Below are 57671 nucleotides of genomic sequence, written 5' to 3' on the forward strand. Positions count from 1 at the left end.
TGTCCAGGTATACGGTGTAATCCTGTTCCGTAAAGAAGGTGGCCTGACGGTTATTTCCACGCTGAACAACATGTTGCGGAATATGGGGTAAGTTTAATCTCGGCCGACGCGCCATGGCCTTTCCTCCTTGAAATAGCCAATTGCACTAAGGACTTAGCGCAATTCAGCAATTTCAACAACTCTGACCCCTTGATCGTCAATCTCGGCCGACGCGCCATGGCCTTTCCTCCCTGAAATAGCCAATTGCACTAAAAACGTAGCGCAACTCAGCAATTTCAACAACTCTGACCCCTTGATCACAATTTCAACAACTCTGACCCCTTGATCGGAGTAGTCGCTCTTGCTGAGTAAATTGCCAATGGCATCGTAGGTGTAAGAGCCGATTTTTATACCGTTAACCTGATTCGTTTTAAGACGATGAAGGTTATCGTAGGTATAGGTTTCTGTGAAGGTATGCTGTTCACCCACAGCCCCCGTGGTAACACCCATTTTGCAATTTCAACAACTCTGACCCCTTGATTCAGCAATTTCAACAACTCTGACCCCTTGATCGAACACGATCGAACACTGTTCAGGCTGCTGGTGAAACTGATCACTTCAGGCAAAGAAAAGCCCGCGATGGGCGGGCTATAAATGTTTACCGCGATGGCAAAAGCCTCAAGGGAGAGATTTAAGTTTAGTTTCAACAACTCTGACCCCTCGATCGGACCCCTTGATCGTATTACACAAACGAGGCCATCCTTTTAGCTTGTTTACAATTAGTCACTATTAGACCAAGTTAAGATACCCTTCATCTCATTTTCACAACTTATAGGATTACTCTCCGTGCTCTTTATAATTACGTATACCCATGACTCAATTGAATCTTCTAGCTTTGTAGTATCAACTGAAATTCCGTTTGTTTCAGGGTTATTTTGCAATAGCTTATCTATAGACATTGCCAACTTTGTACTAACTGATTCTGAGTTTTTAAAAAGCTGACTTAATTTATATTCTAGAGAAGATTCAAAATCATAAGGGTCGCAATCAAAATTGAAAGGAACAAAATACCCTTCCATTTCAGAATGAAAACAAGCTGTCCCTCCAGTCTGGTTAAAGTAAACGCAATTAGATTTAGCCTGAATAATTAAACCAGCGCCTACCATGTCCCATAAACATATCTTCATTACTTTATTTTCCTTTTCTAAAACGAGTGAGGGCTATGAATATATGAGTCAAGCACAACCCCTTGATTTGCAGCAGCCCTAACAAATCTTTGGTCTGAAGTAATAGTTCGAATACCAAGTCTATCACCTGTTCCAAATATTCGTTGATCTGGCATTTTTATAGTTCGCGTAGGGAGCAAGTTCATAACTCTTATAGATGGCATGTCCGGAATAGCGCTGACCGTTGATAAAAACGCGGAAGCATTTGCTATCACGTCTGGTCTACCATTACGCCTAACAGCAACTACAAATTCGCCAAGAGCAGTTTGAGTCATCAATCGAGCATTATTACCCATAGCTGCAAGGATTTCACCTTGAATGGGTGAAGCTGGGCCTGATAGCGCCCTAGCCGTGCCAGTATCAATATTGATAGCACCTTGCCTAACTCGTTCTAGAGTTTCATTTTCTGTTAATGATTCAGCTGGGATTAGTGGATGGACAGCTTCAGGTGTAGAGCCGGGAGTTGAAAGAGACAGAGCTACCGTCGTTAAGGCTCGCCCTAGAGCTGAAAGAATAGTTTCCCCAGAAATACCCTCAGCGGCTAGAGGTAATGCGACAGCAGCTCCAGATAAAGCACCTCCACTGGTACCACTATGTCCCCCATCCGCTTTTCCTTTCTGCCCCTCAGCATTAATATCGGTGATTGCTACATGACCTTTTTGCTGCGCCTGAAATGCCCCGTTACTGTTTTCAATAAACGTTGTAGCGGGATTACCTGAAAATCCAAGCTCGCTCATAGCCTCATTGAGTCCACCACTAAACTGGTGACTTTTATTTATCTCTCCTTTTGACAGCCCACCAACACCGCCACATCCCACTCTCGACTCTCCTTTTAGGCAGAGGCTATTGTAACCACTCGGATCTATCCCCGCCAACGGGTTATTCATAATATATGAATACGGATTGATGCTCTGTGAGTTACCTGGACTCTGAATAACCGGATCAACCGACATAAACCTGCCAAGGTTATAATCGTACACCCGACCGTTCATATGAATAAGTTGTTGTTCATCAAGGTGTTCATGGTCGGTAAAACCTCGGTATGTGGTGGTATCCACAATATCGCCTAAGCGGGCCGAGGGCTTTGAGTTACCATTGGCTAAACGCGGTTTACCGAATGGATCGTAATTACGCGTTGCAAGTACATCACCATTATGATTTGTGAATAATCGACTGCTGCCAAGACGGTCGGTGTGCGTGTACCTAATTTGTACTGCTTGCTCATTAGTTTGACTCACTATGGCGACATTATCTATGTATGCACGCCAAGTGGTCTCCTCTGCTTGAACTTCTTCTTCATACAGCTTGTCTGCATAGTATGTTGTTCGGCCTTTGGTGGTATGTTTGAACCGCATATGGTTGGGGCCATAAACGAACTGACTGGTGATCCCATTTTTGACCAGCGTAGTTGGTTTATCCATGGCATTGTAGGTTGCGCTGCTCAGCCCATCACCGGTGAGCATGTTGCCCCGCTTATCGTAACTAAAGCTGACCCACTTACCATTACGTTGTACTCGCTTAACGGCGTTCGGGCCTCCACTCCCCTCACTTGTGTAGTCATAATCGTTAGAGTAGTCGCTCTTGCTGAGTAAATTGCCAATGGCATCGTAGGTGTAAGAGCCGATTTTTATACCGTTAACCTGATTCGTTTTAAGGCGATGAAGGTTATCGTAGGTATAGGTTTCTGTGAAGGTATGCTGTTCACCCACGGCCCCTGTGGTAACATCCATTTTGCGTATGTTGCCAAAACCATCGTACTGTTCATAGTTAAGAAACATTAGGTTGTTGTTGCCATCAGCTATTTGCTTACTTGTCATCGCGCCGTCTACAGCGCTGTATGAGGTGATTTCGGTCAACTCATTTCCTAAAGTGGCTTCGGTGACATTGGCAAAGGCATCTTGCCCTGTAATTTTCTTAAAGATGTAATGGCTCGCCGCGTTTTGAATCGTTTCTAAATAGCCTGCATCAGTGTAAAGGTACTCTAAGGTCAAGCCATTGGGGTAACGCAGCCCCTTAGCGCGACCATAATTCCCATCATAGAACGTTGTGATGCGATAAGAACGATTATTGCCGTTGATTAGTGTCCCTGTGGGGCGACCATAAGCATCATATTCATAGGTACGGTTTACGCCATTACCCACTTCTTTGTGCAACTGCCCAACACCATTATCGGCTGTGTCATAAGTGTAGGTTAACGTGTCCTCGCCTGTTGCCGAGCGCTGGATTACTCGTCCTAGCTTATCGACTGTATAGATAATACTTGTGTCGGTGCTATGTGTTTCCTTTTGGAGCTCACCAAAGCCATTATAAGCAAATGTGCTCTTACCCTGATTGGGGTCATTTACGTCGGTCTTGCGTCCAAAAGCGTTATATTTTGCTGTAATGTGATTGTTTTTAGCATCTTGAATAACAATGGGTAGGCCTTGCCCATTATATGCGTAGCGAGTTATCCCATCTTCAGCGTCTTTGGTTTCAATGAGCTGGTCGCGGGTGTTATAGGTGCGAGACATCGTAATCAGTTTGCTGTTACACTCATCTTTCACCTCAATGTCTGTTGTTAACCCTGCATATGCATAGCTCGTTGTCATGCCTCCGCAGCTTCGCTGTGTAACTTTGCTCTTTGGCCTACCTAAGGCGTCAAACTCCGAGTAAGAAACACCATACTTGGAATGGCCATTGTAATAAGGTTGAGATTCAAAGACTTTTCGCCCTAACGCATCGTACTGTGTGTCGGTAAATACCCAATCGTCAGAGTTGAAACCTTGGGTTGCGACCCGCAGCGTGCGGCCCAATTTATCTTGATAAACTTTTTGTGTTGGCTTGCCCGCTGAGAGGGTGGTTATTTGCACAACTGCATTTTCGGGCGCGTGGGTTGTATCGGGCCCAGTGACCACGGTGTAAACCTTCGGCTGACCGCTGGTTTTACTGCTATACGGACGCTGATAGCCATCCAATGTATTTATTGTCTCTTGGTATACATTGTCACCTAGTTGTACTTTGGTTTTAGTAACAAAACCGGTCGCTGGGTCGGTGTGCTTATACAGCTCATGCTGCTTCGCATTCGTTATTTTAAGCGGGAAGTAACCATCATCCGCCTCTGTTGTTCCATCTTTGGTATAGGTGATACTTTCAACCACCCGCTGCGACGATGACCACGCCCCCCCCGCTAATACGTTTGCGGATACTGTTTTACTTGTTGGTAAGCCATAGGAGTTGTAAGCAATGTTGGTGCTACTTCCTGTTCCTGACGACCCGCTGACGGTAATTTTTTTCGGTTTACGGCTATTATCATATTCAGAATAATTAGTCGTCAGGGTGGTTTTTGTATCCAGCTCTTTTTTTTGCTCATCACTCAATGAGATGTAAGGGTCCGTCACCACACGTTCGCTTATTTCGCTGGTTTCAACCTTCAAGGTATCGAGCTTATTTAGCCACCAAGTATCTGTATTCGGGGTATAGGCGCGGGTTGTGGTAACAGTCACTACGCCGGTTTCATCTTTTGATGTTTTTTTGCTTTCAAGCACGTTGCCGTAGGCATCAATACTTGCGATGGACTCAACCACACTGCCTAATTTAGTTGCATCCTGGGTGATATCTCGGGTGATAGTCTCTTTATTCGCTAGGTAAACATGATTACCGTTATCCGTGTTTACGAGCCATTCAAATTGAGTGTAGCTAATCGCATTTGTATGGTCAGACTTTCCACCTAAACTGCCAGCCGTGTAGTCATTCTCCAAGAATGTGGCCTGACGATAGGGCTTTCCTTGCAGTGGGAACACTTGTTTAAAGTCTGTTTGTGTAACTAAGCCTCGATCTAGGTCTTTTTCAATAACACTTTTGAAGCCCATAAAGCCTCGGCCTTGGTTATTAAACATTGCATCTCGGTATTGATAGGTGTAGTGCTGATTTCCACCTATACCATCGCTTTGAGTAAACTTATGAACGACATACATGCTTGAGCTAAAGTAAAAGTGCTCAGTGTCATTTAATTCATTGTGTTTTGGGTTGTTATATAATCCATCTACAACGTCTGAGCTTAGAGGCCGATAGTGCCATTGCTCTTTTTTATCAAGGCCATTTGTGACCGATAGCAAAAGGTCATGAGGGTGATAATCTGATTTTTCTATGCTAGCGGGTTCGGTCGCACCGTAATTGCGGTTAAAGTACACTTTTCTAACTTGGTGATCAGCAACAGCGCTGCTCCCCCCTGCTGTACCACTAGGATAACTATAGGTAATAAGGTTTTTATCGACCAGCTCCGGGCCCTCTATTCTCTCTCCATTAACACCTTTCATATAGCAGAAAAACTTGTGATTTTCGTACTCACCTGATGCGTAATGTCTGCAGCCGTATTTGTATACCAAATCAGGTAAACCGTTGCCTGTTGCATCCATCACACTGGAGTAGCTGGGTGTGCCAACTAGGTCTGTATCGACAAAGTGGGCACTCACTGAGCCGGTTGCATCTTGTGAAAACTTTAAGGCCTGATATTGATAGAGGCTGTAATCAAACTTCGCCTCTACTGCCTCGAATTTATTAGAGCCTTCTTCCGAGATGTATGGTTCATAAACAGAGTCTCCGCACACAGTATATCTTCCGTGGCGTTGAGCTACTTGGCGGCGCCCTACTAAAATGATACAGCCTTCGACAAGTATATTATTAGGCATAATAACTTCGCTACGACCATCACCATCGATATCCATAATACGAAATGCATCAGAGAATTTAGGCCTGAGTACCCCTTCACTTAATCTATCACCTGAATTATGAAGCGGTATTCGCCGCACAGGCACAGACACACCGATATCTTGCGCTTCAGTAAAGGTTCCATTTCCCTGGTTTAGCTTAACTGTAAGGTTTGCGCCCACTTTACCGTCTACCCAACCTAACCAGTCAGGCAGACCATCGGCATTTACATCAACCCAGTACCCATAGGCTGACGACTGTCCATTGATATCAGCACCGAATAACACATCATAAGATTGCAATTGAATTGCGCCATTTGCAGCCGTGCTAGTAAGTAAGAGCTCAGATGAAGCACTGTCCATATAAACACTTCTGGTTTTCTTTTTGAGAAAGTCTGGAATGCCATCACCGTTCATATCTCCGACAGGCTCAATACTATATCCGTTGAATATAGCGCTATCGAGCTCGTGAGATTCATTCTCTGTGTATGGGTTCTGCAAGTTTTGAGTATGTTTATATACAGTGAGCGTTCTTTTTTCTTCACTAATACGCCTCAGCACAGTAATGTCGACCCACCCGTCGCCATTATAATCTGCTGCACTCAGCAATGTGTCACCCTCACTACGATTAGCGCTAGTATAATGGCCAAGCTCTACACCTGTATCTTGCCAATTTAGGGATATAGTGTCTTCACCCGATACATAGCCTATTCGCAAAATATTATTTTCTTTACTCCAGCGGTCGGTCCTACCATCGTTATTAAAATCGCCTTGCAAACACGTAGTGGATAGCAACATACTGCTGAAGTGGCAATCGGTTCCCCGTAATGGGTTAACACCTACTTGGTCAAACTCTGCATTGGTAAAATAGCGCGGCCAATCTCTTGAGCCATTTCCATCGGCATCCCCAAACGCAGTCACTTCCGCAAACCCCTCAGGGAAGTGGCCTTGCCCAAAAATCTCTGTCCCATCAGACGTGGCCAAAAGTTCTGGTTTATAAACAGCAGGCTTACTGCTCCAATCAAATTCAGTACTTGGAAGACATTTTTCTGTTCCACTGATATGGCTACAATACTCTATTGAATCTAATAAGCTTCGCGATGTCCCTAAACTCGCTGAGTAGGATAAGCTCCATGAACTAACTTGAGCATCGCCATATTCAGTACTGATACTCTTCAGTCTTTTTGTTGAAAAGTAGTATCCACCCGCTATATAGCGTTTATAAAGGTTTGCAGCACTTTCATACTCAAATACAACTTTACGGTCACCGAGCTCTTCAGCTCCCGTACCTGTGTAGTAAATAGTATTGAGAAGCTGCTCTCCTTGCCCATACGATGAATACTCATAGTGGATATAGTTATTTTCAGTGGCGTCGTGCTCATATGAGATAAGCCACGAATAAGCTGAAGATTTGTTTGCGTGAATTACTTTAGAGCTTGTTTCCTGTCCAAAATAGGCTGTGCGGCCACTTTTATATTCTGCAACAAAGGATGCTTCATCTGTAAGAGATCCTGTTTGTTTGACCCTGACAAAGGTATCTAGCTCAGTTTTGTAAATTGCACCTGAGTTTCCATAGTTCCCCGAAACAATTACAAGTCGCTGGCCATCTAGGCATAACTTATCATTCGCTGTGTAATTGGGCGTATGATTGATTCCATCTTGGGCCACTGTTGCCGCGCACCGAGTAATACTTGAGCCAGCTGATAAGCCCCAGCCAACCCCTGCGATGCCATTACCACTGCGAGAAGAGTAGTTCAAAGAAACGTTCGGTTGCATTCCTGCTCGCCCTGGTGGCAATTTAATGGGTATCGTGTAGCTTGCAGCACCGCCATTCACAGCTGCTTGACCCGCAATAGTACCCACTGCCTCAGCGGTGATTTCTTGGACATCAGAAAATGGTTGATCGTCGGGGTCGCCTAATAAGGCTGAAAAGTTGCTATCGTCTTGAATGCTAAAATCAGCGCTGATGACGTCACTTTCACCAACGCCATCTAAGCTTGCTTTCGCGCAAAGTGTGGTGCTTTCAGTTATAGCAATTGGGCTGGTGTATGGCTGCCAGTCAGCGGTGCTATCACATAATGTGTCTGCCGCTATTTGCGCAAAGCTTATATTCACCGAAGGAAGACCATGGGTAATACGAATGCTCTCACCAAATGGCACTTCTCCTGACTGAGGGGCTAGTTTAGGTGGCGCTACAACACCATCCACTGTGTTCGTCAAAGTGCTATTAGCAGAGCCTTCATTATTCGTGCAGGTGATAGTCTGGGTCATTATATATGCTTTGTCTCTTACTGGACTGAGCCACTTGTATAAATAACTGCCATCATTTTGTACGGTGGTATGCTCATCCTCTCTGCTATAGGTAACAGAGCCAGATACACCATCATCATACTCAAAGGTGGAGGTACAAGAACTGGCATTTTTCCAAGCAAAGTAAAGCCATTGTTTTTCACCGATACGCGCTGTATTTATCGCCTCTGATTCAGATATATACTCATGCTGAAGGATCTGTGGCGGTGGTGGAGTAATAACATTGACAAGAGAGCTGGAGTCACTGCCCCCCGAATTCTCACAGTTTATAGTCTGCTCCATTGAATAGGCAGCCTCCCTAACTGGAGATGTCCATCTGAATAGATAACTGCCGTCGCTCCTAACAATGGTGCGCTCATCACTTGCGCTGTAAGTTACGGTTCCGCTCTCGCCATGGCTATATGTATAGTTCGAAGTACAAGATTCGCTGCCTGTCCAAGCTAGATAAAATACTTGGTTCTCACCAATAAATGCAGCATTTGTTGAGCCTGAAGCGCTTGCAAATCTGTGCTGCAAAATTTGTGGCGCCCTAGGTATGACCTTATTAACTAGTGAGCTCGTTTTAGTGCCTGCATCATTGGAGCAACTAATTGTTTGCTCCATTGTAAATTCAGATTCTCGAACAGGACTTTGCCAACTAAATAAGTAGCTGCCATCACTCTGATGGATAGTACGTTCATCATGCTTGCTGTAGGTAACAGACCCTGTTCTACCGTCATCATAGCTGAATTCAGCGATGCATTGTTCAGCACCTCGCCATATGAATGTCAGCGTTTGTCTTTCACCAACAACAGCCTGATTAACAGCTCCTGACTCACTCACAAACTTATGTTCTAGTATGGCAGGAGCATCAACGACACTTAGATTGACTGTAAGGGTTTTTGCCGTACTTTGTTCAATGCCGTCGTATACAGATAGCGACACAGGAATGGCACCACTCACTCCTTCATTAAACCTGAGGGTATTTCCTTGCACACTGAAGCGATGGTCTTCATTTATACTCCAGCTATGACTCTGAACGTCGGCGTCTGAAATACTTACAATGTCTTCGTTTAACACTAACTGTCGTGTATTAACTAAATTAATACTGGCTTTGTTCAATATTAATTCAGGCTTGTGATTAATAGTGAAATTGTGAAAACTAGGTTTACCAACGCCTGATGAACCACCGTCATCAATTGCATATGCAACCAATCGATATTGAGTACTAGGCAATAAGTTTTTTTGCTGAGCTGTAAATGAAAACTTTCCGCTGTTTGAGGTGCTAGGTGCAAAGTTTTGTTGGAATACTGTCGACCAACTACTCCCTTGCTTTTTCTGCACATTGATTTTCAGTTGCTTCAAGCCGTCACTGATGTCTGAAAAGTTATTCAAATGAACATTAATCGGTTTTGAATAGGGGAGTTTGCCAGCAGCGGGGCTGGCTATGTTAATCGACGAGCGGCCATTCACATAAACATATACAGAGTCTAAGCCAGCTTTATTATGTAAGTCATACGCCCTAAGGCTTAGTTTTAGACGCTGATCTCCGTGATTTTGAGCTGGTAAGTCGAAGTTACTGGCGGCGGTATGTTTATTACGCCAGTTGAGAATCGTCGAACCTGAATCTTGACTCCAAGAATAGCTTTTAATTCCGCCATTGGCAGTTGGATCGCTCGCACTGCCTCTTAAGTTAATCACTTGAGGGCCGCTCATTACATGAATGTCTGCACCTGCACTCACTCTTGGTGCGGCATTATACACTTGAGCGCTAACGGATTTTGAAACTCTTTGTCCTGAGCTGTTCTCACAGTATATGGCAAAGTTATACGTCAGCTCTTTATCACGAACTGGCGAAGTCCATCGATAAGTTCCATCTCTTTGCGCACCATTGTAGTAAGTCACGCCATATTTAGTGTTATAACACTTAGATGCATTCTTATATTGTATTATGAGGCTTTGTCGTTGCCCAACAGAGACTCGGCTAGGAGAGTAATACGCAGATACGATAACTGGTTTAGGGTTAATAACTTGCATAGAAACATAACGAGAAACTTTGTTACCCTGAGTGTCTTCGCAAATGATATTGAAACTTTTGGACTCTACTTTATTTCTCGCTGGAGAATCCCAAATAAACTCTCCATTGGTGTTTTTCCCTGTACTCGCTTGGTGGTACACAACGCCATACTTATCGTTATAGCATTTATGCGCATTTTGCCAACGTAACCGTAATTGTTGAGTTTGTCCGAGCTCTACTACTCGAGGATAGTAGCCCGCTGTAGTAATAGATGGGGATGCTATTGCGCCAACACTGATTAGCAATAGAAGTACTCCGGCTAAAAAGCCAGATTTAGGGAAAACTAGTTTCATGTAGAAGTCCATTTCAGAATAGTTGTTTATGCCACCCTTTTAAACCGCGAGCAGTTCATACATTCAACAAGAAATAATAAGTCGCTCGTGGTTTTTATTAAGCATATACAGATACAAAATACGCGGCGGAGATCATACAGATATAATTACACCTGTAAACATAAGATGAAAAAAATTTCACTAGTGTTAAATTTAAAGACATAAAAAAGCCCCACCTAAAAGGTGGGGGCTTTGGGTTAACGTATTTACGTATTACCAAGGAACTCTGTGTGCACTGGCCATGGGCAGATGGCGTGGTGCACCGCAAAGATGCTTCTTTGCGTTAACTAAATTTATTTAAATCGATTCAAGCGCGATTTTAACCATTTCGTTAAACGTGCTTTGGCGCTCTTCCGCTGGGGTTGCTTCACCGGTGATCACATGATCGCTCACAGTAAACAACGCCATGGCTTTGGCACCATATTCAGCAGCTACACCGTATAAACCAGCGGTTTCCATATCCACCGCTAACACACCCAGTTTGTTGAGCTGCTCATAAAAGCTGCCATCGGCCTGGTAGAAGGTATCGGTGGTGAATACATTTCCTACTTTGGCGTCAATGCCTAAGTCGCGGGCTGCACGCACACCATTTTCTAACAAACCAAAATCGGCAATCGCGGCGTAGTCGTAACCACTGATGCGGGCGCGGTTCACGTTAGAGTCGGTGCTTGCGCCTTGGGCAAAGATAACATCACGAATTTTGGTGTCTTGGGCAATGCCACCACAGGTGCCGATGCGAATAATGTTTTTAACGCCAAAGCTAACAATCAGCTCACGCGCATAGATAGACATAGAGGGAATACCCATTCCCGAGCCCATGATGCTCACAGGCTTACCTTTATAGGTGCCAGTAAAGCCAAACATGTTACGTACACTGGTGACTTGTTTGGCATCATCCAAAAAGTGCTCAGCGATGTATTGCGCACGAAGTGGATCGCCTGGCATAAGTACCGTTTCGGCGAAATCACCTGGGGCTGCGCTGATGTGTGGCGTGCTCATATTCTATCCTCTTGCTATTCGTTCTTAGCGCTCTAGCGCCGCTTTAAACCCTGTACCATAGTCTAGCTCAGGTAAGTTAAACCACTGCGCTAAGGTTTGCCCCATATCGGCAAAGGTTTCACGCTCGCCCAGCGCCACCGGAGTCATCCCCGGCCGATAGGCAATGACAGGGACATACTCACGGGTATGATCGCTGCCAGCTGCAGTGGGATCACAGCCGTGATCCGCAGTGATTAACAATAAATCGTCGTCATTCATTTGCGCGAAAATACGCGGCAAAAAGTCATCAAAGGTTTTCAAAGCTTCGGCATAACCGATAGCGTTGCGACGATGACCATATTTTTCGTCAAAATCCACCAAATTGGTGAAAATCAGACTGTTATCCGGCGCTTCAGCCATCACTTGCGCGGTTTTCTCGAGCAAGTTTTCAAGGCCCGGCGCTTTGTGTTTTTGAGTGATGCCTTGGTGCGCATAAATATCAGCAATCTTGCCAATACTGATCACCTCACCACCGGCTTGCGCGAGTTTATCTAGCACCGTAGGCGCCGGTGGCAACACCGAGTAATCACGGCGGTTGCCGGTGCGCTCAAAGTCGTTGCTGCTCTCCCCCACAAAGGGGCGGGCAATAACGCGGCCAATGTTATGCTCATCAAGTAGTGTCCGTGCAACTTCACATACTTCATAGAGTTTATCTAGGCCAAAACTTTGCTCATGAGCGGCCACCTGAAACACGCTGTCACTGGAGGTGTAACAAATCGGTTTACCGCTGCGTACATGCTCTTCACCTAACTCGGCGATAATAGTGGTCCCAGAGGCATGGCAATTGCCTAAGATGCCAGGAATACCTGTACGCTCAATCAGCTCATCAATAAATGCTTGCGGGAAACACGGTTGCTCAACGGGAAAGTAGCCCCAATCAAACAACACCGGCACACCGGCCATTTCCCAATGCCCTGAGGGCGTATCTTTACCACTGGAAAGCTCTTTCGCATAGCCCCAAGCTGCTTGAGGTTGTTGGCGTTCATTAATGCTAATGCTCGCCCCCGATGCAGCCTCACATGCATCGATTAACCCTAAACGCGACAAGTTTGCTAATGCTAATGGCTGGCCCTTGTCTTGCTCGTATGCCTGCAAAAGATGAGCGAGTGTGTTGGCGCCAACATCACCGAATTTATCAGCATCTGGAGCTGCACCAATACCTAAACTATCAGCCATCAGGATAATTGCGCGTGCCATACTCACCTCACTTTTGTGGTTTTATGGAACCACTTTAACGACTTGTTACTAGGCGACACAGGACAAAAGTCCGTGCTTTGTGGGTTGCTATGAATGCAGCCGCAACTGACGATGGCTGTTCACATTCAGCGGACATAAGTCCTTATTTTGACCACTTAATAATAGCTACATTTGTCGGAATAACGTGAGGATTTGCGTCACTAAGGCGCTAGACAGCAGTAAAGGACGACATCTTCAGAGATTAATAGCAGCGAATTTGCTAAAGTAATCCTTTATCTTACATCAGTCTGGGTGCTTGTCTGTGACACAAACGATTATCGCGATCGCTGGTGCGTCTGCATCAGGGAAGTCGCTTTTTAGCCAAACAATATATAACGAGTTGGTAAATGAACTAGAGCCGGGGGCCATCGCCATTATAGAGGAAGATGCCTATTACCGTGATCAGTCCCATTTACCGATGGCGCATCGTATTAAAACCAATTATGACCATCCCGATGCGTTTGAGCATGAGTTAATGGTGACTCACCTACGCAATCTGCGTGCGGGAGAGTCAGTTGATGTGCCAATTTATGATTATAGCGAACACACTCGCAGCGCCGAAACGCGTCGAGTGTTGCCAGCAAAAATACTCATTGTCGAAGGTATATTGTTATTAAGTGACCCAGCACTTCGCGACGAATTTAACATTAAGGTGTTTATCGATACGCCACTGGATATTTGCTTGATGCGCCGAATGCAGCGCGATATTGAACAACGTGACCGCAGTTTGCAATCGGTGGTTGAGCAATACAAACGAACAGTGCGACCGATGTTTTACCAGTTTATTGAGCCCTCGAAGCACAGCGCCGATTTAGTGGTGACCCGAGGCGGTAAGAACCGTGTAGCAATCGATATAATAAAAAGTAAAATCAAACACCTACTACAAGAATAACGGGAACATCGGGCATGACAACATTAATGAGCTTGGTGGGTATGCTAGCCCTACTCGCCATCGCTTTCGGCGCTTCAACGAACCGTAAAGCAATAAACCTGCGTACGGTTGGTATCGCCTTTTTATTACAAGTCATCATCGGTGGCTTTGTATTATTTTTTGAATTTGGCAAAAACATACTCGCTAAGATGTCGGCGGCGGTCGCGCAAGTGATTAGCTACGCCACCGATGGCATTACGTTTTTGTTTGGGCCATTGGCCTCGGAAAAAACGCTGGGCTTTTTGTTTGCCTTTCAAGTGTTGCCGGTCATTGTCTTTTTCTCCTCCTTGGTGGCGGTATTGTACTACCTCGGGGTGATGGACTGGGTTATTAAAATTCTCGGTGGTGCGCTGCAACGGTTATTAAAAACCTCGCGTCCAGAGTCGCTCTCGGCAACGGCAAACATCTTTGTTGGGCAAACCGAAGCGCCACTTATTGTAAAGCCGTTTATTGCCTCTATGACTAAGTCGGAGTTGTTTGCGGTGATGGTCGGTGGATTGGCGACGGTAGCAGGCTCAGTGATGGCCGGTTACGTCAAAATAGGCGTCGATTTACAGTATTTGATTGCCGCAAGTTTTATGGCGGCGCCAGGTGGTTTCCTTATGGCAAAAATGATTGTGCCAGAGACAGAAACCCCGAAAGAAGATTTGGCTGAACTGGATGGCGACCATGAGCAGCCCGTTAATGTTATCGATGCAGCCGCATCAGGCGCATCAAGCGGGATGCAGCTTGCTTTGAATGTAGGCGCTATGCTGCTTGCATTTGTGGCCCTGATTGCATTGCTTAATGGCGTATTGGGTTGGTTTGGTGGTTGGTTTGATTACCCACAGCTCACGCTACAAGAAATTCTCGGGTACGTTTTCGCACCGGTAGCCTGGTTATTAGGTGTACCGTGGGACGAAGCCATTATTGCCGGTAGTTTTATCGGCCAGAAATTAGTCGTCAATGAGTTTGTAGCTTATTTAGACTTTATAAATTATCGCGACCAGTTAAGCGAACACACTCAAGCCATAGTTACCTTTGCGCTGTGTGGTTTTGCTAACTTGTCTTCGATAGCCATTTTACTAGGTGGGATTGGCGGTATGGCGCCAAGCCGGCGAAAGGACATCGCACGCCTAGGGCTCAGAGCAGTGTTGGCAGGATCTATGGCCAACCTCATGAGCGCCGCAATTGCTGGGTTTTTCCTCTCTATTGCTTAGAAACAAAGAGAAGCCACAGTTGCAAAACAGGGCCTCCTCGGCCTAGGTTATTGTTTTAAGGGGTTAAGGCAATAGCTAACTTGAACGATACTTCACCAAAGGGCCGCAAGGCCCTTTTATCGTTTAGGGCAAAAAATCATCGCAATTCGCTGTGAACTTATCTATTCTAAAAACAAGTGCTGTGTCTTTGGTTTATCGCTTTATGGCTTTGTTTTTGGCTCGCTTTACGCTGTGGGTAACGATTTTATTATCGACCACGCGCATTGCTGCACAACCTATTGAAGTGGTCACAGAGCTGAGCCCACCCAACCAATTAGTGATCAACGGTCAAATAGGTGGTAGCAGCACCGATATAGTCCGCCATGTGCTCTCTAAAGCCAATGTTGATGCCACTATCAATATGTACCCTTGGGCACGCGCTTTTCACCTGGCACAAAAAAAGCCTAACACCTTACTTTACAGTGTTGCCAAAACCCCCGACAGGCTCGACAAATTCCAATGGTTAGGCAAAGTGGCATATTTCCGCTTAGGTTTTGTTACCTTGGCTTCACGTTCTGAAATTAACTTACGCCAAGTAAACGACGCTCGTCCTTATCGTATTGCTGTGCAGCGCGGCGATATCAGCGCCAAGTTCTTTGCCGATCGTCAGTTTAGCACCGTACAAACCGCTGATATTAAACATTCCTATCGACTGCTGCTTTCGGGCAAAGTCGATTTAGTAATTGATGACCCCAATTACCTGGGTGCTATGGCCAAACAGTTTAATGTCCCCGCCAAGGAGCTACGCTTTGTCAGAGATATCGAACAGTTGAGTGTATATGGCTATCTCGCCGCTAATGTCGATAGCGACCCTCAATTGGTGGCCAATATAAAAGCCGCTTTCTCAGCTATCGAAAAAGCGGCTTGGTATCAACAAAAATTATATAATCCGTATCAGGATGTATTAACGCGTTAGCACTACGCGATAACGCGCCTTGCCTTCACGAACATGGTCAAGGGCGGCGTTGATATCATCAAATTTAAAGGTTTCGATTTGTGGAGCGATGTTATGCTGCGCAGCAAAATCGAGCATTTTAGCGATGGTTCCTGGGCTGCCCACTGGGGAAGCAGATACACTGCGCTGACCCATTAACAAACCAAACACGCTTAAGTCTAACGGCTCAAGCGTAGCGCCAACAAAATGCAAACGGCCTTTGGGTTTCAAGGTATTGATGTACGCATTCCAATCAAGCTTCACATTGACGGTGGAAATAATAAAGTCGAACTGCCCTGCGGCCTCTTCTAGGGCCTGCTCCGAACGCGAGTTAATAATGTGATGCGCACCCAACTCTTTGGCTTCTTTAGCTTTGCTATCACTGGAACTAAAAGCGGTGACTTCGCAGCCCCAGGCGTTCAAAAACTGCAGCGCCAAGTGGCCCAAACCACCAATACCAATGACTGCGACCTTATCGGTAGGTTTGATATCGAACTGTACCAAGGGGTTGAAAACAGTGATACCGCCACAGAACAACGGGCCTGCCGCCTTGGCATCAAGCCCCTTAGGCAATGGGATCACACTTTTGCTTTGCGCGCGCACTTTATCGGCAAAGCCACCGTGGTGAGCAATAATAGTCCCTTGCGCACTGGCACAGAGGTTTTGGTCGCCATCATCACAGCTCGGGCAATGACCGCAATAGCCGCTGTGCCAACCTAGGCCCACCGTTTGTCCAACTTCAAGGTTATTGACATCGCGGCCGACTTTCTCAATGCGCCCTATCACTTCGTGTCCGCCCACCAGCGGATATTCACTCATCCCCCACTCGTTATCGATCATCGACAAATCAGAGTGGCAAATACCACAGTGATCGACGGCGATTTCAACTTCATCGGCGGCCAGCTCACCCGGATCATATTGGTACGGCTCAAGCGCTTTACCTGCTTCCATCGCAGCATAGGCGTTAATTGTCATTTTTTGCTCCCGTTTAATAACTCAGTACTGAGTGAAAATGTACTGATAACAATGGCATGTCGATCAACTTAATGCAAAATCATAATCGGGTTGCACATTTAAAACTCAAACTCTAGCGCTAAACGAACGCTGTGGTCTTTGCCGCCATGACCTACTTCGGTAATAAAGCCTGCCTCCCACTTTAGCTGTCGCTGCCCTGCAAAACGGTGCAAACCTATAAATCCAGGGCCGATGCCAATAAAATCTTCACCGCTATATAGCTCTATTGCAGGTTGAAATGCAGCACGCCAGCGATAACGATATTGACCTCGAAACTCACTTTCCCATTCACTATCTATATCCGCGCCCCACTCATAAACCGCAAATGCGTTAAGCGTTAAGCTGGTCGATCCAAATTCTTTTTCAAATAATAGCCCGGTGGTAAATTCATAGGCATTTTGACGATGGCTTTTTTCTACTTCAAACAGGGCTCCAAAATCAGCCCAATAACGACCTTGCTCCACAACTTGCCAGCGCAATTCAGTTTCATAAGCAGCAAGACCAAAATCACCATTGTCATCGCGCTCACCCACCGCATAAAGCTCCACACTGAGAGTCTCGCTAATAGCGCCGCCGCCACCGATGCGCTGCGCCAGCACATTTCCAGCGTCACTTTGATGCGACACTAAACGCCATTCGAGTTCCTTTTCATAGGGTAAAACATAAGGATGATACACCTTATCAACCACCATACCATCAGCCCAACAGGGCAAGCTGAGGAACAGCAATAAGCCACTAAGGTAACGCATGATTTCTCCTTCGTTGCCAATAGGCGGCAAGTAGCAAGAGAGCTCCAGCGCCAAGATAAACACATACAGACAATATGGATGGCATCGCCTCGTACCCGATTAGAATCTTTAAAAGTCGCCCTATTGGGCTATGCTCATCAAGCCACTGACGACCATCAAACAGTGGTTGTGGCAAGGTGATCAGCCCAGCGCCAGCGGCGATATCTAGCGAAGTAATAAACTGGCCACTGACATGCAAGGCAAAAAGCGCAACACAGAGCCAACCATCTAGCCATTGTGCTAACCAGGCTAGTAAAAACACGAGCAACACCGCCATACTGAGTACAATGCCCACCCCTAAGCCAACCCCCAGCAACACACTGGTATTGAGTTGCAGCTGCATTAACCAAGGTACATAGTGGCTTAAATACAAACAGCTAGCGCAAGCAAATAGCGCCAGCGTTGACATGAAGTTACGAAAAAAAGCCAGCCCGCCAGCACTTAGGGTCAGCAACACAATCAACAATATTTGTGAGTATTCAAAGCCTAAATAGTTAAACCCTTGACTCAATTGCTCAAGTGCAGCGATATAAGCTGCGGCGGGCACAGTGACGAAAAAAGCAAGCGCCCCCCACTGTTTGCCTTGTATTTTTTTATCGACAAAGTAAATTGCAAAAACGCCGATAATAGCAAGCGGCAACAGCTGGTTAATGGTCACGATGACACTATTGATCACTGTCCCTCCTGAGGCGCTTTGACGATAACGACTCCCCTAGCTGTATCCGGTGAGAATTCACCAAAAAAGGCATATTCGCCTGGTGCTAATGGGCCAATGAAAATAACGTTCACACGTCCAGGAAAGAGCACTTTTTCACGATTTAAATCAAAGCTGTCAAATTCCTCCGGGGTGGCATCGTGATTGCTGACCAATAACCGTACTTTCTCCCCCGCCGGAATTTCCAGGCGTGACGGATAAAATAAATGGTTTTTTAGGGTTAGATGAAACTCTTTGAGCTCGGCCTTAGCGGGTAAGCTCAATAGCAACACAATCCAAATCAGTCGCTGCATAAGGTATCTCGCTGCCTAGCCAAAGTGACCTGCACCTGCAGACCGCCCCAGGGACTGCTCATCAATGCCAGCTTACCTTGGTATAATCCGACAACATGCTGCACGATAGCCAACCCTAACCCTGCTCCGGGTATATGGCTTGGGTGACTATCCCCACCGACACGAAAAAAGCGGTCAAAAATACGTTCTCGGAGATCAGTAGCAATGCCAGGGCCTGAATCGCTGACACTCAGTATCACCTCAGCGCCGAGGTCTTGCAGCTCTATCACCACTTTACCCCCTTCAGGTGTGTACTTCACGGCGTTACTAATAATGTTTTTTATCATCACTGAAAGGGTAAAGGTTTCACCCTGAATGTCACGGCACTCTCCATTTAAGCTGATATCCAGCTGTTTCTTTTCAATTTGCGGATACAACTCGGCAATACAGACTTGGCATAACTGTGCCAAGGATTGCGGCCCGAGCTTATCCTGCCACTGATGGGAAGAGGTGCGCCCCAGCGCGAGCATTTGTTCAACTAAATGGTTTAGCCGCTCTACACTCTCCACGAGCGCCTGCGCATCATCGTCATCATAGCGCTGCTGTAAGTTATGTAAGTTAATTTTCATTGCGCTTAGCGGTGTGCGCAGTTCATGTGCGGCATCACTGGCAAAATAACGTTCTCGCAAATACGCTTGCTCGGTGCGATGCAAAAGCTCATTAAGAGTTTGCACAACCGGCTTAATTTCCGACTCATTGGGTTGCATCTGCAACAAGGTAAAATCGTGAGCAGCTCGCCCTTTCAACTCCTGTGACAACTGCGATAAGGGCCGCAATGCACGCTTCACTACGATACTAATTAACAGCGCCAGCAGGGCCATACCCCACAACATAGGTACCACCATGGCCATGATCAGCTGTTCACTGAGCGCAAAACGCTCAGCGATGGGCTCAGCAACGGCAACACATTGTTGGTTTTGACAATACGTTGCCACACGCAGGCGTTGTCCTTGTGCATTGAGGGTACTCATGCCTGATTGCTCGGGCTGCGTCAGCCAAGTTGTCGAGCCAGCGACAATATCGCCCTGATGCCAACGCTGCCAAATGACATTAGGTAAACTTTGTGGTGCTATCTCGCCACTGTGAAAAAGAACCTCGGCCTGGGTATGCAAATGTGAATCAAATAACGTCTCGGCGCGGGCTAAACTGCGTTGGTAGCCCTCAACCAGAGCCAAAAATAAGGTCAAAACCATCACTGATATCAATAACAACAAAAGTTTCGCACGAATACTCATCATCGCTGCGCTTATTGAGGCTCACGTGCGAGGACGTAACCAATGCCCCGCAATGTTTTGATCATGTTAGCTGGCAGCTTTTTACGCAAATGGTGAATATGGACCTCAATGGCATTTGAGCCGAGTTCTTCGCCCCATTGATATAACTTTTGCTCTAGCTGCTCCTTTGATAACACTCGGCCTTGGTTTTCCATCAATGCTTTCAGCAACATATACTCCTTACGCGGTAAGGACAGCGGCTGCTCGTCAACCCAGGCTTGATGCGCAGCTAAATCAAGACGCAGTGCAGCACAACGCAGTAAACTAGAAGTGACGCCACTGATACGCCGCGACAACACCCGCAGTCGAGCAAGCAGCTCATCCACTTCAAAGGGTTTCACAAGGTAATCATCAGCACCTAAATCAAGGCCTTTAATCTTATCATCTAAGCTATCTCGTGCCGTTAAGATCAACACCGGCAGCGGCTTTTTGCGCCCTTTTATTTGGCTCATCAAGGTGAGTCCATCACCGTCGGGCAAGCCTATATCTAATATCACCATGTCAATATCGTCGCTGGCGATATATGCGCGAGCTGACGCTAGGTCTGATACCGACTCCATCGCGTAGCCCTCATTGCCTAATGTTCGCGTCAGCCCTTGATTCAAGAGCGCATCGTCTTCAACTAACAACAGCCGCAACCCAACTCTCCCCTATTAACGGCGTAATTTACGCTCAACTTTAGCTAATAAAGTGCTAATTTCCTGCTGCCGATACTTATCTGCAAGCGGGCGAGCCAAGCGAGGTGGTGCGGCTTGGGCCTTAAGCAGATAGGTTTTCGCTTCTTTATATTCTCTTTCATCATAGAGGAACTGAGCATAAAAGTAATTAACGTCAATGCCTTCAGGGTTGATTTGCAGCGACTTCTGTAGCAGTTCTTTGGCTTTATCATCGTCACCGAAGCCGATAGGCCAACCCGGTACTTGCGCATACAAGGTCCCCAGGCTAGTGTAAGCAGAGCCTTGTAAAGCACTGCCATCTAAACGGATAGCGTACTCCAACTCTTGCTTCGCTTGCTTTGCCAAACCCAAGGCACCTAGCCCCCCTTTCGCACCAGCAAAACTGGAATAAATAATACCTGCCCAGATATGACCCTCTGCATCTTGTGGAAACTTGTGGGTGTAATCTTTGGCAGTCCCCATCAGCGCTTCAAAAGCCTGCTCTTGGTCATCATCTTGTAGCTCATAATTAACGTGTGCCCATTGGCTCATCAATTCAGCGACACTGATAGGTGGTTCATCTGCGTAGGCTGGGGAGTGGCACAGTGCCACAGTGAAGATCAAAGATAAAAATGATGTTTTCATAGCTCACCTCATTAGCTTTTTAATAACAGGAAGTTGCTTGGCTAGCGCGTTATCAACCAAGGTTGGCCATAGTGCATTTACCTTGGCGAAGAATGATTCTTTCTTGCCAACACTGCGTTGGCGCTCTGTAGAGTCGAGTAAGCGTATAAATTCATCGGCCACATAATCAGGCGTATCCATTGCGTTACCGAGTGCCGTGTTAAGCGCCACCACTTTGTCGCTGTTGATCGCCGTGTGTGTTGCTCGTGGGGCGAAGTATTTGACGGTAATCGCGCTGTCGCTGAGCTCTCTAGCTAATGCTTCGCTAAAACCACGTAATGCAAATTTGCTCGCACAGTAATGGCTTTGCAGGGGGTAACCGATGGCGCCGAATGACGAACCAACATTAATAATGGTGCCCCGAGCTTGGCTCAAAGCCGCCAATAACCCTTGACTCAGCAGCATTGGCGCACGAATATTGACGCTCAACATATTATCGATTTGTGTAGTCGAGAGCGTCTGTAGGGACTGCATACTGTTGACACCGGCATTGTTAATGAGCAAGTCACAACGACCAATCCCACTAAGTAAATCAATAACATGGTTAATATCATTGGTCATTGCCAAATCGACACTGAGCCCGATATGGTGACCACATTGAGGACTTGGCAACTCGCTTATTAAAGAATCAAGCAGCTGTTGCTGGCGCCCAAGCAGCACCAAACGATAGTGACGTTGCGCTAAGCGTTTGGCGATGGCTTGGCCGATGCCGCCAGTGGCTCCGCTGAGTACGGCGATAGCTTGGCTCATGCGCTCACCTGCTGGTCACGGATTTTGGCAAGACCGTGCTCTGCACTCAAAGAGTGAAAGATATTCCCATAAAGGTGGTAAAAGCGCTGCGCCGCATGGATGATCGCATGTTGATCATCTGTATCAGTAATACGATTCATAAGCCCCTGAAAAAACTTCACATGTTCTTGGTCTAAGGCGCCATGGGAGGTGAGATAAGTAAACGCCTTTTGAGGCAGCGCCAATGACGTTTTTATTTCGCTTGCAGCAGAATCTGCAAGTGCTATCGAGGTTCCTTCCAGTACATGCACCATGCCAAAAAATCCAAGCGGATTGTTTCGTGCTATGGTGTCGTAGGCATAACTCACCATCAGCTCTGTCGCCATAGCCGGCTTACTGGCCCGGGCTTGCTCTTTATCAAAGCCGCAAGCAGCAATATCATTGAGTATCCATTCTTGGTGCCCCAACTCTTCCTCAATGTATTCGGCGAGCGCGTCTCGTAGCCACTCCTTGTGTTCAGGGACGCGTGCACCACAGGCCATAAGTAACGGCACAGTGTGCTTTACGTGATGATAAGCTTGGGTTAAAAAGGCGACGTACTGATCTAAGCTCACCTTACCGGCCAATGCTTCACTAATAATCGGCGCTGACAATAAATATTGACGTTGCGCCTCGGTTTTAGCCACTAGCTGTTCAAAGAAGGTCATTTTGGGTTGCTCCTGGTATAAATCATTTAAAATATCGCTGAATGCGTGCGCGATAGCGGCGCGTTTTGGCCGATGGTTAGCACTTAGGTGCCCAGCGTCCACAGATAAAGGAGTTACAAGGCGGTGGTAACGCATGATTTGCGCGTAACTTGGCAGTGCTTTATTGACACGCGCTAGTGCGCTGTTTAATTGCTGGTCGGATACATTTTCAGGCGCCCACAACAACGCCACAAGGTGGGCTTGAGCCTCGCCAAATACCATAGCCTGAGTAACTGCAGTTTGGTTTAACAGTTCAGCCTCCGGCCACTCAGGGGAAACATTGCGGCCATTCGCTAAAATAAGGCGGTTACTTTTTCGACCGACAATAAATAACTCACCCTTTTCCACGCGCACGAGATCGCCAGTTCGATAGTGTTGCTCGGTAGGGTGTGGCTCGCCGAGATACCCCAAGAAATGAGGTGCAACAAGACATAACTCGCCATCTTCAATATGATATTCAACATGTTCTAGAGGTCGGCCGACACTGTGTAAGTTATTGCAGCCCTCAGTTGCAAGGCTCACCACCGAGCCAGCCTCAGAAAGGCCATACCCCTGATAAACAGGCAGACCCAATTGCCTTGCGCGTGCGATGAGTTTGGCACTGACTTTGGCCCCACCCACAGCGATAAACTGCAATGACGTAGGCACGTGCCAGCCATTCTCAGCCCCTTGCACTAAACCCTTAAGCAATTCTGGAACAAGGATCAACGAGTGCGGTGCAAAGGTGCTGATATAGGTCAACAGCCGCTGTGGTTGTACAAGCTCGATACCATCGAATCCAAGTGTTCTTAAACTTGGCGCATGCACTTGCCCTCCCGTCAGCAAGGGTGCATACATACCAGCCACATTTTCAAGCAATACCGCGAGGGGAAGTAAACACAAATGTTTCGCTCGAGTCAGGGTCGTGCGTTGCACGAGCGAATTGGCAACTTGAATGAGCTGTTTGTTGCTCAAACACACCCCTTTTGGGTTGCCCGTAGAGCCCGATGTAAAAGTGATCTTCTGGGTGTTTTTAGGAAAGGCCTGAGCTTGCTGCTTATACTCAAGCTTTGTCAGTCGCAATTCAGTGCCTGCCACCCACAGTGATTGACCTTGATGACAAGAATCGCTGAGCACATAATCTGGCTGAGCAGTATCTAGGGCATGCTGGCGCTGTTGTGGGGTAAAAAACGCAGGGAGCGGCAACGCAACAACGTCTGCTTGCTGCATGGCCAAATCCAATACCATCCACGGTACGCCATTATCTAGCTCTAATGCGATACATCGCGCCGACATTATGCTTAGCTGTTGTGCTAGCTGGTATACCGCGAGTTCGAGCTGTTTAGCTGTCAAGGTGGTATGCTCGTCACTAATGTGGCTGCCCGATGGCAACGGCCATAACTTGTGGTTCATAGCATTTTCCCCTGCCAAGCTAGGGTGCTCACTTCCTCACTTAGGCTGTTGGCCAGTGTTTGTAACTTAGGCGTATTATCTATGTGCTTACACACAGAATCTATATCGACGCGACATACTTGAGGGCGGTTAAAGTAATAACTTCCCCAACATCGCCCCTGATCGCTTAAACACTCGGGTTGAGCATCGCACACGACCTCAAACGGTGCCCCGATCCGCGATAGTAAAGCGCGTATGTGGGCCGTGGCGCAAAAAAGTAGGCTTTTTTTATGTGCTTGTTTCAACGCCTTAGCAAGGATCACAAAGTGAGATAATGTAGTCTCGCTGTGTGTCGACACTAAGTTACCCATTTCTACACATTGCTGCGGCGCTATCTGCCATTGCTTAAGATATGACGACAAAGGCCGAGACAGATAGTTCTCTATAAACAAGGGCTCATTGGCACTGCGTAGGCCGAAACAACAATAGCGCTCTTTGGTAGTCACCAAACAAACCAATAACGGCATAAATTGGTTGATATCCGCATCATAGTGCTTGGCAAAGCCTTGACGGATCCGCGTACATAACACCTTATAATGATGGTGCTCTAACGTGGCCGTAAAATACCCGGTGGACGGAGGTCTTTTTGACGTGTTCAGCGACTCTGGCGCAAGTCGCTGTTGGTGGTTTAACGCTATCGACTCCATAACCTATCTCGTTTTACTTATGCTATGGAATCAAGTTAGTGAGCCAATCTTAAGTAAACCTTAAGGGTGCTTAAAAATATAAAAAGGCCATGATTATGGCCTTTTTGGTGGGCGTATTATTGGCAGGCGGGATCAGAGCCGATTCGGCGCCACACACCCCAGGGACCTGATTCTGAGGGGACATCTCCTTGTGTCCACCAGCGTGCCTGATAGCGATAGCCATTGTACGTGACCTGATCGCGACGATAGTAAATGGTATTAGCGTCCCAATTACCTTTACAGACGCTGCCGCCATCCACTGCGTTAGCCGAAATTGCCGCGCTATATTGGCGTGGACTCTGCTCGACACTGAAATCAAGCGTTACACCCAAACTCCCAGCAGCTGATGCACCAAACTCAACACCAACGCTACAACTTTGATTCGCTGGCAATGTTGCAGCGCTGCAGCTATCTTGCGCTTTGACAACAGTTGATGCCACACCAGCGCTTGATAGGCTCACGGTGTTGAAAGTGACGGCGCTGCTGCCGGTGTTGGTAATGGTGAAAGTGTGCTGTTGTGTCTCTCCCAAGGTAAAATTACCCAAGGATTCGTTTTCTGTATACGATAAAGACACTGTCGGTGTGCCTGAGCCACCGGTTATCCCATCAATCCAACTGCGTAAGTCAGCGACATCAGCGTACACCCCGTAGTTGTTTGGTCTGGCGCACCCGATCCCCCAACTTACGATACCAAGCTGCACCCTTTGCCCACCGGAATTAATCACAATAGGGCCGCCGCTGTCGCCCTGGCAGGCATCTTTTTGTCCTTGCGAATAACCAGCACAAAACTGGGTTGCGCCGACATTGTTATAAGAGCCCCCGGATTGGCGACACACACTATCAGACACCAGCGGTACATCTACTTCATATAAGGCACTCGGTGACGAGCCACCTTCACTTAAGCGCCCTAAACCTGCAACAGTGAGTAAATCACCGTTATTAGCGTACTGACCTATCGACCCCTGTGCCATGGTTACCGCTTGGCCTTGATTTGGAAGACGTGCCAGCTTTAATAGCGCCATATCGTATCCGGTTGACACTGAGGCGAAGTTCGGATGTACGTATACTTGCGACACGCCAATACGATCGCCATCACTGCCGCCGCTGCTAAACCCCGCTACTTTTACATTCAACGAGGAAGCTGAGCTGCCATCAACACAGTGCGCTGCCGTTAATACATAACCATCTCCGATATAGCTCGCGCCGCAAAAGGGAGAGCTACCATAACGTGATAATAGCTGAGTGAAAAAGGGCCAATCTGCGGTGTTAGCAGGATTGCCGCCGACAATAAGAGGGCTCACTTGTCCCGACCCATCGAGGTGTTGTTGAGCATGCACTGCTGCACTAGTAAGCATAACTACGGTCACCCCAGCGCAGGCCAGAGCTCGTTGAATGGGGTTGAGGGTTGTTGTTTTCATTACCTTGGTCTCCTTGTTAGTTCGAAGTATCAATATAGGTACGAAAACAATAATGTAAATTTTTTGTTATTGAATATTATTCAAGCGTATCGCTCCTGTTGTTCACGCTGCGTTTAAATTTTATGAAATTATTACGTTATATCAAAACTTTGCATCATTCTTTTATTTGGCCAACAAGCCTTTACTACACGCGTGCGTATCTAAAAATTTACACTTAGCGCAGCTTAGACCAGTCCCCTGAGTTGAGAAAATAGGCTGCGGTTCTATACGAATAAGCAAAAAAAAACCACCGGGAGGTGGCCTTATAAGTGCTAATCGCGCCCTTATTTTTGTCGCCGTAGCCCTAGCATAGCGAGCAGCAATAATGCCCAACCACCCATGGAGCCACTGCCACCTTCATCACTGTCTGAGGGCGTGGGCTGAGGCTCGGGTTCAGGAGCTGGCTCGGCGATATTATTGACACTCACCTGCGCATCTTGCTGAGCAATCAGCTCGCCATCGCTCACCGTCACGGTGAATTCCAAGGTTTGCTGCGCACTGACTTGTGGTGCATTAAAACTGACTGTGGCCGTGTTAGCTGCGCTGAGAGTCACGTCAGGCCCAGCAGTTTGTTGCCATTGATAGCTCAAGGTATCACCGTCAGCATCTTGCGCATCAGCGCTGATACTGACCGGCTCTCCCTCATCAACACTTTGCGCTGGTATCTGCGCAATAACAGGAGGACGATTATCACACCCTTCCACGTCGCCGGGTACAACCTGATAAAACACCTCAGAGCTGATCCCCGCAATACTGACATTGTCTATCCACCAACCGGTATCTTCTACGCTGCCATCGGAGCTGATACGAAAACGCAATTGCACTTGCTCACCTGCCAGTTGCTGGCCAAAATCAATGGTTTCCATATTGCCAAACACGCTGTCGGTGCTATTGCGCCCAGTAAACACAGGACGCTGTTGCAGCGACTGAGCCGGGTTCTGGTTGAGTTGTCCATTATAGCCGACAGCGAACTGCCCTCCCGCCTCGGTGACATCTTGCCAACCTTGATCATTGATGTTCACTTCAACGACCGCGCCATCCCAAAACTCTTCTAGGGCATAGAAGTGCCAAAAAGAGACGCTAAAGTCTTGCTCTTCAGCAACCGTAAACGCTCGCGTAGTCAGAGCCACATCAGACTCGAAGCTATTGTTGCGTAAAAATAAGCTTTGCTCGCCCAGTTGCACACCTCCTTGTTCAAAGGTGTCGATGATATCTGAACTATCAAAGCTTAATGTTTGCTCAGAACCCACCGTGTCTTTGAGCAAAGAAAGCGCTAAGTTCTCTTTACTCAATGCCGCTAATTCCATGTCGTCACTTTGACTGGCATCGGTGAGAGGCGCATCCGCAAAGGCAATATTTACTGTAAACGTCTGGGTGATAGGTTCGGGACGTTGCACACTCTCACCATCGTCAGGGAAGCTAACCTGAAGCTGCAAAGGCGAGGCGATATCAGCATCATTTAAGCTCACATAGATGGGCGTGCTTTGAGCGCTGGCAAAGGGCTCAATGCTCACCACTTCACTCTCACCGCCATTGCCTAGGGTTACATCTTGCTGCGATAGCACGCTAAATTGCACAGGAATGTTATTAAGCGTTTCACTTCCGGTATTACTAATTTGCACCGTCAGCGTACCGGTTTCACCAATATCAAGGTAGCCATCGGCGCTACAGAAGCTCACTCCTTCGGGATCGAGCGTTATTTGCTCGGCACTAAATGCTGACGCTTGTGTTTCATAGGACTCGACCACGCCATCTAAAGTAGTACTGAAACGCTCAGGCGATTGCGCACCCAGCCCCATCCCACGGTTGGCAAAGGCATTCAGTGCGAGGCGATAGTCGTCGACGTCCTCTGCGGCAATGGCCGCTAATAAAGCATCTCGTGCTTCGGTGTAAAGCGGAGAGACCGGGGTCATTTTATACCCGGCAACGAGATAGCGCGCCATGCGTTGTTGGGCCTCGCTAAAGCCATGTTCATTAATCAACGCCACGTAGCTATCCCACAGCACAGATGCCCATAGTTCACCCGGTGCATGAGGTGAGGCGACACTGGTAGGTGGTAAACCAACATCACCACCTGCACCTTCAGTGATATGCCTAAAGTTCAGTGGGTTGATATCTTGATTCGGCGTATAAGGAACACGACGAATACCAAAGTAAAAATCCTCTACAAAAGTGCCGGTAGCATAAGGCTTGGTAAAATCGCTATTACCCGCAATTTGCGCATCACTGGCTTTAGCAATAAACAGGAGTGAATGAAAATCTGCCCAGCCCTCACCCATAGCACGACCTTGGAAGTTACCCAGCCCTGAGCCGTTGCCAATCAAACGGTTGCTGATGTAATGCCCCCACTCATGAGCGATTATACCGTTATCAAAGGTGCCATCTTTCAATGGGTTGGTATCAAACATTCGCACCGTGACCGAGCCCAACAGCATGGCATTATACAACTGTTGGCCGTCATCGAAGCTGAGGCCCATATTGCCAATGGTGACGGTGGCGTCCTCACCGCCCATGGGGGCTGGGGTGCCATCATCGACATTGTTAGTGACAATAGCGCCTAATGCGCCAGCATCTTGTGCGTTTTTAACCTTCACCGTGAAGTTACAACTGCCACGCTCAATAATAGCGATTTTATTCGCCAAAGTGCTGGGGTCAGCAGCGGCCTCGCACCCATCAAACACACTGCCTGAATCAACATCGTTGCCATCGTTAAAACGCGCAAGCTCGCCAGTGATATCAAATTCTAAAGGGCCAAAGGCCGAGCGCTGCGATGAGCTCAAAGTGCCTATTCCTGTCGGCCCGATAACACCAAAATCCTGGCCGACTTGAGCGTCTTTGGAGTTATACAAATACATTTGCATTCTTGGGCTAGCGCCATCTGCAGGGGTGGCCATATTGGCGTTATTCAAACCACTGTAATCTTGTGCCTGCGCCTCTATCGGGTCACCAGCAGCGCCGCCTCGGCCATAGTTATCTTGCTGAGCAACGCCTGCCGTCTCATCAAAGCCGTAGTCGTAAAAAAAGTCATGCAAAAAGTTATTCATGTAAAAAAGGTTCACCACCGCCGCTTTTACGTTGCCTTCAGCAGTCGGAGCTAATTCCGGATCAATAGGATAGTCAAAGGTGAACGCCGAAGTCGTCTCGGCACTCACATCGCCGGAGGTAAAACCTTGGGGAGCATTGATATCTGCATAAGCAAAAACGTTGTTACCCTCGGTGCGGGTGGCACTCTCGCCAAGCCATGGGTCTTGGGTTGAAATCGCCGAGTAGTAGGCAAGAGTAACCAGCGGTGCAGCTAGAATAGTGGTTTCGTCGGTTTGATTCGGTCCATCGGCGGGGATCACATCACCATGCGGCCCCTCTAGGGGATAGCCGCTTTGCACATCAGCATAAACTCGGTAGTTATACTCCGTGGCATGACTGTGCAAATTGTTTTTAAACAGCACTTTACCGGTGTCGCTGGCAATCACATAAGCAAAGTAGTCACTCTCCAGTGAGTCGCTGCGTTTGCGTTCCACTTCAACGTAATGGGCTGCTTTCAACTCATCGGCAAGTGGATAAAACACCGCCTTCACACGCACATTGTCAAATTGTTGCTGGTCGCTGGCACTGCGTACTTCAAAATGGTTATAGCCTTGGCGAATACGGCGTGCATCGAGTTGTACCGGCACATCACTGAGCTCGGCAATAGCTCTAAGGGCTGCCTCCTGCTCAGACGAAAATGCGCCAAGGGCGGTAAAGTTCTGCGCGCTTTGCGGTACATCAGCAAAATATCCGGCGCCAGCAACGAGGCTACCTTGACGGTTGAGCATAACGCTGTAGCGGCGATTAAATACTTCAATACCTTGCACAAATTGCTGATAACGCGCCACGATAGCGCCAGTACCTATGTCATGCCAGTCATTGAGGCGCACATCCACCTGAGATGATTTGAGCGCACTGATGCCGCTGAGCCGTTGCATATGCGTGTGTGCACGGTTTTTTAAATCTGTGACTTGGGCAGTGGCAGGTGCCGCCTTAGCTTGACCCCACACGAAGGTAGCGCGCTCTAAGGTATTATCAAAATGAGATTGATGGCCACTGGCCGTTGGTTGCTGTGCTAGCTTTCGTTGCGCCACGGCCAGCGGCGCTGCGGCCTTGGCCACCGCTTGGTAATGGTCTTGGCCAGCCTGTTGTGGCGCGCTATGCAGCGTTAGCGGCATACTCAATAAAGCAGCGCTCAATGCAGCGGTAACTGCAACGCTTGAAGCCGTTCGCGTTAATTTAAAAGAGTTACTGCATTGTTGAGATTGAGCCATAAGTCACCTTGCGTTCGCGGTTATATCGGAGCTACCTTAAAGGTAGACCATATTACTAATACACATTCGGAGTAATAATGCGATCAATTTATCTCCTACTCAGCGCGCTATTGCTAACCAGTTGCATGCCTCAGACGCCGACTTCTGCCACTGCACAAAAAAGCACACCTGCTGTTTACACGCTAAACAACAACGGCGATAAGATTCGCTGGCAAACACCTCGCTTGCAAGCTGGAAACAAGGTATTCAACGTATCGACAGGTGAATATGGCACGGTAGTGGGCGATATTGTTGTGACCAGCCAAGCTTTACCCGCTGACATGCTGCGCGCTCGATATAAAATAAACAACCTCTCTGGGAATAACTATCGCTTAACCCCCACAAATAAAATTGATTTAGCCGCTGAGATGATGCAACTGCAACAAAACGAAGCCATCGACGTTGTTGAGCTATTAGTGGATTATTCAAAACCAAGCCAAGCCGCTATCAAGTGATAAGAAGAATTCTGGTTGTCCTAGCACTCTGATCTCGGTCAAATAAAATGTATCCTTTGCAGGAACTTTTTAGGGCCTAAGCTATACTTTTTAGCATTTGTGGGAAGACTCGCTCTCACGCATATTGTGGACTGCTTTGTTAAGGATAATCATGAAACCCCTCATTTTTTTATTACTGCTCACTCCCATGCTGGTTCTCGCCAATGACGATGAAGTCCAGGATATGTCTGATCCCTTGGCAGTGTATACCCAAGCCGGTGTTGGCGTTACCGACAAAGGAGTCAATTTTAAAGTGGGTCAGTCTTACGATACTGGCAATGAACAAACCGCCGCGATGAATATCATCGAGGCTAAGGGCCTGTTGGGCGACACTCTAGGTTGGCGCTCTGATACGCGTACATCACAGTCACTCGACTCATTTCGTTTTCGCAACTTCAATGTTACGCTCCCCAAAGGTCAAGCGCAGCAGCTCGATATTAATTACAACTTTCGCGGCAGTTTGGTTGCTGATGAAAGCGCTGATATCTCTTACAGCTTTATTCAGGCATTGCCTGCTCACGGAGCTTTTAGCTTCTACCCGCTCGCCGGGGTGGGGCTCTCTGTGGGTAAAGACCGAGTGCAAAGCGATGGCGGCATTGATGACGGCTACGCCCTCATGGGCAGTTATGGATTGTTAGGTATGTACTCTAAATGGGCCATCAGCGACAACATTTGGGTAAACTACAACCCTTTTTGGTTAACTACGCTAACCGGCTCCAGCCAATACAGAGATAACTACTATGGCGCCCAAGAAAGCACCCTACTCACCCATGAGTTCGCCCTCAGCTATCAGCTCACCCCGCGTATGAACCTGCGCTACTTTGCTAATTGGAATGAAAACACTGACTTTTTTGCTGGCGATCATCGCTTAGAGTTTAACTATCAGCTTTAGTAACAAATACTTAGTGCAAAAATGCTGTGCTTTACTGCGCAGCAAATAAACTGTTATAAACAAGTTAAATTATCAATGTAGTGAATGTAGCAATGGATTTGAGCAAATTAGGCAAATGGAGGATCGTTGGCGTTGCCTTGGTGCTGTTTACTACACTCGCTTTTGCCGACCCTCAGCAGTGCGCCACCTGCCATCAACAACAGGTCATGGATTGGCAGCAATCAGATCATGCCAACGCGATGGCGCTAGCCAGCAAAGAGACCGCCCTAGGGGCATTCGATAACCGCACATTGGCGTTTCAAAACCAACAAGCGATCTTTAAGCAACGCAATGCGCAATTAATTATCTCCATGCCTGACTTACAAGGGCGAATGCGTGATATTGAGGTGACTCACACCTTTGGTCACTTCCCTTTACAACAATACATGTTTGCGTCAGACAATGGCCAACTACAGTTTTTTCCATTCGCTTGGGATAGTCGCCCAAAGGCACAAGGAGGCCAGCGTTGGTTTGTTCTTCACCCTGAACAGCAGCCCCACGACGAATTCCATTACAGCCAAAAAGGGCAAAACTGGAATCATATGTGTGCTGATTGCCACTCCAGTGATTTTGAGAAACGTTATTTAGCAAAACAGCAACAATTCGACTCGCGCTACAGCGCTATTAATGTCGGCTGCGCGTCCTGTCATGGCGATAGTCAGGCGCACTTGGCATGGGCAAAGGGCGACAAAACCATTAACGATAAAGGCTATGAACACACTATCGGTGTAAAAACGCCGCTGTTTAAGCGCCAGCAAGATGGCAGTATGAAAGCGGCCAGTCCACTGCGTCCCAGCTCTCAAGTTGCAGTGTGTGCCACTTGCCATGCACGACGCTCACAAGTGGCCGACCGCCAAGGTCCGCATAGCTTTATGGACAGTTTTCAACCAGCGCTGCTGGAACCTGAGCTGTACCATGTTGATGGTCAGATATGGGATGAGAACTATGTTTGGGGCTCATTTGTGCAAAGTAAAATGCACCAAGCGGGTGTCACGTGTGCGAACTGTCATAACCCGCACAGTGGCAAATTAACTCTGCCAGGGAATCAAACCTGTACCCAGTGCCATACTGCCGAAGTTTTTGATACCGCCAAACACCATGGCCACAAACACGACACTGAGGGCAGTCAGTGTGTCGATTGCCACATGCCAGCGACTACTTTTATGCAGGTGGATGCACGTCGCGATCACAGTTTTCGCGTACCACGTCCCGATTTAACGGCGAAAACACACGCCCCCAACACCTGTAACGGTTGCCATCAAGATAAAACGCCGCAATGGGCAACGTCGCACATAAAGCGCTGGCACCCGAACTCAAATTACTTAGGCACGCCGCACTTCTCCGAGGCTTTTTATGCTGCAGACAATAACTTGCCGAGTGCATCCGCCATGCTGACAAAAATAGCGCAGGATAAGAGTTACCCAGATATCGTCCGCGCTTCAGCATTGGCTCGCATGGCAGATCAGCCAGATAGAAATACCGTAGTCGCAATTGTTCGCGCGGTGCGGGACGACGAGCCTTTAAAACGCCAAGGAGCCATAGCCGGTGCGCGCAACTTTGCCATTGCCGAACGCTATCGAATGTTACAGCCTTTGCTCACAGATCCTCGCCTGCCCATTCGCGCGGAAGCAGGGCGAGTCTTAGCTGAAATGCTCACAGCTCCCTTTGCGACTCAATTAAGTGACAAGCAGCGTCTTGAGCTTGAAGATGCACTAAAGGACTATCGTCAAATGCAGCATTATCAAGCTGAGCGCGGCTACAGCCATACTAATCTTGGAAACTTGGCACGCTCATTAGGCGAGCATCAGCAGGCTGAGCAACATTACTTAGCTGCCATCGCAGTGGAACCCATTTTTATTCCGGCTTATGTCAATCTGGCCGACCTTTACCGTGCACTATCGCAAGAGCAAAAGGCCCGTACTACGATTGAGCAAGGGCTCAGTGTTAATAAAAATGCCTCTGCGCTGCACTACGCTTTGGCCATGAGCTTAGTGCGCTCAGGACAAAAGCAGCAAGCACTCTCCCATTTAGCGCGCGCAGCACAAAGTGACAATGGTGATTATGTGTATACCTATGCGCTACTTCTGCAAGATAGAGGGCAGCACCAAGAGGCGCTTGTGCAACTAAACAACGCATTTGCACTTACACCAGCCAACCCTGATATCAGCTATAGCTTGATGCAATTGCATGCACAGCAAAAGCAGTATCGCCAAGCCTATCGCTATGCCCAGCAACTGCAGCAATTGCTGCCAGATAACCCACAGATAGCGGTCATGGTCGAGAAGCTCGCGATGATGCAGCAATTGCAAAACCAGTAACAGCGCAACCAGAGTGAGCAACCTCACTCTGGTTACACGCGCTTAACGGTTATGCGATGCCGATTTCGCCTTTTTAATTGCCTCATTAATATTTAGTGAAGCAGCTTCTTGGCGCGGCGGGAATTTTTCAAAGCTCTTGATGTGTTTGGTCAACAGGGCAATGGCTGGTTGGAATACCCAGCTTTTTTTCATGATTTGGTGAAAGCCTGTCACGCCATCATAATGCTCCATAGGGTCTTTGCGCAGATTAAACAACTTCGGCATGGTATGAGTCACTAAATCTTCGTAGTAGCGGCCACCGGGTTTTGAAGCAAAGTGCATTTTCCATGGGCCAACGCGAATAGCCGTTAGTTGTGATTCATAGTAATAAAAGAAGTGATTGCGCGCAGACTCATTAGCCTCACCACGCCAATAATCCAGATTGTTCTCACCGTCGATATAAACATTGAACTCTTTTTCCATCTCGGTACGTAAATCATCCTCACCGACGGCTGCGGCTAAGGTCGGGAACACGTCCTCATGCGAAGAAATACCATTGAGTTTTAAACCAGCGGGAATTTCCTTGGGCCATCGCACTAAAAATGGCACGCGCACTCCCCCCTCCCAGGTCGTCATTTTTTCACCCCTGAACTTGGTGGTGCCGGCATCCGGCCAAGAACTCTGTTCAGGGCCATTGTCGGTGGTGTAAATAACAATCGTATTATCAGCGACTTTCAACTCATCCAGCTTATCCAATAACTGACCAACATGGCCATCATGCTCCAATAAGCCACTGCCAAATACGTCTTCTTCGGAGCTAATATGAGTTGCTAAATGGCGGCTTTCAGGTTTGAGGTGAGTGTAGACATGCATACGACTGGGGGCATGCCAAATAAAAAACGGTTTATCGGCGGCCACCGCTCGCTCCATAAAATCCAATGATTTGGCTAACACTTCCTCATCAAAGGTTTCCATACGCTTACGCGTCAACGGGCCGGTATCGACAATACGACCATCGGCAAACGCCTCAATCACCCCGCGCGGTCCAAACTTGTTCTTAAATTCTTTGCTTTTTGGGTAATCCTCTTGTTCAGGCTCTTCCGACACATTGAGGTGATAGAGGTTGCCGTAAAACTCATCAAAACCATGGCGAGTGGGTAAGTGCTCGTCCAAATCACCTAAGTGATTCTTACCATACTGCGCCGTCATATAGCCGCGCTGTTTTAAAAACTCTGCCAGAGTTGGGTCGGCCTCTTTGATCCCTAGTGGATTCCCTGGCTGACCAACTGTCGTTAAGCCTGTACGTACTGGCAGTTGCCCCATTAAAAAGGCAGCTCGTCCAGCGGTACAACTGGGCTGGGCATAATGGTCGGTAAATAGCGCCCCTTCGTTGGCAATACGGTCAATATTTGGGGTGTTATAGGTCATTCCATGGGAATAAGCACTTAATGAAACTTGCGCCACATCATCCACCATAATGGCAAGCACATTGGGATCATCCTTTGCACTTAAGGTGAAAGTACTTAGCGCTAACACAGCCGCCCCTAGGTATTTTTTCATGATGTTTCCTTACTAACATTTGTACGATTTATTTAATTGCAAATAAAATATAGCAGAACAGGGACAAACTGCTGGGTGAGCACCGTAATTGAGTAAAGTTTCCAACAATAAGTTGATCTGAGCCCATATAGACCGAGCAAAGCTGCTGTTATTAAGTGCGCACATCATCGCTAGGCGATTGTTTTTCATACGCTAACCATGTAGCCTAAAATAATAATTAAGTATTTGGAGCGTTATTGTGACATTTACGCCGCCCTAGGCTTTTTCCTTCCTTTTGTGCACTACACTTAGTGCCGCAACCTTTATTGTGCGCGCAGTATGCGAACACACTCAATAACACAATCATTGCCCATTGGGGCAAAGAATAGTTCGTGCCATGTTATCGAGGCTGTGACGCTAAGCATTTCAGCGTTTGTAGCTTACCCGAGGGCGCCAACTAGTAACGCGTTAGGTTATCTCTATGTTTGAACACGTAAAACAAGACTGGTTTTCTAATATTCGCGGCGATGTGCTTGCTGGAATCGTGGTAGCGCTTGCACTGGTGCCCGAAGCCATTGCTTTTTCCATTATCGCCGGGGTTGACCCTAAGGTGGGGTTATACGCCTCTTTCTGTATCGCCGTGGTAATCGCCTTTGTTGGTGGTCGTCCAGGAATGATTTCGGCAGCCACCGGCGCCATGGCGCTGCTGATGGTCACGCTCGTTAAAGAGCACGGCTTAGAATACTTACTGGCCGCAACCTTACTCACTGGGGTACTGCAAATCATTGCTGGCGCACTGCGCCTCGGTGAGCTAATGCGGTTCGTTTCTCGTTCGGTGGTCACCGGCTTCGTCAACGCCTTGGCGATATTGATATTTATGGCACAACTGCCGGAGCTCACTAATGTCACCTGGCATGTGTATGCGATGACCGCTGCCGGCTTAGCTATTATCTATTTATTCCCCTATGTCCCTGTGGTCGGCAAAGTGATCCCCTCGCCACTAGTATGCATCGTATCGATGACCATTGTTGCCATGTTCATGGGCTTAGATATTCGCACTGTCGGTGATATGGGCGAGTTGCCAGACACCCTCCCGATATTTTTGTGGCCGGATGTGCCTTTGAGCCTTGAGACCCTTAGCATTATCTTCCCCTACTCTGTCGGTCTTGCCGTGGTGGGCTTACTGGAATCGATGATGACCGCCACTATCGTCGACGATTTGACCGACACCCCAAGCGATCGTAACCGCGAGTGTAAAGGCCAAGGTATAGCCAATATTGGTGCTGGCTTGTTTGGCGGTATGGCCGGGTGTGCCATGATTGGGCAATCTATTATCAATGTTAAATCCGGCGGTCGTGGTCGGCTTTCTACTTTTGTTGCTGGCAGCTTTTTATTGATCATGGTGGTGTTTCTCGATCAATGGCTAAAACAAATCCCCATGGCGGCGTTGGTGGCAGTGATGATTATGGTGTCGATTGGTACTTTCTCGTGGTCGTCTATTCGCGACTTACGCACCCATCCATTATCGACTAATGTGGTGATGATCAGCACCGTTATCGTGGTCGTTGCCACCCATAACCTCGCCTTGGGTGTGCTCGTTGGGGTGTTACTCGCCACGCTGTTTTTCGCCAATCGCATTGGTCGCTTTATGGCGGTTACAACAAGCCATAATGAACAGCAGCACAGCGTTACCTACACCGTCAAAGGCCAAGTCTTTTTTGCCTCGGCAGAGCAATTTATTGCTGCTTTTGACTTTAAAGAAGCGGCCCCCAAAGTGATTATTGATTTAACTCATGCTCACTTTTGGGATGTGACAGCCGTGGCTGCGTTAGATAAGGTAGTCATAAAATATCGCCGTGAAGGCGCAGAGGTCAGTGTTATCGGAATGAACGAAGCCACCGAAACCGTAGTAGACAAATTTGGCGTTCACAACGACCCCAAAGAAGTGGATAAGCTCATGGGCGGACATTAGGAGCATACTATGAAGAAAATAATTACCTGCGTGGATGGCTCAGCAATCACCCAAGCGGTCACTGACGCCGCTATATGGTCAGCAAATAAACTGCAACACCCGCTGTGTTTTTTACACACCATTGAGCGCCAACAGCAACACGGCGCGGACGACCTTAGCGGTGCAATCGGTCTCGGAGCTCGCTCATCGTTACTCAATGAGATGACAGAGCTCGATGAAAAGCGCGGCAAAATGGCGTTGGAGTTGGGGCAGCAGCTACTCGAAGATTTGGCCACACAAGCCAAACAGGCTAACGTTGAGCAAGTAGAAACGCGCCAGCGCCATGGCGATGTGGTCGAGGCCATTATTGACCTCAGTGACATGTCACGGTTAATCGTTATCGGTCGCTGTGGTGAAAACCATGAAGATAACTTCAAAGCATTGGGCTCACACATTGAGACCTTGCTACGCCAGGCCAGCGCGCCGGTACTATTGGTGCCAAAGCAGTTTTCAGCACCGAAGTCATTTATGATTGCCTATGATGGCCGCGCCACCGCCGACAAGGCACTGCAAAAGGTTATCGACGGGGGCCTTTTACATGGCATCCCCTGCCACTTGGTGGCGGTAAAAAATAAAGAACGTGACTTAGCACCAAAGCTAAAGCTAGCCACGCAACGTTTGCAAGAGCAAGGGTTTGATGTCAAAGCTGAGCTGCTTGAAGGCCCTATTTACGACTCGCTGATGGCCTATAAACAAGCCAATGATATCGAGTTGATGGTTATGGGCGCTTTCGCGCACTCGAAACTGCGGCAACTTTTTGTTGGTAGCAATACCCTACGGATGCTGGAAACCTTAGATATCCCGCTGGTGGTGTTACGTTAAACACACTTCAAGCCCGCTAGGCGCTTTGCGGCGCGGGCTTTGTCTTCAACATTTGCAAAGTAAGTGATTATTTACTTGCTTTGCACAATCAACTGCCTTATAGTGGCCGCTTGTTTGCATTATCTCACCAAGCAAACCCGACACCACAGTGTCATCGTGATGCCTTTCCTTGATCCAGTCAGTTCCATCGCCACAATACAAGCCTTAAAAGTCTGACCAGAGATTTATAAGCTCAATGCCTTTATCTGTTGCAAGTAAAAGCCAGAGCCTGCTCCGTGTGAACAACGCGGCCATTTCCAGACGATAATAAGGCTTATTTTTTGCGCCCAAGGCGCCCAAATAAAAAGAGTTTTATTATGTCCTATTTATATCAAAATCAGCGTATTGATATTGCGCTACCTATCCATGCTATTTCCGTGAACAAACATGCGATGGCGATTCGCCACCATCAAGGAAAAAGCTACATTGAGTTTGCCAACAAAGCCGATATGCAAGGTTTTATGCATTGGCTCACAAGCCAGTGATCAAGTGTGCGGTGCACCCAAGCGCCGCGCCTAAAAAGTGTAACGAGTATAGTGGCTATAGCCCCTTTCATGGCCTGCGCCATGGCGACTGAAAGCTGTTATTTAAGGAGCAAGCGCATGGCTACCACTTACCGCAAATACAGGCGCGCCCTGCCTAGCCTGCAATGCTGAGATGCCAGGTACTATTAAACGCCGGGGTAAACCCTTTTATGCCCTCGGGCATGGCTGCTCGGTTAAGACAATCAAGGCGATAATGGTCACCATAGAGTTGCTGTAATTCATCTGCTGGAACCGATTGCGGTGTGCTTTGCGGCTCGGGTTGAGGGTACTCCACAGTGACCACAAGCTGCTGCGCCTGAGGGCACAGCTCTTTTAATTTGGCGCTGTAACGCATGCGCAGGGGCGCATCTAAAGCAACCAGTGCGCCGCGATCGTAGATAGCCGTCACTCCCTCTAATTGTGCCCGTTCAAGCGCAAACACATCACCCACATACACGCAGAGGTTGCCCGCCTGATAACACCGGTGCTCACCCTGCTGAGAGATACCTGGGGTGAGCTGAAGCGCTTGAAACAACGCCTGCACGGCGTCTTCACTGAGCTCCACCGCAACCACAGCGTGCCCTTGTTGCAACAGCCACTGCACATCAATACTTTTACCACACAATGGCACAAACACCCGCGCGCCTGGAGTCAGTGCCAGGGTGGGGAAAAACGCCACTAGGTTGCTATTAGGCTCTTGTTGATCAAAGCCAATATCCCCTTGCTGCCAACGTTGTAACCAATATTCAGGATTCATAATACACTCTCAATTACTCACAATTAGACTGCTAATGTGTAGGCCGACACCAAAAATTCCATGGCTCAGCATGCTTTTACCCCGTGCCCGCCAGGGCTTGGGGGTGTGCCGCGCGGCTAGGCCTGCGCCCATGCCCGGCTGCATTACAAAAAATGCAAATACCACCGTGGCTAAGGCGTAGGCAATAGCAATCATTAGACTGGGTGGGCGCTGCAGCCACTGCAACATAAGAAAATACCCTAAGGCAAAGAGTATTCCAATAGCGTAATGCACGCTCCAGCCCAATGCACATTCACCACGATGCCTTGGTTGTTGCGCAACATGGTGTTGCACCATGCCCTGCTCGGGCATGTGCAGTAGCCAGCGCCCGAGCACACACAAGCGCAATGAAGGCACTTGCAGGGTTGATTTTAATAGCCATGCCCAGGCATCAAGCAAAGCAGTGGCGACCACTCCGACAATAAGCGCCGATAACAACATGTCTGTATTCATATGCGACTCCCAAAAGATATTGGCAGTAGCATATTCAATTTCACTAATAACCTATACACTGAAATAAACAACTTTAAATTTCATTTATGAAATTATGCTTGATGATATTCGTGTATTTGTTCATATTGCTCAACAAGGCGGACTAAGCGCCGCCGCTCAGGTTTTATCGCTGCCACCGGCCACGGTTACCCGGCGTTTACAACGCTTAGAGCAGCACCTTAATTGCAAACTACTAAACCGCAGTGCTCGTCATTGCCAACTGACGCAACAAGGCGAGGTTTACTACCATGCCTATGTCGATTTGGTGGCGCAATTTGAGCACACTGAGCACCGTCTTAACGAGGCCAACGCCTCGCTAACAGGACAACTAAAGGTATTGGCGCCGATGAACTTCAGCCACGGTTTTTTAAAGCCGTTTTGGCTGCGTTTTACCCGCACCTACCCACAAATTGCTCTGCAGTTGGAACTCAGCAATGATAAGCAGGATATGGTCAACACCCAAGCGGATATGGCAATACGCATTGGCCCCCAACACGATAGCGCGTTTATGCAACAACGCTTAGGTGAAAGTGACACCTTACTGGTCGCAAGCCCTGAATTTATGCAACGGCAAAACTGTGAGGAGGTAAACACCTTAGAGCAGCTGCGTACCTTGCCTTTAATTGGCACTACGCTGCGTAAAAGCTGGCAATTAACGCACTTACCCTCGAAACGCCGCCATAAGTTTGTGCCCCGTTTTATGCATCAATTTAACGATACCGGGTTTGTAAAGTATTTGGCCTGTAATGGCCAAGGCGCAGCGCTGCTACCCCGCTTTGAAATTATCGATGAGCTACAGCGCAATGAACTAAAATGCATCGCCCCAAATTGGCGCTCTGAGCCGCGCACAATTTATGCACTATGGCCCAGTGGCCGATTACTCAGCCGCCGTGCCCAGCTATTAAAACAGCAACTAAATGAGTTTATTGCCACGCATTTACCATCCGACAATGGCTGATCGTTGGCTGCAACGCAGGCATCCAGTCACGCTCGTTTCACGCGTACAGAGTATAAAGTGTGAGTAAACAGGGGTGAGTTTGAAGATCACTGCATGTTTTTGTCTATGAGTTCATGCATTCAAAAGTTGTTCGCCATGTCTAGCTCATGCTTTACCCTTAATGTACATGGCCCACTAACACTTAGCTACAATTAGTTACCTCGCAATTTAAGGCTCCAGTGAGCATTTCCTTGCAAAAATTGCGCTTAGTGTTTATTCCCTGAACATAGATTGTCATACTTATAGGAAAATCACTCGTTAATAGGGAAATTGATGAAGAAGATACTTTTTGTCCTACCATTTATCTTTCCATGTAGCGCTTCTCTGGCTGCGCAAAAGTGTGACTTTATCGGCAAAGATAAGCTTATTTATGAAATTGCCAAACCTCTGATGCCTTTGGAGTGTAAAACATCCGGCAATGCTTATCGCCTTACCGGCGAGGGCATCAATATTGAAATCAGCTCATATACAAACAAAGAGATGCTTGATGATGAGATGACTGTTGACGGCGAGCGCCTGACCTTCAATCAGCTTTACAGTGCAACTCAATCACCCGAGCCAAGTATTACAAACGACTATATAGAGCTGCGCCGCGAGTTTCTTGCCACAGTTGAAAGCTCTGGCATTGTAAAAAGGGATATTGGCAATTTCTATTATGAGCTTGGTGCGATTGACACACAGTACAAGCATTTCATTACATTTGTTCCCAACAGCAAGCCTGAGACCTATTTCGGCATTGGAACAAATAGCAATTCGAGCGTATTTATCAAATTAATGTTTAATAAAAAAGGAGACGAGGCTGATGGCCAGTAAGTATACGGATGTAAGTAAAGATGAGATTACAATAATTGCTCAAGGGAGCCCTCTTACCAACTAAAGGTAACAATTTAAGGTCTATTAAAACACTATTTCTGAACCTCGCGGCACACATTAAGCTGTTTCACTATACGCTTCATTGCCTTTTAGCCCTCGCCTAAGCAGGCACAACTTACTTCACCTAAGCCTTGCTCATGCTTTACACTGAATGCATGTAGCCTGTGAACACTTAGCCGTCATGAATTACCTCGCGCATTTATTTTTGGCCCAAAACACAGCAGATTCCCACTTTGGTAATCTGCTTGGTGACTTTCGCCGTGGTGTTAGTACCGAGCAATTGCCTCGGCCTGTGTATTTGGGATTAAAAAATCATTTATTGGTGGATAAGTTCACCGATAACAATGAGCAGGTTAGGCAAGCCAAGCAGTTGTTTTCACCTCAGCGCCGCCGCTTTGCCGGGGTGGCGTTAGATGTGTTGTTTGATCACTTTCTCATTCGCCATTGGTCGCGCTTCAGTAGCACGGAGTTTGCTAACTTTCGCAATCACGCTTACACGCTGCTACTAAGGCGTCAGTCGCATATGCCCCAAACCATGCAACAGGTGGTTGCGCGTATGAGCGACCAAGACTGGTTTAGCACCTATGCCCACTTAGACGGGGTGGCTTTGGCGCTGGATAACATTGCCAAACGTATCCGCTTTAACAATGAGTTTGCTGGCAGCATTAACGATATTGAGCAACATTTTGAGCAGTTTGAGGCGGTGTTTTTACACTTTTTCCCGCTGTTGCTCGCTCACGTCAAACGTCATAGCGTCGAAGCCAGCTCTAAAACGCAGTAATGACAGCTACCCAAACGAGCGCATAGATGATTAATGCCACTAGAACAGCGGCCGACCCTAAATCTTTTGCCCGTCCAGATAAAGGATGAATATCTAACCCTACTCTATCGACGATCACTTCAATTGCGGTATTTAATATTTCAGCAAACATCACAAAAAGTGTAGCCCCAATCACAGCTATCCATTGATATATACCGGCTTGTAACACACCAAGCGCGACTAACGATACGAGTAGTAATGTCACCTCTTGCTTAAATGCTGATTCGTTTTTTATTAACCAAGAAAGAGCCCTTAACGAGTGTCGCAATGCGAAGACAATTCGCTTGAACCCTTTTGGCTTTTTGGTGTTGTCAAAGCGCATAGTCAACCTTCTCTCGTTTTATCATGGTGTGGTAATTCATTACTTAGGTTGTGGCAGTTGATATAAGCGCTTTTGATACGCCATCGTGCTATATAAGGCATGGGCCAACGCTTTATTTTTCAAAGTGACCAACTTATTGCCCGTTGATAACGATGTTTGCGTTTTTGATGCTTTGTTATAAGACCAATAACTAGCCCTTTGACCAGGCATTAATACCACCGCTTTATCATTCTCTATGTATGCAAAGTTGTCGTAATACTGCATCAGCGCTCTTTCCACTGGATAATGCTTTGTAAGATCAAACCCAGTCATAGGCGTTGCTGCTTCAATACCTGCTAAGGATAGTAAAGTCACTGGCAAGTCTATTTGACTGACAAGCCGATCATCTTGAATGCCGTCAAAAGGAGAATTGAGAATAACGCCGGGAATATGAAAGGATTTAATTGGCACTGGCTCACGCCCATACACCCTAACATCATGATCTGCAACGATAAGAAACACAGTATCCTGCCAATATTCACTGTGTTTTGCACGCTCAATGAATTGACCAAGCGCCATATCGGCATATTTTATCGCCAAATCTCGCTTAACATGTTCATTGGTACCGACCGCATCGAGGACGACTTTATTCTCTGGAATATCAAAGGGGTCATGATTACTAGAAGTAAAAATAAGACTAAAAAAAGGTCGTTGCTGCTGCGCTAAATAAGAGAGTTCTTTATCTGCTTGAATAAATAAATCTTCGTCACTGACCCCCCAAGAGGACGTAAACTGAGGCTCGGCAATATCATTCATATCGACAATATCCTGAAACCCATTCCCTAGAAAGAAGCTTTTCATATTATCGAAGTGGCTCTCGCCACCATAAATGAACTGTGTCATATAACCGTGCCTAGCAAGCAGCTGAGCAATGGTAAAGAATTGCTTCTGGGACTTTGATAGCTTTACCACTGAACGTGAAGGCGATGGTAAAAAGCCACTAATAACCGCCTCAATGCCTCGCACCGAGCGCGTGCCCGTTGCATAAAGGCTATGAAATCCCCATCCTTGAGCGTATAAATTATCTAGTTGTGGGGTTAATCCTTTACCACCCAAGGCGCCAACAAACCGCGCTCCCAGACTTTCCTCTAAAATAATAACCACGTTTTTACTTTGACCTTGGTGGTAAGGAGCATTAACCGTGAGTGTAGGGATATGCTCATCGCCCATTGAGGAACGAAAAGTGGATGACCTCATTATCTTAACAACCTGCTCCTCAGCCATCGCCCCGTACAAGGTCTGCGCGCTGCGTTCCGAGGCCATATTTTTGGCTGCAAAAACCACACTGTATGACGAGTTCAAAATGAGTGAATTCACTAAAGCGTCTTGAGAGAAATAAACTAGTGCAGGGTTTAAAGGACGATGTGCAAACGTACCTCGAGCTAAAACCGCCAGCGTAACTACCGTGACTAAGACTGCGAATACGCTGAAGCGACGAGACTGATGTTGGCAATAAGGACGTGGTATATAACGGATTGTAGCAATGGCGAAAATCAAGGCCAGAATGAGTGAGATTGCTGCCGCGAGAAAGTGCCCATTCGCAAGCATGGATAGAACCTCTTTGGGGTATTGCACATATTCTATGAATAATCGATTTGGTCGAACGTCATACTGCAAGATAAATGCTGGTGTTGCGGCTTCGAGCAACACAATTGTCGCAATAGTAAGTGCCGCATAAGCCTTTAATAAAATAAATAAAACGTATTTCAATTTGCGTGGTGCCATCAAGTACACCACATTGATGATTAATAGTGGCAGAGCTATATAAGCAATACTGCTCAGGTCAATACGCACACCACCTAGTAATACCAACCCCCACTGACCTACTTCCAAGCGCTCATGTTGCCAGAGCATTAAACCGAGCCGAGTAGCCACAAAAATTACTGCTAAAGTAGTTACGAATAAAATAAAGGGGGCAAATTGCCGTATGTATAATTTGAGCATGTCATCGCATTAAAGAGAATTCGTGCGGCTAACATAAAATGTGAAACTTAAGTGAAACTTAAGTGAAGCTTATGGCGATGAGAAAACAGTAGAAATGCGAACGCGGTAGACAAAAAAATACCCAAGCTCAGGCTCGGGTATTTCTTATTGCAAGTGAGCGTATGCGCTCAATTGCATCACAGATTAGCGCCGTAATTAAACAGCAGTAACTTGTGTAGCTTGTGGGCCTTTTGCGCCTTGTTCAACAGTGAACTGAACTTCTTGGCCTTCTTGCAAAGTGCGGTAACCGTCATCAGAAACGATAGCGCGGAAATGTACGAATACGTCTTTGCCGCCATCAGTAGGAGTGATGAAACCGAAACCTTTGCTCTCGTCGAACCATTTAACTGTACCAGTTGTATTAGACATAGTGTCTCCAAAATCTTTTAAATATAAATGTGCGCTGTTAACAGACGCGGTAATGCCAAACTAAGTACTAGCTAACACGAACGGCTTGGTGCTTAAATTCGGGTGGAACTCTAACTGGATAGGACTCACGAAGAACTGAAGGACAAAAGCAAATATCGAATCTGGGTAGAACTCATCAGACAGGGGCACCTTAACACAGGCACTAGGGTTTACCTAATGTTATTTCATTTATCTGCGCCAAGCTCAGTACCTGACATATTTTGTAACAGCCTTTTATCGCAGCGCTGTCGCAATTGTAAGTACCCTTGTTATGATGTAACAGCTTCTAAAAAAAGGGTTACCAAAGATGAGAAAAATAACCACCTTGGCGCTCGCCATGGCCGCAACGCTGGCCCCGTGGGTGTCAGCCTATGAAACTGAAGACACACGCTTATTGCGCTTTCCTGATATTCACAACGAACACGTCACCTTCATTTACGCCGGCGATGTGTATGTAGCAAACACCGAAACCGGTGCCAGCCAGCGCCTGACCGATCATATCGGCTTTGAAACTTTCCCTAAATTCTCACCGGATGGCCAACGGATTGCGTTTGCCGCCGAGTACAATGGCAGCCGACAAATCTACGTCATTAACCGTGATGGTTCTGGCCTTAAACAGCTTACCTATTACAACGATGTTGGCCCTATGCCACCGCGTGGCGGTTTCGATTACCGGGTGCTTGATTGGACACCCGATGGTAAACATGTGGTATTTCGGGCTAACCGTACTCCTTGGGGTAAACGCATGGGCCGCCCATACATGGTGCCTGCCGATGGTGGCTTAGAGCAGCCTCTGGCTATTCCTGAAACCGGGGGTGGCATGCTAAGCCCAGATGGCAGCAAATATGTATACACCCCGATTGATCGTGAATTTCGTACCTGGAAACGCTCGCGCGGCGGTCGTGCCCAAGATGTGTGGGTGTATGATTTAGAACAAAACAGCTCCAAGCAGCTGACCACAGATCGCGCCACCGATCAGCAACCAACTTGGGTGGGCGATAATATCTACTTTGTCTCCGATCGCGACTACACCTTAAACCTGTATCAATACCGCGAAGGCGAAGCGCCTAAAAAGCTCACCACCCATGAAGACTTCGATGTGCTGTGGCCATCAGCTGGTCCCAACGCGGTGGTGTACGAAAATGGGGGCTATTTGTATCGCTTCGACCCTAAAACCGAGCAAAGCAATAAACTCACCATTAATGTGGCTGGCGTGCGCCAATATGCCATGCCTTACAGCAAAAATGTGAGCGACTTTATCGACTCTATGTCGCTGTCTCATGATGGCAAACGGGCCTTGTTTACCGCCCGAGGCGAGCTATTTAGCGTCCCCGCTCAAAAAGGCCCAACTCGTAACCTTTCCTACACCCCTAAAGGTCGAGAAATAGACGCCAGTTGGTCACCCAACGGCCGCTATATTGCCTACATGAGCGACGAATCCGGTGAATACGAAATTTATTTACAGGACCGCGCGGATAATAACGCCGTTAAGCAACTGACCAGTAATGGCACCATTTGGCGCTTTACCCCCATCTGGTCGCCCGACAGCTCTAAGCTGCTTTTTGCCGATAAAAACCATACGTTATGGTGGCTGGATGCGCAATCAGGCAAGCAGCATAAAATTGATACCAGTATCTATGATGAAGAAGGCATTCGTCAGTACACTTGGTCACCTAATAGCGAAGACATTGTCTATGTTAAAAACAATGAAAACCGCTACGGCTCGTTATGGCATTACAATACCGACGAGCAAGACGTAACTCGCCTAACCGACGAGATGACCAATGAGCACAGCCCCACTTTCTCACCGGATGGCCACTACCTGTATTTCACCTCTGAGCGCGACTTTAACTTAGCCTTTAGCAGCTACGAGTTCGATTACATGTTTAACCGCGCCACGCGCATCTACGCTGCGGCAGTGAACACTGATATAACGCCGTTGGTTGCATTGCAAAGTGACGAAACCACCATAGTGAGTGACGACGATGCGCAAAGCGATGCCGACAATGGCAACCAACTGCAAAGCACGGGCTTTATGCAACGCGTGACCGCGCTAAACGCGCCCTCGGGCGATTATCGCTCACTGCATGGCGTTGACGGTGGCGTTCTGGTGATGGCTAACGACGCCTTACAACTTCTTGGCACCGAGCACGATAGCGAGCTGAAAACCGTGGCCAAGGGCGTTAGCAGCTATACGGTATCGGCAAATGGCGAACACCTGTTGGTGCGCGCTGGCGATGACTACAGCATTATTGCGCCTAAACCAGAGCAAGATTTAAGCGCCACAAAATTGGATTTAACCAATATGACGCTGAAAATCGACCCTCAGCTTGAGTGGCAACAAATGTATGTGGAAGGCTGGCGCACCCTGCGCGATTGGTTTTACGATGAAAATCACCACGGGCAGGACTGGGATGCCACTGTTAAGAAGTACCAAGGCATGGCCAATGCCGTGGCCCACCGCGCTGATTTAGATTATGTTCTCAGTGAAATCGCCGGGGAAATTAACGCCGGCCATATTTATGTGCAATCCGGCGATATGCCCAAAGCCGAGCGTAAAAACCATGGTCTACTGGGTGCCAAACTAGCAAGCCACCGCTCTGGCTATGTGCAAATTGAGCATATTTTCGAAGGCGAAAACTGGCACGAAAACTTCCGCTCTCCGCTTGGTACCACCGGTGTGAAAGCCAGCAAAGGCGATTTTATCATCGCCGTTAATGGTCGCTCGGTAAAAACAGTAGCGAACTTTTATGAGCTGTTGGAGAACACTCAGGGTGAGCAAGTTGAGCTGGTGCTTAACGACAAACCCAGTAGCAAGGGGGCATGGCAAGTCAGTGTCGAGCCGGTAGCCAGCGAGCAAGGGCTACGTTATTTGCATTGGGTCAACACCCGCGCCGCTTATGTTGATAAGCTCTCTGACGGGCGTATTGGTTACGTGCACTTGCCAAATACCCATTATGAAGGTAACCGCGCCATGTTTAAAAATTACATGCCGCAAACCACCAAAGACGCCATGATCATTGATGATCGTTATAATGGCGGTGGGTTTATCCCCGAGCATATGATCACCTGGTTGGCTCGCAAGCCCCTTAACTATTGGAAGCGCCGTGGTGTCGAGCCGACGAAAACGCCGCAGTTTGCGCACGATGGACCAAAAGCCATGCTGATCAACGGCTATTCCAGCTCCGGCGGTGACGCCCTACCCTATTACTTCCGTCAAGCAGGGTTAGGTAAACTGATCGGTACCCGCACCTGGGGCGGCCTCATTGGCATTTCAGGTAATCCCAGCCTAGTGGATGGCGGCCAAGTGATTGCCGCGACCTTCCGTATTTTAGATAACGAAGGTAATTGGATCATCGAAAATGAGGGAGTCACACCTGATATTAAGGTGATTGATCGCCCAGAGCTTATTTACAAAGGCCAAGACCCATCGATTGAGCGTGCGGTTGAAGAGCTGTTAAAGGAGCTGAAAGCGAATCCGAAAAAACCACTGAATGTGCCGCCGGCGCCCAGTGAGTTTTAATTCACCTTAACCAATGAAAAGGGCGCAAATCGCGCCCTTTTACATATAAAGGAATTGCCTAGCTATTATCCACATGCCTTTTTATTAGCACTGTTGATTCACGGTTTCCATGTATTTAAGCACTTTGCGCTTTCTTCGGTGTAAACGTCTTAGTATCAGGGCACTCACGTAGGCTAACCTGCTGTTGAGTAACCATAAAGACAGGCTATTCAGGCTCAAAAAAACCAATGCTGATGTGGGAGGGTATGAGTTGAGCTCGGCACCGCCTAAAACCAACAAACATAGGTGCACAATAAAACAGAGTAACACTGCCAACTTACAGTATGGTAAAACGCCTACCTTACCTTGAGATAACATCCATCCCGCAGCGCACACTATGAGTACCCCCAGCATAGTAGCCATATACCATGCTTTAAGGTGTTGATCTAAAGAGAACACTATATTGACAGTGATCGATATCGTCGTATAACAAAACACCAACGCCATGATGCAGGCGACTAATGTCAAAGAATACCTCAACTTAGGAATGAACTCATTTATTGGTAAATCTTCGGCTTTCATTATTCTCATGCTCATTTTAAGTTTTCGAGAGCTCTTTCACCATTAGAGTATGGGTAAGAAGTTAGAGGTCATTTGCAGATTTGCTCACACTATGAAGTGCCCCTAACTGGGCTTCAATATGCAGCAGGTTCCGAGCCTAAGTCCATAATTTGTTTGTTTTCTAACGCACCACAAAGTCAAAATAGGTATCTGGATAGGGTTGGGGTTTTAAGGAAAAGTGCCACCATTCCATCGCGTAGGGGGCAAAGCCCTGTGCAGTCATGAGATCGCGTAGCAAATAGCGATTCTTACGCTGTTGCGCATTGATACGCGGATCATCAGTATTTGATATCGGGTCAAACATATCAAACGCCGAGCCCATATCCAGCTCCTCACCGGAAGCCATGTCGACTAAGGTTAAATCAACGGTTGCACCTCGGCTATGGCCCGACTTTGCGGCAATGTAATCACCAAGTAACACGCCCTTATCTAGATTTGGGTAATAGTGTGCTTTGGTATCTTGTGCGCTGGTATCGCTCACCCAGCGGACAAAATGATCAACGGCGCGCTGCGGTCGATAGCAGTCAAACACTTTCAGGGTCATGCCTTGTTGCAGTGCCTTTTTTTGTACCTTTGCTAGCGCTTTAGCGGCATCTTGATGTAACAGACATTTAGGTGCCAAGTAACCATCGATAGTCGTACCAACAAAGTTATCACGACCAAAATAACGGATATCTTTTTGAATACTTGGCGCGATATCAGCAATGGCGACAAATTCACTCGGCTTCGCTGCCACAGGGTTGAGAATGACGCTGGCAAACACAGCTGCACCGATAACACACCCTTTCATAACCTTTCATTCCTGTTTTTGACCAAAGCGATAAAATAAACAATACCCTATTCCATCGCTAAGGAAAACCACCGCTCATGCGGGACTCAGCGATGCACATGTTCGTTGAGGTTAGCGCTTTGACAGCGCTGCAGTGCCGCCTGCATGGACGCACTGGCGCTTTCGCCTTGGTGAACAGCTCGCGCTGGTAAGCTCAGGTTTAAATAGTCGGCGCTGTAGCGCACGAGCTGAGCCAGGCTATCATCTTTTATTTGTGTATAGCGTGCTCTTAAATGCTGCTCGGTGTGGCGTACTGGTTGGTGTTGCTGCTTATCGAGCATTGCGTGCAGGTATGCAGCCAAGGTACGGCGGTCAGGGTCAGCAGACTGTGCAACTAACGCATCTATATCCGCAAGTAATCGTGCTCCGCGCTCGCTCTGCTCGTTTAACAAAAGCGCTAAGGTCAAGTTCATCGCTGCATTCAATTGACTTAACGCGAGATTATGTTGCTCTTTTAAAAAAGTGGCTTTACGAAAATCCCCCACAGCTCCTTTAATATCGCCCAAACTTAACCTTAACATACCCATATTATTGGCAAGGCTGGCGCTTAAAGCATCATTTGGATGGACTTGTAAAATGGCTGCTGCGCGGTCGTAATAACTTTGCGCCAACTGATAAGACTGCCGATGACGGGCAACAATCAACATATTATTAAGATAGATAGCGCGATAAATAGGTCGTGATTCGTTTGTAAATGCGCATTGGTAGGCGTGCTCTGCATCGGTTAATAGGTGGTTTTTCTTAAGCCAAATACCCAATAAATTATAGCTACGACTCAGCTGCTGCGTTTTGCTATCACCAAGGGCTAAAAGACTGTCGATAAGATCGCGCGCCTGGCTAAAGTTATTACTGAATATGGCCGCTTGAGCAGCCGCGAAATACCAGCGAAAGCGCACCGACGTCGGCACAGAGCCGAAGCTATCGTTATATTGTTGATATAGAGCCAATGTTTGCTGCGGGCGCTCACGCGCATGGCTTTCGGCCCGCACCAGCACGTCATTCAATTGCATGGAGGTTAACGTTGCAGCTAACACTATTAAGCTGGGAACTACGGCCATAAACGCACTCTGTTATTGTCATCACCGTCAAAGTATAGAAACATTTTACCATTTCAGTAATGACAATAATTCAATTCGCACGTTGGCTGCGCGATGTCCCGCCTCATAGCCAGACATCGCGCGCAACTTAGAGCAGTAATTTATCTATCTGCCGCCAATCAATAATTTTAAAGTTTTGTGGTTGTTGTGGCATACGGTTATAACCATCTTGGACAACCAGCACTCCTTGAGGATAACCTGGTAAAGCATGGGCGGTGACCGTTAGTCCGTCTGTTTCCGATACACCATCTATGCCTTTTTCAATATCCGCCGTTACCGCAAACTTCACTAATCGCGTTAGCGTCGGCTCTGAACGCTTACCCTCTATGCGATACAGCACATAGCTGTTATCACCTTGACTGGACACCACCAGCAATCGTGTGCCATCGTCGTGATGATAGATCTCCATGCCCTCAACATCGGCAACAAGGTGACTATCTAGCTGCTGTATACGCTGTGCCCTGGTGCCGGCATCAGGCTCTGCACCGATAAACCAAATACCCGCATCTTCCTCGCCCATAAATAGCTGCCCGGATTGATCGTCTGCGGTGCAGCCTTCGGGTTGGCTTGGTAATGAGAACTGGCGTACACGTTGACCGTGAACCTCGGTGCCTTGCACGCTAATACGGTACTGTTGATAGGTGCCATTTTTGTCATTCACAAACACATAATGACCACTTTGCGCGCTGTACATACACAGGCCATAAATTTCTGTTAGGTTAGTGGCAATATCATTGAGCTGCTGTACCTGCCCATCGCTGCTCACGGTAAACAAACTAATGCTATTGTTGCTGCGGTTACTTGCAGCAATTAACGTGTGGGTGGCATTATTGATACCTTGATGCTGGCGCACATCAACATTGTTCACCCGCCCTACAGCGAGCTGTTGCCGTAACTGACCATCAAGCCCATAGACCATTAAGCCACGACGTTTATCTGTGCCCAAAATCAGCGAGTGTTGCGCGTTATTCGGATGGACCCAAATAGCGGGGTCGTCCGCCGCATCGCCAAAGGCGGCTACCGGCGTAGTCTCGAAGCTTGCGCTCACCTGTTGCAACCCTTTTGTATGCCTCGCAGGCACCTGTTTAGCACTGGGTAGCTGGGTGCTGATATAGCTATCGAGCTTATCGGCAAACAATACGGCTTGTTGTTGCCCTTGGCTGTTTGCGCCCACAGCAATGGCCTCAACGCCTAACTCGGCCCCCTCAAGGTGCCAGCTTTGCAGGGTTTCACGCAGTGGATCGTAGCGATACACCTGCTGGCGCTGACTGCTGGTAAAGTAGATATAGCCCTCGGAGTCGCTGCTGAGCGCCGCAATTTCCGGTGCCAGTTGCCCAAAGGGCGAAACCAAGGCGACAGGTGTTTTATCGGCCCGCGATTCGCTGTTGGCGTTTATCTTCCACACACCCAGCTCTGCCTCACCGATAAAGAGCTGCTGAGCCTGATCGCTGACGGCACAGCCAGACGCTTCACTGACTCCAGCAAAAGTGCGAATCGGTAGCTGCATCGGCTTCACAGCCTCTAGATCATACACCAGTGTTTGCGCAATAAGCCCGCGCACATCGGCAACAAATACCGACACCGTACGCGTTTGCTCATCATGATATAAACAGGCCGCTTCCGGCTGCGCTTGCGGCGGTGTTAGCCGTGACAGCTCATCAATCTGCCATTGCGCGCCATCATAATCTAACTGCCATACCACCACCGCATCGGCACTATTATCAATACTGGTCAGCACATAGCGCTGTGGGCTTAGCTGTCGTAAAGACAAGCCTTCATAGTTACCAGCAAGCAACGGGGTGATTTGTTGCTGATGTTGCTCGAGCAGCAATAAGCCTTGGCTTTCACTGGCAAGCAGCCAGTGCCCAGTGTGCAACCACTGAGCCTGCGAGCCCTGCATATTATGTTGCTCGCCGAGCTCCGTCACCGTCAGGCTTTCGCTGTAGCTATGTTTAGTAAACAGGGTTAGCGCCATTAGCGCCGCCGCCATACTGACATTAACGAGCTTATTATTTTTAATGGTCATGTTTTTGCTCCTTATTACGGCGCAGTTGTTTATGTTGGTAACGCACTTCGCCTCGGTGATTAACCGCCGTCATCTGCAGTGCATCGGCATTAATTGAAAATGTTAAAAAGCCTGGGGTGGCTTCGGCGTAGCGCGTAAATTCTCGCTGCTCGACGCTGCGCGCTTCGCTGCCGCCGCCAGAAACATAATGCGCCAGGTCACTGTGTTTAATTTGGTTATGTTGTAAGTCATGTTCATGGCCGGCTATATAGGCATCAACGCCATAGCGCTTCAGCAGCGGTGCTAACGTCTCAACCAAGCCGTTATCGCGACCATAGCGTTTGCCACTGGTGTAAATGGGGTGATGGCCCACAACGAGGGTCCATGCTGCGTCACTGCCCGCCAATTGCCGCTTTAGCCATGCGAGCTGTGGCCCTGGGTCTTGCCCTTGGGTGGCGCGGTACTTGGCGCGGGTGCGATAGTCACTGACTAGAGTATTGGTATCCAAAAACAACACCTGCACAGGCTCACCACTGGCCAACGTGAAGCGCTGGCTGTAATAGCGTGCCGGCATCTGCCAACGGCCACTGACGTTGCTGTAATCAATTTGCGCTTGGGCATTGCCTAAGTAGTCATGGTTGCCCAACACACTGTGCCACGGCACAAAACTATGAGGGCCGTGATATATCCGCTCAAAAGCACTTTGCCACAATGGATCCTGGGTACTGGCAACGCCATCGGGATAAAAGTTATCGCCGGTGGAGATCACAAAGTCACCATCCAGTTGGTACAAGGCGATCTCTAACTGGTGGGCAACGGGGCGCTGGTAAAAGTGTCCGTTGTGGCCCCAATCACCAATAACGGCAAAGTTGATGCTATCAGCCAAGGGCGCCAGCCCTTCAATGCGCTGCTGTTGATAGAGCGCATCGCTATAAATGGGCGTGCTCTGGGCCAATAATGGCGGCGCCACGAGCAAGGCAATGAGAGTTATTAACTGCTTAATCATGTTCTTTCCTCATTGGCGTGGTGCATAACTCACCACGCCTAAATTTAAAAGGCGTAGCGCAACATCAATTGCACCACGGGCCCGGCCTGCTCCGACTCCAATTCGTATTCATCAAAGTCCCGCTCGATTTGCTGCTCCAAGGTATCAAACTTGTTGAATACTTCCTCTTTACTGGCATCCAGTAGGTTGGAACCCACCATCCGTAGCGTCAGATTTTGCCAACGTTTCTCTATAAACAGCTCAAGATCGGCGCCATAGTGCGTGCTTACCTCTTCACCGACAAAACGCCCAAGGGCATCGCCTTGCTTGCGGTAGGTGGCCCCGAAAGACGCGCCTAGCTGAGGAAAGTCATGAATAAATCCGAGGTTATAGACGTAATCTGATTGGTCGTTAAATTTACGCTCACCGAAAAAGTCTTCAACTTCGCTATCAAGCCAGGAGTAATTCACAAACACCCCGGTATTGGGTAGCCCCAATGCGCCTAGGGGTGTCGATAAGTCGAGCTCGACGCCATACACCGTGCCATCGCCGGTATTACGGGGTTGCAGCACAAAGGTGCCCTCTCCCTCGGCCCCTTGCATACCGGTATTGGCGATTTCAATTAAATCGCTGACATCACGATAAAACAGATTCACGCCCATCACCCCGGTCTGACCGAGACGATACTCATAACCTAGGTCGACGCCCCATGCCGACTCCGGCTCAAGCGCCGGGTTGCCCAGTAAGTCGTTGTCGGCCAACTCCTCCTCACGCAGCGCGGGGGTAATATAGTCAAAGTCCGGACGACGTAAGCTGCGCGCTACCGATGCGTTGATGCGGCCGTTTTCTGCCACTTGCACGCGTATATGAGCGGAGGGCAAAATAAAGTCGTAATCGTTGTCGGTGCGCACCGCATCAACATGGTTGTCCACCTGCGAATCGGTGCTCTCCCAACGTACACCCAGCTCCCAAGCAAACTCCTGACTCTCGTGTTTAAGCAACGCAAAGACATCAAAACGCTGCTCTTGCACTGTGTTCACACCGCCACTAACGGCCTCAAAAGGCGCATCAAAAGTGGCCAGCGACAGCGGCGACTGCGCGAATTGATCCCAACTGCTTTGCATGGTTTCTAATTCACTTTCAGAGGCGTAAATACCGGTGTCCCGCTCTTTTTGCTGCCAAAACGCGCCGATTTGCCATTGTTTGCTATCGCTGTAGGGCTGACTGTGCTGCCATTGTAGCGTCCATTCTTTATCATCAATGTCGCTGCGCTCTTGCTCCTGCTCCAATACCATGGGCAATTCAGCGGTATCGAGTTCAACCTCTTGTTCAAATACCGACTCTTCAAAGCGCGCCACAGCCACCTTAAATTTACTGTTACCGCCAAAAAGTGGCTGGTTATAGCTGGAGCTAAGGCTGTAATTGGTCTGCTCAATATCGGCGATATTGGCATTATCGGTCAGTAAACTACCGCCGTTGGCCGCATCACCACTGGCCGTACTGGGGTGGTTATACTCATATGAACGTTCATCCTCGCTGCGCTCGGTGTCGACCCAAATACCGCTGATGTCGAAATAGGCGCCATCGTTGAAGGTGTATTCATAACTGGCGTTCAGTGAGGTGTCATCGCCATCACGGGTATCGTCTTGATGTTCGCGATTATCGAAGCTTTGTTCACGGTAGTCGGGGTTGTTTTCTGGGCTATCACCGTAGCGAAAACTGGTCTTTTTCTTGGGGTTGTAGCGCCCTTGTAAATTGGCTCCCAGTAACAAGCGCCCGCCGCCAAGTTCAGTGCCATAGACACCGCCTAGGCTTTCTTTAAATTCACCATCATCGTAGCGCAGGCCGCCGGCGCGCAAGTAGCCACCGTCTAGGCTATAGCCATCACGCAAAACGATATTCAGCGTACCGGCAATGGCATCGGCGGAGCGGTTAGCACTGGGCGAGCGGATGATCTCCACTCGTTCGATGAGCTCAGCGGGAATGCGATCAACAAAGAATGAGCGGTCGGCGCCAGCACCAGGTACTTCTTCGCCATTGATCAGCACCTTAGTATAGGCTGGACTCAAACCACGCATACGCGCGCCGTCGGATTCCAACACATCAGATAAAAAAGTCACACTCGGCACCCGTTTAAGGGCATCGCCAGCGGTCAGTGGTTCAAAGCGCTGAAAGTAATCTTGGTCATATTCCAAAGTGGGTGCTAGTTGCTGCGAGCGGTTGCGATAACCGATGTCGCCATACACCACCAGCTCCTCAGATACTTTCACCGGTTTGTTGGCATTTTCTTGAGCGCCATAGGCGCTGATATTGGTAAGCGCTAATGCCGCCACCAGCGCTTTTAGTTTAAAGCTTGTCATTGCTGTTTTCTCCTGCGTGTCCTTGGTATGGCGCTAAGCTAAAAACAGCAGATGACAGCACTGTGACAGTC

The 57671-nt window shown here is 47.9% G+C and carries 41 protein-coding genes and 1 pseudogene; 13 read left to right on the top strand and 29 right to left on the bottom strand.

All coding sequences use genetic code 11. The features are described from left to right. Positions 1–153: 153 nt before the first annotated feature. From MHM89_RS03650 to MHM89_RS03670, 5 genes are all read right to left on the bottom strand, one after another. Positions 154–489, bottom strand: a complete 336-nt coding sequence (locus MHM89_RS03650) for a hypothetical protein (protein ID WP_239408102.1) — start codon at positions 487–489, stop codon at positions 154–156. 269 nt (positions 490–758) lie between these two features. Then, positions 759–1166 (bottom strand): DUF6210 family protein, encoded by a 408-nt coding sequence (locus tag MHM89_RS03655; RefSeq protein WP_054205977.1) that lies wholly within the window; start codon positions 1164–1166, stop codon positions 759–761. Between the two features lie 17 nt (positions 1167–1183). Then, positions 1184–10549, bottom strand: a complete 9366-nt coding sequence (locus MHM89_RS03660) for a SpvB/TcaC N-terminal domain-containing protein (protein ID WP_239408103.1) — start codon at positions 10547–10549, stop codon at positions 1184–1186. Between the two features lie 336 nt (positions 10550–10885). Further along, positions 10886–11587, bottom strand: coding sequence for a purine-nucleoside phosphorylase (gene deoD, locus MHM89_RS03665; protein WP_022944793.1), 702 nt, complete (start codon positions 11585–11587; stop codon positions 10886–10888). Positions 11588–11611: 24 nt separating this feature from the next. Beyond that, positions 11612–12823, bottom strand: coding sequence for a phosphopentomutase (locus tag MHM89_RS03670; protein ID WP_239408104.1), 1212 nt, complete (start codon positions 12821–12823; stop codon positions 11612–11614). A 301-nt stretch (positions 12824–13124) separates the two neighbouring features. Here MHM89_RS03670 and udk point away from each other — a divergent pair, with 301 nt between their 5' ends. From udk to MHM89_RS03685, 3 genes are all read left to right on the top strand, one after another. Further along, positions 13125–13754 carry a uridine kinase gene (udk, locus tag MHM89_RS03675; protein WP_022944791.1) on the top strand — a complete coding sequence of 210 codons (630 nt, stop codon included), beginning with the start codon at positions 13125–13127 and terminating at the stop codon, positions 13752–13754. Between the two features lie 14 nt (positions 13755–13768). After that, positions 13769–14992: a NupC/NupG family nucleoside CNT transporter gene (locus MHM89_RS03680; protein ID WP_022944790.1), complete on the top strand. Its 1224-nt coding sequence runs from the start codon at positions 13769–13771 to the stop codon at positions 14990–14992. 151 nt (positions 14993–15143) lie between these two features. Continuing rightward, positions 15144–15947 (top strand): transporter substrate-binding domain-containing protein, encoded by an 804-nt coding sequence (locus MHM89_RS03685; protein ID WP_138548113.1) that lies wholly within the window; start codon positions 15144–15146, stop codon positions 15945–15947. Here MHM89_RS03685 and MHM89_RS03690 read toward each other — a convergent pair. The 13 genes and pseudogenes from MHM89_RS03690 to MHM89_RS03750 form a co-directional block, all read right to left on the bottom strand. Beyond that, positions 15936–16940 (bottom strand): NAD(P)-dependent alcohol dehydrogenase, encoded by a 1005-nt coding sequence (locus tag MHM89_RS03690; RefSeq protein ID WP_045980133.1) that lies wholly within the window; start codon positions 16938–16940, stop codon positions 15936–15938. The two genes, MHM89_RS03685 and MHM89_RS03690, sit on opposite strands and share 12 nt — an antisense overlap. A 98-nt stretch (positions 16941–17038) precedes the next feature. Further along, a complete protein-coding gene (locus tag MHM89_RS03695; RefSeq protein ID WP_130146114.1) occupies positions 17039–17728 on the bottom strand; it encodes a hypothetical protein in 690 nt (229 codons plus the stop codon). Next, a complete protein-coding gene (locus MHM89_RS03700) occupies positions 17715–18443 on the bottom strand; it encodes a hypothetical protein (RefSeq protein ID WP_239408105.1) in 729 nt (242 codons plus the stop codon). The genes MHM89_RS03695 and MHM89_RS03700 overlap by 14 nt, the downstream gene beginning before the upstream one ends. Then, complete coding sequence (locus MHM89_RS03705; protein ID WP_138548116.1) at positions 18440–18775, bottom strand: cupredoxin domain-containing protein; 336 nt, start codon at positions 18773–18775, stop codon at positions 18440–18442. Before MHM89_RS03705 ends, MHM89_RS03700 begins: the two co-directional genes overlap by 4 nt. Further along, positions 18763–20052 carry an ATP-binding protein gene (locus MHM89_RS03710; RefSeq protein ID WP_239408106.1) on the bottom strand — a complete coding sequence of 430 codons (1290 nt, stop codon included), beginning with the start codon at positions 20050–20052 and terminating at the stop codon, positions 18763–18765. Before MHM89_RS03710 ends, MHM89_RS03705 begins: the two co-directional genes overlap by 13 nt. Before the next feature lie 8 nt (positions 20053–20060). After that, the gene (locus tag MHM89_RS03715; RefSeq protein ID WP_239408107.1) at positions 20061–20726 is read right to left on the bottom strand and encodes a response regulator; all 666 of its coding nucleotides are present in this window, start codon (positions 20724–20726) and stop codon (positions 20061–20063) included. 15 nt (positions 20727–20741) lie between these two features. Then, a complete protein-coding gene (locus MHM89_RS03720; RefSeq protein WP_022944782.1) occupies positions 20742–21389 on the bottom strand; it encodes a tetratricopeptide repeat protein in 648 nt (215 codons plus the stop codon). Between the two features lie 3 nt (positions 21390–21392). Next, positions 21393–22178, bottom strand: a complete 786-nt coding sequence (locus MHM89_RS03725) for an SDR family oxidoreductase (protein ID WP_239408108.1) — start codon at positions 22176–22178, stop codon at positions 21393–21395. Beyond that, complete coding sequence (locus tag MHM89_RS03730; RefSeq protein ID WP_239408479.1) at positions 22175–22864, bottom strand: iron-containing redox enzyme family protein; 690 nt, start codon at positions 22862–22864, stop codon at positions 22175–22177. The genes MHM89_RS03725 and MHM89_RS03730 overlap by 4 nt, the downstream gene beginning before the upstream one ends. 465 nt (positions 22865–23329) lie before the next feature. Then, positions 23330–24295, bottom strand: a pseudogene (locus tag MHM89_RS03735) (AMP-binding protein); the annotation flags it as partial. Continuing rightward, positions 24292–24981 (bottom strand): thermostable hemolysin, encoded by a 690-nt coding sequence (locus tag MHM89_RS03740; RefSeq protein ID WP_239408109.1) that lies wholly within the window; start codon positions 24979–24981, stop codon positions 24292–24294. The pseudogene MHM89_RS03735 and the gene MHM89_RS03740, both read right to left, overlap by 4 nt. Before the next feature lie 116 nt (positions 24982–25097). Further along, a complete protein-coding gene (locus MHM89_RS03745; RefSeq protein ID WP_239408110.1) occupies positions 25098–26438 on the bottom strand; it encodes a trypsin-like serine protease in 1341 nt (446 codons plus the stop codon). 323 nt (positions 26439–26761) lie between these two features. Then, entirely contained in the window at positions 26762–30775 is a 4014-nt protein-coding gene (locus MHM89_RS03750) for a rhombosortase-dependent M36 family metallopeptidase (RefSeq protein ID WP_239408111.1), read from the bottom strand. A 77-nt stretch (positions 30776–30852) separates the two neighbouring features. Here MHM89_RS03750 and MHM89_RS03755 point away from each other — a divergent pair, with 77 nt between their 5' ends. From MHM89_RS03755 to MHM89_RS03765, 3 genes are all read left to right on the top strand, one after another. Continuing rightward, on the top strand, positions 30853–31269 hold the full coding sequence (locus MHM89_RS03755) for a hypothetical protein (protein WP_239408112.1): 417 nt from the start codon (positions 30853–30855) through the stop codon (positions 31267–31269). Positions 31270–31420: 151 nt separating this feature from the next. Next, positions 31421–32200, top strand: a complete 780-nt coding sequence (locus MHM89_RS03760; protein ID WP_239408113.1) for a hypothetical protein — start codon at positions 31421–31423, stop codon at positions 32198–32200. 92 nt (positions 32201–32292) lie between these two features. Continuing rightward, complete coding sequence (locus MHM89_RS03765) at positions 32293–34557, top strand: tetratricopeptide repeat protein (protein ID WP_239408114.1); 2265 nt, start codon at positions 32293–32295, stop codon at positions 34555–34557. A gap of 42 nt (positions 34558–34599) precedes the next feature. Here MHM89_RS03765 and MHM89_RS03770 read toward each other — a convergent pair whose 3' ends face one another. Continuing rightward, positions 34600–36096: an arylsulfatase gene (locus tag MHM89_RS03770; protein WP_235418499.1), complete on the bottom strand. Its 1497-nt coding sequence runs from the start codon at positions 36094–36096 to the stop codon at positions 34600–34602. Positions 36097–36556: 460 nt separating this feature from the next. On the opposite strand from MHM89_RS03770, the gene MHM89_RS03775 reads away from it, so the two are divergent. The 3 genes from MHM89_RS03775 to MHM89_RS03785 all read left to right on the top strand — a co-directional run bounded on the left by MHM89_RS03775 (position 36557) and on the right by MHM89_RS03785 (position 39432). Beyond that, positions 36557–38047: a SulP family inorganic anion transporter gene (locus tag MHM89_RS03775; RefSeq protein ID WP_239408115.1), complete on the top strand. Its 1491-nt coding sequence runs from the start codon at positions 36557–36559 to the stop codon at positions 38045–38047. A 9-nt stretch (positions 38048–38056) separates the two neighbouring features. After that, on the top strand, positions 38057–38908 hold the full coding sequence (locus MHM89_RS03780; RefSeq protein ID WP_022944223.1) for a universal stress protein: 852 nt from the start codon (positions 38057–38059) through the stop codon (positions 38906–38908). Positions 38909–39264: 356 nt separating this feature from the next. Then, on the top strand, positions 39265–39432 hold the full coding sequence (locus MHM89_RS03785; protein WP_157576217.1) for a hypothetical protein: 168 nt from the start codon (positions 39265–39267) through the stop codon (positions 39430–39432). Between the two features lie 154 nt (positions 39433–39586). On the opposite strand, the gene MHM89_RS03790 is transcribed toward MHM89_RS03785, so the two are convergent. Together MHM89_RS03790 and MHM89_RS03795 are read right to left on the bottom strand one after the other, a co-directional pair. Further along, on the bottom strand, positions 39587–40228 hold the full coding sequence (locus MHM89_RS03790) for a thiopurine S-methyltransferase (RefSeq protein WP_239408116.1): 642 nt from the start codon (positions 40226–40228) through the stop codon (positions 39587–39589). Between the two features lie 9 nt (positions 40229–40237). Continuing rightward, on the bottom strand, positions 40238–40720 hold the full coding sequence (locus tag MHM89_RS03795; RefSeq protein WP_239408117.1) for a DUF2938 family protein: 483 nt from the start codon (positions 40718–40720) through the stop codon (positions 40238–40240). A gap of 94 nt (positions 40721–40814) precedes the next feature. Here MHM89_RS03795 and MHM89_RS03800 point away from each other — a divergent pair, with 94 nt between their 5' ends. From MHM89_RS03800 to MHM89_RS03810, 3 genes are all read left to right on the top strand, one after another. Next, positions 40815–41717 carry a LysR family transcriptional regulator gene (locus MHM89_RS03800; RefSeq protein ID WP_239408118.1) on the top strand — a complete coding sequence of 301 codons (903 nt, stop codon included), beginning with the start codon at positions 40815–40817 and terminating at the stop codon, positions 41715–41717. A 312-nt stretch (positions 41718–42029) separates the two neighbouring features. After that, complete coding sequence (locus MHM89_RS03805) at positions 42030–42569, top strand: hypothetical protein (RefSeq protein ID WP_053909540.1); 540 nt, start codon at positions 42030–42032, stop codon at positions 42567–42569. Positions 42570–42810: 241 nt separating this feature from the next. Next, positions 42811–43410: an ACP phosphodiesterase gene (locus MHM89_RS03810; RefSeq protein ID WP_239408119.1), complete on the top strand. Its 600-nt coding sequence runs from the start codon at positions 42811–42813 to the stop codon at positions 43408–43410. On the opposite strand, the gene MHM89_RS03815 is transcribed toward MHM89_RS03810, so the two are convergent. The 3 genes from MHM89_RS03815 to MHM89_RS03825 form a co-directional block, all read right to left on the bottom strand. Beyond that, positions 43397–43771, bottom strand: a complete 375-nt coding sequence (locus tag MHM89_RS03815; protein ID WP_138548133.1) for a diacylglycerol kinase — start codon at positions 43769–43771, stop codon at positions 43397–43399. The two genes, MHM89_RS03810 and MHM89_RS03815, sit on opposite strands and share 14 nt — an antisense overlap. 39 nt (positions 43772–43810) lie before the next feature. Continuing rightward, positions 43811–45685 carry an LTA synthase family protein gene (locus MHM89_RS03820; protein WP_343224214.1) on the bottom strand — a complete coding sequence of 625 codons (1875 nt, stop codon included), beginning with the start codon at positions 45683–45685 and terminating at the stop codon, positions 43811–43813. A 264-nt stretch (positions 45686–45949) separates the two neighbouring features. Further along, positions 45950–46162 carry a cold-shock protein gene (locus MHM89_RS03825; RefSeq protein WP_022946139.1) on the bottom strand — a complete coding sequence of 71 codons (213 nt, stop codon included), beginning with the start codon at positions 46160–46162 and terminating at the stop codon, positions 45950–45952. A 346-nt stretch (positions 46163–46508) separates the two neighbouring features. On the opposite strand from MHM89_RS03825, the gene MHM89_RS03830 reads away from it, so the two are divergent. After that, positions 46509–49724: a S41 family peptidase gene (locus tag MHM89_RS03830; protein WP_239408120.1), complete on the top strand. Its 3216-nt coding sequence runs from the start codon at positions 46509–46511 to the stop codon at positions 49722–49724. Positions 49725–50445: 721 nt separating this feature from the next. On the opposite strand, the gene MHM89_RS03835 is transcribed toward MHM89_RS03830, so the two are convergent. From MHM89_RS03835 to MHM89_RS03855, 5 genes are all read right to left on the bottom strand, one after another. Then, positions 50446–51114 carry a M15 family metallopeptidase gene (locus MHM89_RS03835; protein ID WP_239408121.1) on the bottom strand — a complete coding sequence of 223 codons (669 nt, stop codon included), beginning with the start codon at positions 51112–51114 and terminating at the stop codon, positions 50446–50448. Between the two features lie 86 nt (positions 51115–51200). Beyond that, the gene (locus tag MHM89_RS03840; protein WP_045980110.1) at positions 51201–52211 is read right to left on the bottom strand and encodes a hypothetical protein; all 1011 of its coding nucleotides are present in this window, start codon (positions 52209–52211) and stop codon (positions 51201–51203) included. Positions 52212–52338: 127 nt separating this feature from the next. Further along, positions 52339–54276, bottom strand: a complete 1938-nt coding sequence (locus MHM89_RS03845; RefSeq protein ID WP_239408122.1) for a phytase — start codon at positions 54274–54276, stop codon at positions 52339–52341. Then, the gene (locus MHM89_RS03850; protein WP_239408123.1) at positions 54266–55261 is read right to left on the bottom strand and encodes a metallophosphoesterase; all 996 of its coding nucleotides are present in this window, start codon (positions 55259–55261) and stop codon (positions 54266–54268) included. The genes MHM89_RS03845 and MHM89_RS03850 overlap by 11 nt, the downstream gene beginning before the upstream one ends. Positions 55262–55305: 44 nt before the next feature. Next, complete coding sequence (locus tag MHM89_RS03855; protein ID WP_239408124.1) at positions 55306–57600, bottom strand: TonB-dependent receptor; 2295 nt, start codon at positions 57598–57600, stop codon at positions 55306–55308. Positions 57601–57671 lie beyond the last annotated feature (71 nt).

The sequence above is a fragment of the Pseudoalteromonas sp. CNC9-20 genome (genome assembly GCF_022347875.1).
Taxonomy (GTDB): Bacteria; Pseudomonadota; Gammaproteobacteria; order Enterobacterales; family Alteromonadaceae; genus Pseudoalteromonas; species Pseudoalteromonas ruthenica.

Coding starts and splice junctions, on each gene's coding strand:
- MHM89_RS03650 (WP_239408102.1), bottom strand. CDS start 489: ATGGGTGTTACCACGGGGGCTGTGGGTGAACAGCATACCTTCACAGAA.
- MHM89_RS03655 (WP_054205977.1), bottom strand. CDS start 1,166: ATGAAGATATGTTTATGGGACATGGTAGGCGCTGGTTTAATTATTCAG.
- MHM89_RS03660 (WP_239408103.1), bottom strand. CDS start 10,549: ATGAAACTAGTTTTCCCTAAATCTGGCTTTTTAGCCGGAGTACTTCTA.
- deoD (WP_022944793.1), bottom strand. CDS start 11,587: ATGAGCACGCCACACATCAGCGCAGCCCCAGGTGATTTCGCCGAAACG.
- MHM89_RS03670 (WP_239408104.1), bottom strand. CDS start 12,823: ATGGCACGCGCAATTATCCTGATGGCTGATAGTTTAGGTATTGGTGCA.
- MHM89_RS03680 (WP_022944790.1), top strand. CDS start 13,769: ATGACAACATTAATGAGCTTGGTGGGTATGCTAGCCCTACTCGCCATC.
- MHM89_RS03690 (WP_045980133.1), bottom strand. CDS start 16,940: ATGACAATTAACGCCTATGCTGCGATGGAAGCAGGTAAAGCGCTTGAG.
- MHM89_RS03695 (WP_130146114.1), bottom strand. CDS start 17,728: ATGCGTTACCTTAGTGGCTTATTGCTGTTCCTCAGCTTGCCCTGTTGG.
- MHM89_RS03705 (WP_138548116.1), bottom strand. CDS start 18,775: ATGCAGCGACTGATTTGGATTGTGTTGCTATTGAGCTTACCCGCTAAG.
- MHM89_RS03710 (WP_239408106.1), bottom strand. CDS start 20,052: ATGATGAGTATTCGTGCGAAACTTTTGTTGTTATTGATATCAGTGATG.
- MHM89_RS03720 (WP_022944782.1), bottom strand. CDS start 21,389: ATGAAAACATCATTTTTATCTTTGATCTTCACTGTGGCACTGTGCCAC.
- MHM89_RS03725 (WP_239408108.1), bottom strand. CDS start 22,178: ATGAGCCAAGCTATCGCCGTACTCAGCGGAGCCACTGGCGGCATCGGC.
- MHM89_RS03730 (WP_239408479.1), bottom strand. CDS start 22,864: ATGACCTTCTTTGAACAGCTAGTGGCTAAAACCGAGGCGCAACGTCAA.
- MHM89_RS03740 (WP_239408109.1), bottom strand. CDS start 24,981: ATGGAGTCGATAGCGTTAAACCACCAACAGCGACTTGCGCCAGAGTCG.
- MHM89_RS03745 (WP_239408110.1), bottom strand. CDS start 26,438: ATGAAAACAACAACCCTCAACCCCATTCAACGAGCTCTGGCCTGCGCT.
- MHM89_RS03750 (WP_239408111.1), bottom strand. CDS start 30,775: ATGGCTCAATCTCAACAATGCAGTAACTCTTTTAAATTAACGCGAACG.
- MHM89_RS03755 (WP_239408112.1), top strand. CDS start 30,853: ATGCGATCAATTTATCTCCTACTCAGCGCGCTATTGCTAACCAGTTGC.
- MHM89_RS03760 (WP_239408113.1), top strand. CDS start 31,421: ATGAAACCCCTCATTTTTTTATTACTGCTCACTCCCATGCTGGTTCTC.
- MHM89_RS03765 (WP_239408114.1), top strand. CDS start 32,293: ATGGATTTGAGCAAATTAGGCAAATGGAGGATCGTTGGCGTTGCCTTG.
- MHM89_RS03770 (WP_235418499.1), bottom strand. CDS start 36,096: ATGAAAAAATACCTAGGGGCGGCTGTGTTAGCGCTAAGTACTTTCACC.
- MHM89_RS03775 (WP_239408115.1), top strand. CDS start 36,557: ATGTTTGAACACGTAAAACAAGACTGGTTTTCTAATATTCGCGGCGAT.
- MHM89_RS03780 (WP_022944223.1), top strand. CDS start 38,057: ATGAAGAAAATAATTACCTGCGTGGATGGCTCAGCAATCACCCAAGCG.
- MHM89_RS03785 (WP_157576217.1), top strand. CDS start 39,265: ATGTCCTATTTATATCAAAATCAGCGTATTGATATTGCGCTACCTATC.
- MHM89_RS03790 (WP_239408116.1), bottom strand. CDS start 40,228: ATGAATCCTGAATATTGGTTACAACGTTGGCAGCAAGGGGATATTGGC.
- MHM89_RS03795 (WP_239408117.1), bottom strand. CDS start 40,720: ATGAATACAGACATGTTGTTATCGGCGCTTATTGTCGGAGTGGTCGCC.
- MHM89_RS03800 (WP_239408118.1), top strand. CDS start 40,815: ATGCTTGATGATATTCGTGTATTTGTTCATATTGCTCAACAAGGCGGA.
- MHM89_RS03805 (WP_053909540.1), top strand. CDS start 42,030: ATGAAGAAGATACTTTTTGTCCTACCATTTATCTTTCCATGTAGCGCT.
- MHM89_RS03810 (WP_239408119.1), top strand. CDS start 42,811: ATGAATTACCTCGCGCATTTATTTTTGGCCCAAAACACAGCAGATTCC.
- MHM89_RS03815 (WP_138548133.1), bottom strand. CDS start 43,771: ATGCGCTTTGACAACACCAAAAAGCCAAAAGGGTTCAAGCGAATTGTC.
- MHM89_RS03825 (WP_022946139.1), bottom strand. CDS start 46,162: ATGTCTAATACAACTGGTACAGTTAAATGGTTCGACGAGAGCAAAGGT.
- MHM89_RS03830 (WP_239408120.1), top strand. CDS start 46,509: ATGAGAAAAATAACCACCTTGGCGCTCGCCATGGCCGCAACGCTGGCC.
- MHM89_RS03835 (WP_239408121.1), bottom strand. CDS start 51,114: ATGAAAGGGTGTGTTATCGGTGCAGCTGTGTTTGCCAGCGTCATTCTC.
- MHM89_RS03840 (WP_045980110.1), bottom strand. CDS start 52,211: ATGGCCGTAGTTCCCAGCTTAATAGTGTTAGCTGCAACGTTAACCTCC.
- MHM89_RS03845 (WP_239408122.1), bottom strand. CDS start 54,276: ATGACCATTAAAAATAATAAGCTCGTTAATGTCAGTATGGCGGCGGCG.
- MHM89_RS03850 (WP_239408123.1), bottom strand. CDS start 55,261: ATGATTAAGCAGTTAATAACTCTCATTGCCTTGCTCGTGGCGCCGCCA.
- MHM89_RS03855 (WP_239408124.1), bottom strand. CDS start 57,600: ATGACAAGCTTTAAACTAAAAGCGCTGGTGGCGGCATTAGCGCTTACC.